Raw genomic sequence first — 54,612 nt, 5'->3', positions numbered from 1 at the left:
CCGGCGGCACTTGGCCTTGATGTCGGCCACAGTGACGGAGGAGTCGTCATCAATAAGGATGGCGGAGCGGTTGAGGGAGTCGGCGGCGGCGGCCACGCTCTCCCAGTCGTCATCCGTCAGCTTGCCGGTGACCAGCTTTTTGTTGTCCACATAGCACTCGCTGGAGATCAGCCGCAGGGCCAGCTGCTCCCGGCTCATCTCCAGGGAGAAAAAGGCCACCTTTTTTCCGGATTTCTTGCCCGTATCCAGCAGAATGTTCAGGGCCATGGAGGTCTTGCCCATGCCGGGCCGGGCGGCCAGCAGGATCAGGTCGGAGTTATTCAGGCCGGAGATGGCCCGGTCCAGGTCCCGCAGGCCGGTGGACAGCCCCGGGATGGCCCGGTCGCTGGCGGCCAGCTCCTCCAGCCGGTCGTAGACGTCGATAATAACGTCGGAGATAGGGGTGAGCCCCCGGGCGGCGCGGCCCTGGCGGATGGCGTAGATGCGCTGTTCCGCCGCCTCCAGAATGTCCTGGCCGGTGGCGGCCCCCTCCTGGATCATGGCGGTCAGCTCCCCCGCCGTCTCCGCTACACGGCGCAGGAGGGCCTTGTCCTTTAAAATTTCAATGTACTCCCCCACGTTGGCGGCGGTGGGGGTGGTGTCCATCAGCTGGAGGATATAGCCCCGGGACTGATTTTCGTCGTAATAACCGTTCTGCTTCATGTTCTCCAGCACCGTCACCGGGTCAATGGTGAGGGAGTAGTTGAACATGGTGTAGATGGTCTCATAGATTTCCCTGTTTTGACGGATATAGAAGTCGTCGGTGCGCAGCTTGTCTATGACCTCGGAGACACAGCGGGGATCAATGAGCATGGAGCCCAGCACCGCCTGCTCCGCCTCCACGCTGTGAGGCAGCTGTTTCAGCAGTAATTCGTCGGTTTCCGTGGGCAATGAGATTACCTCCTTTAAGGGCTCCCCCGGCGAGGAAGTCTTTTACCCCTCCACCACCAGCACATTGACCGTTCCGCTGACCTCATAGCCCAGCTTGGCCTTGATCTGATAGCTTCCGCAGGATTTGATGGGCTCGTCCAGCACCAGCTTGGCCTTGGCGATGTTGATCGCGTGCTGGGCGGCCAGGGCCTCAGAGATTTCCTTGCCGGTGACCGCACCGAACAGGCGGCCGCCCTCGCCGGACTTGGCGGAAATTTTGACCATGACGGCCTCCAGCTGCTTGGCGGTGGCCTCGGCCTCGGCCTTCTCAGCGGCCTCCTGGGCCTTTTTGGCCTTCTCCTGCTGCTTCATGGTGTTCAGGTTCTCGGCGGTGGCAATCACAGCCAGCTTCCGGGGCAGAAGGAAATTCCGGGCGTAGCCGTCGGAGACCTCCACCAGCTGGCCCTTCTTGCCCTGGCCCTTCACGTCCTGTTGTAGAATGACTTTCATTTGAATCAAATCCTTTCTGGTTGTTGTTTTTTTGATAGGGGGCGGTCTGTGGCCGCCCGTCAGGGATTGTGGATTTTATGGGGCGTTCTGCGGCTGCCCCTATAAACGGTCCGGAGCGGCGCTCCGCTCACAGTCTATGTCGCTGGCGAAATCCTCCAGACTTGTGCTGTTGTGCCAGCCGGACCTGCGGTCAATGCGGTACAGCTCCTCCAGGCCGTAAGTGCGCAGAAGAAAGTCCCAGCCCTCTTTGGCGATAACAGCGTACCAGATCTGACAATAGTTGAACAATTCCTCCACCCACGCCGGGTCCCGAAGCATGTCCTCGGTGTAGCCGGTTCCCTCCGGTTCCGGGAACTGATACCAGCCCAGTACGCTAGTCATCACTCAAATACTGGTCGATCGCCCGTGCCAGGTCCTGGGCCACCTCATCCACCGATTTGCCGGTGATCTGGCCTCCGGCGGCGGCGGCGTTGCCCCCGCCCCCCAGCTTCTCCAGGATGATCTGCACGTTGGTGTCCCCCATGGAGCGGCCTGAAATGTTCACCCGCTCGCCGTCGGGGGAAATGACAAAGGAGGCGTCGATACCGATAATGTTCAGCAGTTCGTCGGCGGCCTGGGCGGCGGTAACCCGGCCCACCGGGTGACTGGCCACGGCCACGGCGATGCCGTCCCGGTAGAGCTTGGCGTTCTGGATGATGGAGTACTTAGCAATGGTGCCGGCCAGGTCGTTCTGGAAAAGCTTTTTCACCTCGGCGGTGTCCGCCCCGGAGCGGCGCAGGAAGGCCGCCGCCTCAAAGGTCCGCCCGCCGGTACGCATGGTAAAGTTTTTGGTGTCCAGCACGATACCGGCCAGCAGGGCCTCGGCCTCGGCTCGGAGGAGCTGGGCGGGCTCCATCACATACTGGAGCAGCTCGGTGACAAGCTCGGAGGCGGAGGAGGCGTAGGGCTCGTGGTAGTTGAGGGCCGCCCCCTCGATGTAGGTAGCCGCCCGGCGGTGATGGTCAATCACCGCCACCCGGTTGCAGCTCTGGAGCACCTCCAGGGCCTGAACCTGTTCCGGGCGGTTGGTGTCCACAACCACCACCAAGGAGCGGTTGTCGGCGATCAGCAGGGCCTCCTGGGCGGAGAGGAAGCAGTCGTGGTACTCGGGCAGGGGCCGGAGCCGGTCAATAAGCTCCTGAGCGGGGGTGTTGTAGGGCTCCAGAATGATGTGGGCGGGAACGCCGTTTTTCCGGCACAGGGCGCACACGCCGGCGGCGGCGCCCACCGCGTCGTTGTCCGGGGCCTTGTGGCCCATAATGAAGATCTGGGAGGAGTCGGACACCAGGGAGGACAGGGCGTTGGCCATAACCCGGCTCTTTACCTTGGTGCGTTTCTCCGTCTCCTTGGAGCGGCCGCCGTAGAACTCAAAGGTGAACTTGTTGCGGATAACCGCCTGGTCGCCCCCCCGGGACAGGGCCATGTCCACTGACAGGTTGGCAAAGTCCAGCAGCTCCCGGAAGCTGTCCCCATCCATACCCACACCGATAGACAGGGAGGCGTTCATCCCGCTGGGGTTGACCACCTGATGGATGGCGTCTAGAATGTCAAACTTGCTGCCAATGAATTTGGTCAGGTATCGCTCTTCAAAGATGAACAGGTACCGTTCCCGCTGGTAGCGGCGGAGGATACCGCCGGTTTCCGCCACCCAGTTCTCGATGCGGCTGTCAATTTCGGCCATGATGCTGGACCGCTCATTTTCCGAGAGGTTTTTCAGCAGGTCCTCGTAGTTGTCCAGCAGGAGGACAGCGGCCACCGGGCGGGTGTCCTGGTACTGGTCCCGGACCTGGCAGAACTCGGTGACATCTACCCAGTAGGTGGTAGCTAAAAAGCCGCCGCTGCGCCCCCCCGCGCGCACCAGATGGCCAAAGACCAGAAAACGCCTGCCGGAGTAGGCCACCTCAGAGGGGCACTGGCATTTGCCCTCCATCAGCCAGTGGGTGTCAAAGTCCGGGATGAGGGCGGACAGCTTGGAGTCGTACAGATGCTCCCGCTGGTCGGACAGGCGGAGAAAGCGCTCATTGGTCCAGATAATGTCGTCGCTCTCCAGCCGGAAGAGCACCATGGGCAGTGGGGAGTTGATGATGGTGTCCTTGGTGGCGGAGTCCACATTGCCGGTGTAGCTGTCCAAATATTTGTTCAACTCACGCCGCCGCCTTACAGCATCCTGACGGCTGTAAAGACCCAAACAGGCCACGATGCCCAGCTCAGCCAGCGCCAGCTGCCAGCAGAAGGCGGCGGAAAACAGGGTGAACAAAAGCAGACAGATAAAGTACAGCCTGAAGCTGGGCTGGAGCAGTTTGTTTACTTTGCGGTTCAACGGAGGAGGCCCCCTCTCGGTGGTAATAGATCATAAAAGGTAGTTCATTATACCAAATTCGCAGGGGAAGTACAAGTATAAAATCGGCCCGCAGCCCCTTGACCGTTGGAAAAATACTGATATAATATAGGTTAGCCTAAAATAGAAACAGGAGTGATCTACTATGGAAATCAAAATCACCCGCGCGGCAACCTTAAAGGAAAAGCCGGACTCCTCCACCCTGGTATTCGGCCAGAGCTTTACTGACCATATGTTCATCGTAGACTACTATGCCGGCAAAGGCTGGCAGGACGCCCGCATTGTACCTTACGCCCCTTTGCAGATTGATCCCGCCGCCAAGGTGCTCCACTATGCACAGGAGATTTTTGAGGGTCTGAAGGCCTACCGCACCGCTGACGGCTCCGTCCAGCTCTTCCGGCCCATGGACAACATCCGCCGGATGAACGCCTCCGCAGAGCGTCTGTCTCTGCCTCAGGTTCCCGAGGACCTGGCCCTGGCCGGCATCACTGAACTGGTCAAACTGGAGCAGGACTGGGTCCCCAGCGAGGAGGGCACCTCCCTGTATATCCGCCCCTTCATCATCGGCGTCGACCCCGCCCTGGGGGTCCACTCCTCCCACCACTGCCAGTATATCGTCATCGTCTGCCCCGTGGGCGCCTACTACCCCGAGGGCCTGGCCCCCGTTAAGATCTACGTGGAGGATGAGGACGTGCGGGCCGTCAAGGGCGGCACCGGCATGGCCAAGACGGGCGGCAACTACGCCGCCTCCCTCCGGGCCGGCGACCGGGCCGAGGCCAAGGGCTATACCCAGGTGCTGTGGCTGGACGGCGTACACCGCAAGTATATTGAAGAGGTGGGCGCCATGAACGTGATGTTCAAGGTGGACGGCAAGATCCTCACCCCCGACCTGAACGGCTCCGTGCTGGACGGCATCACCCGCCGGTCCTGTATCCAGCTGCTGAAGGACTGGGGCTACGAGGTGGAGGAGCGCCGCATCTCCGCCGAGGAGCTGTTCGAGGCCGCCAAAAAGGGCACCATGGAGGAGGCCTGGGGCACCGGCACCGCCGCCGTGGTCTCCCCCATTGGTGAGCTGGCCGAGGGCGATGAGAAGGTCATCATCAATAACAACCAGATTGGTGAGATTACCCAGAAGCTCTATGATGAGCTCACCGGTATCCAGTGGGGCCGGACGGCTGACCCCCACGGCTGGATTATGAAGCTGTAAGTTTTCCTCTTGAAAAGAAGATTCAGCTGCGTTATAATGACTTTGGCGTAAAAGCCAGGAGAATGTTCATTGTTCCACCGCAAAAATGACCCCCCTGAAAGAGGTGTGATCTCTTCAGGGGGGTCATTTTGCCAGGGCGTGCTTACTGTCTCTTACCGGGGCCGTGCCGGTCAAGCCACTTGCAGATGCAATAACAGAGGATACCTGCTACGACCGACACCAAAAAATCAAGGAGAATGCTCATGTCTCCGCCTCCTTCCTGTTGCCAGGTTGGACTTTCAAAGAAAGAGGCAGCACAGTCATTATACCAAAATCAGACAGAGGCGGCAAGAGAGCTGTGGCAGCTGCCGGGAGAGGAATTTTCTCTTGCTACCTCTGCCATCTTATGGTACAATAGCTTGCCAAACATGAAATAAAAGCAAGGGAGTGGACCCTTTTGTCAAACTATGAAGCGGAAATCAAGCGCCGGCGCACCTTTGCCATCATCTCCCACCCGGACGCGGGCAAGACCACCCTGACGGAAAAGTTCCTGCTGTACGGCGGGGCTATCGCCCAGGCGGGGCAGGTGAAGGGAAAGAAGAACACCCGGGCGGCCACGTCGGACTGGATGGAGATTGAGAAGCAGAGGGGCATCTCGGTGACCTCCTCTGTAATGCAGTTCCAGTATGAGGGCTTCTGCATTAACATTCTGGACACCCCCGGCCACCAGGACTTCTCCGAGGACACCTACCGCACCCTGATGGCCGCCGACTCCGCCGTGATGGTCATTGACGGGGCCAAGGGCGTGGAGGCCCAGACCCGGAAGCTGTTCAAGGTGTGCGCCATGCGGGACATCCCCATCTTCACCTTCATCAACAAGATGGATCGGGAGGCCCGGGACCCCTTTGAGCTGTGCGAGGAGCTGGAGCACGAGCTGGGGATTGACACCTACGCCATGAACTGGCCCATTGGCTGCGGCAAGGAGTTTATGGGGGTGTACGACCGGCAAAACCGGAAGGTAATCCACTTCACCTCCAACACCAACGCAAAAGCGGCCACCGCCACCCAGATTGAGCCGGATGACCCCGCCCTGGCCGATTTGATCGGCGCGGGCAAGCGGGATGCGCTGGTGGACGAGATTGAGCTGCTGGACGGCGCCTCCTGCGACTTTGACCTGGACCGGGTGCGCCACGGCAAGCTGTCGCCGGTGTTTTTCGGCTCCGCCCTCACCAACTTTGGTGTGGAACCCTTTTTGGAGGAATTTCTCCGCATGACCACCGCCCCTCTGGCCCGGAAGGCCGGGGAGGAGGTTATCGACGCCTTTGACAGCGACTTTTCCGCCTTTGTCTTCAAAATCCAGGCCAACATGAACAAGGCCCACCGGGACCGCATCGCCTTTATGCGGGTAGTCTCCGGCAAATTTGAGGCGGATAAGGAGGTCTACCACCTCCAGGGCGGGAAAAAGATCCGCCTGTCCCGGCCCCAGCAGCTGATGGCGGCGGAGCGGGAGATCATTGAGGAGGCCTACGCCGGGGACATTATCGGCGTGTTCGACCCGGGCATCTTCTCCATTGGCGACACCCTGTGCGCCCCCGGTAAGAAGTTTGCCTTCGACCCCATCCCCACCTTCGCCCCGGAGCACTTTGAGCGCATCCGCTCTATGGACACCATGAAGCGCAAGCAGTTTTTAAAGGGCGTGGAGCAGATTGCTCAGGAGGGAGCCATCCAGATTTTCAAGACTCCCTATACCGGTATGGAGGAAGTCATTGTGGGCGTGGTGGGCACCCTGCAATTTGATGTGCTGGAGTACCGCCTGCGCGCGGAGTACAATGTGGAGCTGTATAAGGAGGGCCTGCCCTTTGAGTACCTGCGGTGGATTGTCCGGGAGGACGAGGACGCCCCGCCCTTGAAGGAGGAGGACCTGCTTCTGCCCAACGATGCCAAGCTGGTGGAGGATTACAAGGGCAATCAGCTGCTGCTGTTCGCCTCCCAGTGGTCCATCCAGTGGGTCACCGACCGGAACAAGGGCCTGAAGCTGGCCGAATTTGGCGGCGCGAAATTTTAATAAAAAGCGGCCGGATATCTCCTGTCCGGCCGCTTTTTTGACCTAAAACCCAACTCGACTGCTGGTCGAGTTCCCAAAACGGCCTGTTTTCTTGACTTTTTCCTCCTCCGGGCGTACAGTGGAACCATCATTCCATCCACAGGAGGTATTCCCATGGAAGACAAGAAACCCTTTGGCGACTACATCCGCAAAAAGCGGCTGGAGGCCGGTCTGACCCAGAAGGAGCTGGCCGGGCGGCTGTTTGTCACTGAGTCCAGCGTGAGCAAGTGGGAGCGCAATTTGTCCTGCCCGGACGTCTCCCTGGTCACTTCCATCTGCCGGGAGTTGCGTATCTCAGAGCACGAGTTCTTCACCGCCTGCGACGACCACCAGGCCCACGCCCAGGAGCGGGCGGCGGCGCGGTGGCGGAGGGCGGCCTCCATTTTGCGCTGGTGCTGTCTGGCGGGCTATGCCGCCGCCATTCCCGTCTGCTTTGTCTGTGATTGGGTTTTGTTCCACAGTCTGGACTGGTTCTGGGTTGTGCTGGCCGGAATCGCCCTGTCCTTCTGCTTCACCAACCTGCCCTTTTTGGTCCGCCGGGAGCGGACCGCCGTCTGTCTGGGGGCGGCGAGTGCCTGTCTGCTCCTCCTTCTGCTGGCCTGCTGGCGCTATGTGGGCGGACACTGGCTGCTGGGCGGTCTGGCCATCACAGCGGCGGGGCTGGTTCTGCTCTGGGGCTGGTGGGCCATCTGGCGATTCTATGGAAAGCATGTCCCGCCCCTGTGCGTGGCCCTGACCTCGGTTTGGGTGTTTCCCCTGCTGGCGGTGGTCCACGCCTTTGCCGGAGGCGGCTGGCTGGTTGGGGTTGGTTGGCCGCTGGCCGCTCTGGGGGTGGCGTTTTTGTGGGCTTACTTTCTGTGTCTGCGCTGTCTGCCCGTGGGGCCTTGGCTGAAGGCGGGGGCGTGCGCTTTGATTACTGCCTTTGCCTCCCCGGCGTTTGGCTGGTTGTGCAAGCACCTGATTCCCGACGTGCCAGGGCCCTGGATTTTGGATTACATTACCCTGGCTGTGCTGTTGACTTTGGCGCTGGTCCTGCTGGCGGTGGGGACAGGCAAAGAGATGGAGCGGCGGCGGGAGGGATAATTCTCTCTTCCCTTTTGGCTCAATTTGTGGTATACTGCCCTCTATTGAATGAACGAATGGAGGGAAAATGCCTTGTCCCAGTCTCACAAAAACGAAGAGGCGCTGGCCAATGCCCCTATCGGTCCGCTGATGGTCAAGCTGGCCCTGCCCGCGGTGGCGGCACAGCTGATTAACATGCTGTACAACATTGTGGACCGCGTGTACATCGGCCACATCCCGGAGGTGGGGCGCAGCGCTCTCACCGGCCTGGGGGTGACCTTTCCCATCCTGATGCTCATCTCGGCCTTTACCGCCTTTGCCGGTATGGGCGGCGCGCCTCTGGCCTCCATCCGCCTGGGGGCGGGGGACCGGGAGGGGGCAGAGAAGATTCTGGGCAACTCCACCACGCTTCTGCTGATTATGGCCGCTGTGCTGACCGCCGTTTTTTCCATCATCAAGGAGCCGGTACTCATGGCCTTCGGCGCCTCGGAGGACACCATCGGCTATGCCCTGGACTATATCTCCATCTACCTGGTGGGCACTGTTTTTGTCCAGCTGGCCCTGGGGCTGAACGCCTATATCACCGCCCAGGGACAGGCCCTGGTGGCCATGTGTTCGGTGCTTATTGGTGCGGCGCTCAATATTATCCTGGACCCGCTGTTTATTTTCGCCTTTCATATGGGTGTAAAGGGGGCGGCCACGGCCACCGTCATCTCCCAGGGGGTGAGCGCCTGCTGGGTGGTGGGATTTCTGTGTTCCCGCCGGTCCGGACTGCGCATCCGTCCGGGGAACATGCGCCTGAGCGGTGCGGTGGTGGGAAGGATTGCCGCCCTGGGGGTGGCCCCCTTCATCATGCAGTCCACCGAGAGCCTGGTGACGGTGGTGCTCAACTCCGGCCTCCAGTTTTACGGCGGCGACCTGTATGTGGGCACCGTCACCGTGATGCAGAGTGTGATGCAGATGGTGGTTATGCCTGTCCAGGGGATTACCCAGGGGGTGCAGCCTGTGATGAGCTACAACTTTGGAGCGAAAAACCACCAGCGGGTGCGGGAAACCTTCCGCCTGCTGCTGCGCACCACCCTCACCGTGACCATTACTGCCTGTGTACTGGTGGCCCTTTTCCCCAGGCCGCTGGCCCTTGTTTTCAATGACGACCAGGAGCTGGTGGAGCTGGTAGGCCGTGTGATGCCCATTTTCTTTGGGGGAATTTGGGCCTTCGGGGCTCAGATGGCCTGTCAGTCCGCCTTTATGGCCATGGGTCAGGCCAAAACCAGCCTGTTCCTGGCCCTGCTGCGCAAGGTGATCCTGCTGGTACCCCTGGCTATCATCCTGCCCCTGGTTACCGGAAATGTGATGGGCATCTATGTGGCTGAGCCGGTGGCTGACATGCTGGCCTCCGCCACCACCCTGACCCTGTTCCTCCACAAACGGAAGACACTGCTGCCCGAGTAGAAGCCGGCCGCCCGCCTCTTAATGAGGCGGGCGGCCTTTTAAAATTCCTATTCTGAGGGCCTGTCCCCCTCCTCGCCCAGGATCTCATGGCAGAGGTTCTGGGCCTGCTGGAGCTGCTGGTAGGCGTTTTTGTCCACAATGGCGCTCTCGCCGGCCTGGTATTCGGCCATGGCCTGGCTGACGTTGACCAGATAGCGCCGGTCTCCCACCGGTTTGCCGTTGCGGTGGATCATATAGTAGGGGGTATACCTCACGTCGGTAAGGGAGGTGCTGCCATCAGAGTCCTTGGTCAGCTCCAGATCCAGAATAACGGTGGTTTTGGTGGCCAAGTCCTTAAGGCGGTCATCAGAAAAATTCTGGTTGGAAATGAAGTTGCCCAGGGAGTAGATGACAAAGCCCTGCCGCTGCTGGCCGTCCGGGCCGGCGGCGGTGACGGTTTCATAGGGCTGGAGAACGTGGGGATGGCCCCCCAGCACCAGATCGGCCCCCTGTTCCACCAGAAATTGAGCCAGATTCTCCTGGTGGCTGTTCTGGGTGGTGTGGTACTCCAGGCCCCAGTGGATGATCACGGCGATCAGGTCGGTGTCCAGGGCCCGGGCGGCGGCCATGTCGGCCTCCAGCAGCTCATAGTTTGGGTTGGAGAGGGTGGTGTAGTAGTCGGTGTTGAAAACGTTGGCGGCGAAAGGCTTGCCGCTGGGCAGGCGCAGGCCGTTCAGGCCATAGGTGTAGGCCAGAAAGGCCACTGAAATGCCGCCCACGTCGGCCACATAGATGCCGCTGTTCTCATCCCGTTCCTCCTGGGTGCGGTAGGTGCCCAGGTGGGGGATGCCCGCCTCATCCAGTACATCCAGAGTGCGGCTCAGGCCGTCAAAGCCCCTGTCCATGCAGTGGTTGTTGGTGGTGCACAGCAGGTCGATGCCGGATTCCTTGATGCTGTAGGCCAGCCCATCCGGGGAGTTGAAGCGGGGGTAGCCGGAGTACTCAGGCCCGCCGGACAGGGTGGTCTCCAGATTGGCCACTGCGAAGTCAGCCAGCTCCAGCTGCTGGGCGGCAAACTGGAGGACATGGCCATAGTCGTAGGAATCGGTCTCCTTCACGTAGCAGTCGTTGGTGAGGGGCATGTGGCTCATCACGTCCCCGGCCACCATCAGATGGGAGACAACAGGCTCCGGTTCGGGTTCAGGCTCAGGCTCCGGTTCAGATACCGCCGCCGGTTCCGGCTGGGACTGGGCCGTGGGCTGGGAGCTGGCGGCGGGGCCGTCAACGGACTGGATCGGGGCGCAACCGGCCAGCAGGGCGAGGCTTAAAGCCAGGGCAAGGAAGCGTTTCATACAGGGTGATCCTCCATTTTCGTGTAAAGTATTTCCATCAAGTCGGCGCACAAAGCGTACATGCCCCGCTCGTTCATGTTGCGGCGGGCGCCGGTGGTGATGACCACCACACCGTTTTTTGTGTCCGGGTTGTAGGTCATCAGGGAATAGACGCCATAGGCGCTGCCGGTGTGGTAATAGAGCACATCCTGCCCCAATACATCCTCCTGCCGGCGGAGGATAAGGCACTGGTCAAAGGGGGAGTAGTCGGCCAGGTTCACAGTGAACCGGGGCGTTTCCATATCGGCCACCGACTCCTCGGTGAGCAGTCGGGTCTCCTTGAACTGGTCCTCCAGCGGCTCGGCCACCGCGATCTGGGCCCCGGTCTCCACATCCGTTACCTCGGTGCAGATGTAAAGCTGCTCCTTGTAGACCCCGTCGTTGGCCAGCACAGCCACCAGCTTGGCCATATCCACAGCGCTGGTGGTATAGCCTCCAGGAAAGTAGGAGGCCCCCTGCCCGATCTGGGTGGGGATGGACTGCCCGGTGTGGGCGGCAGCGGAGCGGCTAACGCTTCCGCCGCTGTACAAATCAGCCACCTCGCCGGTTTTCAGCCGCCCGCCGAAGAAGGAGGCGCGGGCCCCCAGGGGCTCCAGAAAGCGCTGCTGGAGGTAGTCGTCCAGCAGCTGGTCGGAGGCCAGCTCCAGAGTGGTGCCCAGGATACACATACCGAAGTTGCTGTAGGACCAGCAGCTCCCGTTGCCCGGCTCCATGGACCGCCAGGAGGACTTGCTCTGGAGGATGCCCCGCAGCTTGGACAGGCCCCGGGTGGTGTCCAGATTCTTGATGGAGGAGGTATGGGTCATAAAGGTGCGGGCGGTGGGCTGGCCCTTGCTGTAGGGGTTGACCGCTCCTGAGCCCCAGTAGTCGCTGATGGGGGCGTCCAGATCAATCAGTCCATCCTCCGCCATGGCCATGGCGCACATGGCAATGACCACCTTGCTGATGGAGGCAATGCGGATCTTGGTGTCAGGAGTCATTTCCCGGCTGTTTTTCACCGCCCAGCCCCAGGCGCCGGCCTGGCTCAGCCGGCCGCACTCCACGGTGGCCACCGTCACGCCGGTGGCCGAGTAGTTCTCCATCACCTGGTCCAGCGCCTGGTCGATATCCGCCTGTGTGAGACGAGGCTGGGGCTCCGAATCGGGCTGAGGTTCAATGGTAGGGACGGCGTCCTGCATGAGTACGCTGCTGGCGCCGGCGGGGGCCGGCGCCGAACCGGAGCCGCTGTCCGTTTGGAGGGAGCCGGAGGAGGGAGACGAACAGGCGGTGAGCAGCAGTGCCAGGGTGATGAGCAGGGCTCCCAGGCGTGAGCGTGTTTGAAGCATGGTGGGGCTCCTTTCAAGGGGGCTGTTTTTGTCGGATTGCTACTATTATAAAAGATTTGTGGAAAAAAGTAAAGGCCGCAGGATTGAATCCTGCGGCCCTTGAACATTTGGTTTGATTGAAGGGATTTCTTAGAAGATACCCTGAGCCATCATAGCGTCGGCAACCTTCTGGAAGCCCACGATGTTGGCGCCGGCCACCAGGTCGTAGCCCAGGCCATAGCGCTCGGCCACCTCCACGGAGGAGTGGTAGATGTTCTTCATGATGCCCTTGAGCTTCTCGTCCACTTCCTCAGCGGTCCAGTACAGGCGCTCGGCGTTCTGAGCCATCTCCAGCTCGGACACGGACACGCCGCCGGCGTTGACGGCCTTGGAGGGGGCAACCACGATATTGGGCTGCTTCTTCAGGAACTCCAGAGCGTCGTTGGTGGTGGGCATGTTGGCCACCTCAATGTAGTACTTCACGCCGGAGGCGGCGATCTTCTCGGCCCAGTCCATGTTCACGTCGTTCTGGGTGGCGGCGGGCATGTAGATGTCCACGTCCTTCACGCCCCAGCACTTCTCGCCGGGCACGAACTCGCAGCCGAACTTCTCGGCGTAGGAGGCGCAATGCATGGGATCCTTGGCGCGCATCTCCAGGATGTAGTTCAGCTTCTCCTCGGTGTCCACGCCGTCGGGATCGTGGATGTAGCCGTCGGGGCCGGCGAAGTAGGTGACCTTGGCGCCCAGCTCAGCGGCCTTCTTCATGATGCCCCAGCCCACGTTGCCGTAGCCGGACATAGCGATCCGCTTGCCCTTGATGTCCTCACCGTCGTGCTTCAGGGCCTCTACCAGATAGTAGACGGCGCCGTAGCCGGTGGCCTCGGGACGCATCAGGGAACCGCCGGTGCAAACAGCCTTGCCGGACAGAGCGCCGAACTCGGAAGCGCCCACAATGCGGCGGTACTGGCCGTACATGTAGCCGATCTCACGGCCGCCGCAGCCCAGGTCGCCGGCGGGGCAGTCGATATCCTGGCCAATATGGCGGTACAGCTCGGTGATGAAGGCCTGGCAGAAGCGCATGACCTCGGCGTCGGACTTGCCGCGGGGGTCAAAGTCGGAGCCGCCCTTGGCACCGCCGATGGGCAGGCCGGTCATGGCGTCCTTGAACACCTGCTCAAAGCCCAGGAACTTGATGATGGACAGGTTGACGGAGGGATCGAAGCGGATGCCGCCCTTGTAGGGGCCCAGGGCACCGTTGTACTGTACACGGTAGCCGCGGTTGACCTGCCACACGTGGTTGTCGTCCTCCCAAGTGACCCGGAACTCAACCAGGCGCTCGGGCTCGACCATGCGCTCCAGCAGAGCGACCTTCTCATACTCGGGGTGGGCGTTGATGACAGGCTCCAGAGAAGACAGGACCTCCTCCACGGTCTGCAGGAACTCGGGCTCGTTGGCGTTCTTGGCCTTGGTGGCGTTCAGGACTCTCTCAATGTACTGATTCATAGCGGCATTCCTCCTAAAAAATATACAGTAGGTTTGACGGAGCTCTTTCATTTTGAGGTGAGCAAGCCCCGTTTGTGCTCTGATATGTGTATTATACCAGAAAATCCGGCAAAGTAAAGCAAATGTTTTGTGGGGGTTGCCACAACCAAATAGTTGTGGCAGCTAAAATGGCAAATAAAAAAACGGCCCTTTCCACAAAAAGAAGGAACCGTTTTTGTACAAAATGCAAGAAGTCAGTCAAAAGCCAGACCCAAGTAGCCCACCGTGCTCCAGTCCCAGGCCTTTTCCAGCTCCGGGTCCAGCCACTTGAGCATCCCGAATTTGCCTAAATTCTGGTTGACCCCCACGCTGTCCTCCCGGGACCGTGGCCCACGTATCTCCCACCGCCGGGCTGGGGCTATGCGGGGCAGGTCGCAGAAGGCCAGCCGGCGGGTTCCAAAGGAACCCAGCAGCTCCTTGACAATGACAAGGTCCTCCTCTGCCCGCTCGGCGCACAGGCAAGCCGGTCCCTCCTTCGTTTCTCCAATAAACAGCCCGCCGTCCCCCAAGGCACAGCACCCGGCCTGATAGGCCAGCGCACCGGCGGGATAGGCGATATGGGGGATATCCGCCAGCAGCTGTTCCCGCACCTGGCCGTACTCCTCCGGCAAGGCGGGACGGAGAACGTTGGAGGGCGGCGGAAGAATCTCCTCCCGGCGCAAAGTGCCGCCCAGGATGCGGAAGCACTCCCGAAAGCCGTTGGCCCCGAAGAAGTTGTGGAGGGAGGGCTCCGCCGGGACGGTGGTGACGGCGGGGATGCCCAGGGAACGGAAATATTCGTCCGTCCCGGCCAGCAGCTGAGCGGCCAGCCCCCGGCCCCGGCATTGGGGGTGAGTGGCCACGGCGTAGAGGTAGGCCGCCCGGTACTCCCCCTGTCCGGGGACCACAAAGGCGGTGTCAAACCAGGCGGTCATAGACCGGACCGCGCCGTTCTCCTCCAGCACTATCACCTGCTCCGGGCGGTAGTAGGTGGTGTAGAAGTTGTCAAGATAGGAATCGCTGTCCCCAAAGGCCAGCTTCCACAGCTCCCGCTGAGCCGGAACATCCTCCAGAACAGAGGGGCGGACGGTGAGCATAGGGCGGTCCTCCTTATGTGTTAGTATCTCGGGTAGATGTCGCTCTTCTTGGGCATGATGAGGGCGCAGGCAATGTAGGCCCAGAAGCCGAAGGTACCGCAGAAAAAGGCAATGACCCAAAGCACCCGCACAATGGTGGGGTCAATGTCAAAATATTCCGCAATGCCGCCGCACACGCCGCCCAGCATCTTATAGGGGCCCTCAGTCCGGTACAGTCTCTTGTTTCCCATAATCAATCGCTCCTTTTGCCAAAATTATTTACCTCTGTCTCAGTATGCTGCAGTCAACACTTGTGTGCTTTGCACGCCCAGCGGACCATTGGCCTGCTGGATGAAAAAACGTAAGCCGCGTTTCTCACGGAAATCAATTTTCAGAAAACCTGATGTATTTGTAGGGCAGGACGGCCTCGGACCGCCGCTTGTTAGCCGCTTTTCCCAACGGCGCCGGGTCGTCGCGCCCTACAGTGGCAAAATTGATTTTCGTGCGCGTTTCTTCAGGGGTGTTGACTATATCATACGCTGGGTTCATTGAAAATTCCATAGGAAAAGAATAAAGAATTGATTAAAATTTTGTCAGCAGCCAGACTTTCCGGGCCAGCAGGGCGGCGGAGATGGTAAAAAAGACCTCCAGCGCGGTGGATACCATCATGGGAACGAGAAACAAAACCGCGCAGCCCGCGACCATAAGCCAGCAGAACCTCATAGCTCCGGCCCAGCGCTCCAGGTTTTGGCGGCGGTGGACCAGGATTATAAACTGCAAATCCACCATCAGCAGCACACAGGCCCCGGCGGCCAGCACCACGTGGAGGGCGGCATATTTAGGAAAGTAGGCGGGCAGATAGGGGATGGACAGAGCGTAGGCCAGGGACAGCACGGCACATACGGCCAGCAGCCGGGCCAGCAGCCGCATCCAACGGGCGGGCAGGGTGAAGGCCAGCTTGTTGAGCATGACAAAAAAGTATCCTCCCGCCAGAATGCCCCAGTAGATAAAGCCCCGGTAGTGGTCGGGCCCGGTGACTGCTATGACGGAAAAATTGGTTCCAAACCACCGTACGCTCCCGGCGAAGAGCAGGGTGTAGGCAGGGATGAGGAAACAGGCAAAAAAATCCAGAAAAAAGCGCTTCACTTTACCCATTACTGCTCCACAGCGGCGACCAGATCGCCTTTTTCATTAAAGTAAACCGTTCTGATTTGACTTCCGGTGGATTTGACGATATCGTCCAGCCGCAGGCCCTCGGTAATGGTGGACACCAGGGAGAAGGCCACGCCGTGGCGCTTGGCCCGTCCGGTGCGGCCAATGCGGTGGATGTAATACTCGTTTTCGTCGGGGACGTCATAGTTGAACACGGCATCCACATCATCAATATCCAGCCCCCGGGCGGCCACGTCGGTGGCGGCCAGCACCCGGATTCTGCCCTCCCGGAATTTTTGCAAAGTCCGCTCCCGGAGGGATTGGGTAATGTCGCCATGAATGGCCTGGCAGGAGACGCCCCGCATCTCCAGCAGCCCGGCCAGCCGGTCGGTCATGTTCTTGGTATTGCAGAAGGCAATCACCCGCTCGTAGCCCCCCATCTCCAGCAGGCGGGCCATAATGTCCGCCTTATCGCCCCGGTCCACGTCCAGCCGGTACTGGGCGATATCGGGCCGGTTCTCCCGGTCGGCCTGGACGGTAATCTCCACCGGCTCCCGCTGGTAGACCCAGGAGATATCCAGCACCTCCCGGGAGATGGTGGCGGAAAACATCCCCAAATTTTTCCGGTGGGGCATCTGGTCCAGAATGTGGGTCACGTCCCGGACAAAGCCCATGTCCAGCATCCGGTCGGCCTCGTCCAGTACCACCGTCTCCACCTTGTCCAGACGGACGGTGCGCCGCTTCATGTGGTCCATCAGCCGCCCTGGGGTGGCTACCACAATCTGGGGTCTCTTTTTCAGCTGGTTGATCTGGCCTCCAATGGGCTGGCCGCCGTAGAGGCAGACCACCCGGATGCCCTCCTTAAAGGCACACAGATCCCGCAACTCGTCCCTGATCTGAATGGCCAATTCCCGGGTGGGGGCCAGCACCAGGCCGGTGATATCCCGGGCGGCGGGGTCAGTGTGCTCTACCATAGGGATGCCAAAGGCAAAGGTCTTGCCCGTTCCCGTAGGGGCCTTGGCAATCACATCCTTCCACTCCATAAAGCGGGGGATGGCCCCGGTTTGAATGGGGGTGGCCTCCACATAGCCCTTTTGCTCAATGGCCCGCATCAGCTCCGCCGACAGGCCCATATCATCATAGCGCGCTGTGCCGCTGACGGTTTGTCCGTTGATTTCCATAGTCGTATCCCTCTTCTATATCATCTATTCCCCTCTATTATACCTGTTTTTTCGGGATTGTCTATCCCTGACAGAGAAATATAGGAAACAATCCTTACGCATTTTGTCAGAACTTGCTATGATGTATGTGCTGCCCCACCCAATCTGGCAACAGAGAGGGGGTGAACATATTGGGCACCGTTCTTAACTTTTTCCTGTCGGTTTTAGCAGGTATAGCCGCCTGCTATATCTGCAAATGGCTTGACCGGCATGGCAGGGGACAGTAAGCCTGCCTCAGCAAAGCAGACCCCCGAAGAGCGCCTATCTCTTCGGGGGTCTGTCTTTTGCCTGTGTGAACATATTGGGCGCCTGATGCTTTTCTTAACCACGTTTATTGTACCACAGCTGCCCCAATCTGTGCAAGGCTTATTTCTTACCACGGGAACATATTCCCGAAGGGCCACTGGTAGTAGTAACCGCCATTGCCGCCGTTGCCCTGGAAGGGCTGCTGCTGCTGGGAGTTGCTCTGGAGCTGGTTGCGGCTTTCGGTCTCGGCGTTCTGCTCGTCAAAGGTGATGGTCAGCTTGACCTCCTTCTGGTCCCGGATGACGGTGAGGGTGGCGGTATCGCCGGCCTTATAGTTGGTGGACAGGGCGGCGGTGAGGGCGGAGGAGGAATCAATGGCCGTATCGTCAATGGCGGTGATGATGTCGTTAACCTGCAGGCCCGCCTTCTGGGCGCAGGAGTCCTCAGCGATATAGACCACAGAGGCACCGGCGGCAATGCCGTAGCGCTGGGCCTCGGAGGAAACGTCCATCACCTGAACGCCCATATAGGGCTTGCCGGTGACATAGCCGTGGGCGATCAGATCGGCCAGGATGTCCTTCACGTCGTTGATGGGCAGGGCAAAGCCCAGACCCTCGGCGTTGACGCCGGAGGAGGATTGGGTGTATTTGGCGGTGGTGATACCGATCACATTGCCATAACTGTCAAAGAGGGGGCCACCGGAGTTGCCCGGGTTGATGGCGCAGTTGGTCTGGAGCACGTTGAGGGTGGTGCTGTCGCCGTTGTCCCCGGTGGTGATGAGCCGGTCCAGGGCGGACACCAGGCCGTCGGTGAGGGAGTAGGTCAGCTCACCCAGGGGGTTGCCAATGGCGTAGACACTCTCGCCCACCACCAGCTTGCTGGAGTCACCCAGGGTGACGGGGGTGAGGCCGCTGGCCTCAATTTTCAGCACAGCCACGTCGTTGTCCTTCTCGCCGCCCACCAGCTTGGCGTCATACTTGTCGCCGTTGGAGAAGGAGACCTGGATGGTCACCGAGGAGTCGTTTACCGCACTTTCAATTACATGGTAGTTGGTGGCGATGTAGCCGTCCTGGGTGAGGACAAAGCCGGAGCCGGAGGCGGCGGAGGTGGTGGTCTGGCCGAAGATGTTCACGGTGGTGTTCACCGTGATGCCCACGCAGGAGACCACATTGGCGGCGTAAAGCTGTTCAGGGGTCATGGGCTGGCCGTTATTGGTGTTGAGCACCGTCCGTACCTGGGGGCGGTCCTCCTCGTAGATCACGGTGGAGTTGGAGGGGGGGGCCATGCGGTTATACAGGTAGGCCCCGCCCACTCCCGCGCCGCCGCCGGCGATAGCGCAGGCCAGCACCAGAGCGATTACCTTCCCCGCGCCCCGCTTTTTCCTGGAGGACTGCGCGCCGCCGGTGGAGAAGGGGGTGTTGGGCATTGCGGGGTCCGGGTCCTCATATTGACCAAAACTGCCCCGGTAGCCGTCGTTCTCGCTGTTGTAAAAGTTGAATTCGTCCATGATGAAACGCTCCTTTCGAAACGGTTATTTTTTTCAGGTGTTCCCTGGAACTGTGGCTATCATACCCCTAAAATATGAAAAAAGCATGAAGAAAATCAAATATCTTTTTGAACTTTTCAGGGGAATTTTGGGGATTTTGTGAACAGAGCCGGGTCCCTACTCAGGGCGCTCTGACAAGATGGCGGCGATATCCCGGGCGGCGGCCTCCAGGTCCAGGCGGACGCCCCGGAACATGCCCATCCCGGCCAGGTTGAGGATCACCAGCAGGACCACCGGCCCAAAGACCATTCCCAGCACTCCGGCCAGCTTCATGCCCGCGTAGATGGAAACCAGGGACAAAATGGGGGACAGCCCTGTCTGGTCACCCACGAATTTGGGCTCCATCACCCGGCGGAACAGAGCGATAATCCCCCAGATGGCCATCAACTCCACTGCGGTGGAAAAATCCCGGGTGAACAGAGCCACAAAGGCCCAGGGGACCATCACGGTGCCCGCCCCAATGATGGGGATAAAGTCCATAACCGCAAGTCCCAGGGCCAGCAGCAGGCCGTAGGGCTGACGGATCAGGAAAAAGCCGGCCAGCAGGATGAAGAATACCCCCACAGACAGCAAAAATTCCGCCTTCACATACCCGCCGAAGGCCCCCAGGGCGGTGGCACGCAGCTGGCTCAGGAAGCGGAGCACCCCCTCGTCCAGGTGCTGGACATACCGGCTGCGCAGATAGGGGTAGTCCGCCGTGAGCAGGAAGGTGGCCATCACAAAGATGACCAGCGCCACGCAGAAGCCGGGCAGGCCCATGGCCCGCTCCCCCGCCTCCATGCCCAGGCTGCCCAGGGCGGTGGGCACCGCGTCAGACAACCACTGAAACAGGTCGTCCCCAATATTCTCTACAATCTCGTTGACCTGGGGGGGCACCAGGGTGAGAAAGTGGGCAAAGAGCTCCTCCAGCTGGTCCAGAACGGACTGGAGGCTGTCCAGCAGTCCGCTCCAGTTCTGCACCAGGGACACCAGCTGCCCCGCGGCGGCGTAGACCAGCAGGGCCAGCCCCCCGCCGATCAGGCCGAAGAGGACCAGCAGAAGCAGCAGCGTAAGCACCTGCCGGTTCCAGCCCAGAGCCCGCTGCAATTTCTTCACCAGAGGATTGAGCAGGGCGGCGGCGGCCAGGGCAAGGAGGAAGGGGGCGAAAAGGGACAGCGCAGGCCGTCCAAACCGCAGCGCGAGCCATACCGCCAGCGCGGCCAGCGCCAGCCGTATACCCAGCCGCAGCCACAGCGCCCCCCGCTGCCTCCAGGTGAGCAGTCGATTCCCCATATTCTATCGCCTCGTTTGTATTAGTATGGAGGGTATCCTACTCCAGAATACCATAGAATGGGTGAATAAAATGTAAAAACTGCCGGTCCAGACAGAACCGGCAGTTTACAGTTTATTGAATCATCAGATTCGCCGCCACATGCAAAGCGGCAAATGGCCGCCGCAGAAGCAAAAGGGCCTGCCCAGTGACAGGCGGGCGGCCACAGGCCGCCCCTGCAGCTCCGGCGTCCACAATTTTTGTGGCTTACTATAGTCGTCAATCGCGGTAAATGATGCCGATCAGGTTGGGGCCGGCGTTGATGGCGATAACACCGCCAATGTGGTAGGACATGGCGGGCTCCTCCCCCAGCTCCTGACGGCACAGCTCCAGCAGCTTTCCGGACTGCTCCCCATTGCTGCCCTGGATCATCAGATAGGGGGTGCCGGGTTTCCGCTGCGCCTTGCACATCTCCGTCAGCTTGGCCACCACGGCCTTCTCACCCCGGACTTTGGCCAGGATTTTGGACTCGCCGTTGAGAAAGGTCATGATGGGCTTCAGCCCCAGGGCCTCCCCCACAAAGGCGGCGGCGGCAGACACCCGGCCCGATTTTTTGGCAAAGCGCAGGTCCAGAGGGGAGAACACCACGTGGACATGGTTTACCCAGTCCTGAATAAAGTCCGCCACAGTCTGGGGCGAGGCACCTTCGGCGGCCATTTTGGCCCCCTGGACCACCGCCCAGCCGTAGCCCATGGTGTAGTTCAGGGCGTCGATAATGTGAATATGAAAGGTATCTCTGGCCTCCGGGTGGTCCTTGTAGAACTCCCCCCGGGCCTGAAAGGCGTTGGCGCAGGTGGCGGAGCCCTTGGAGTTGATGGAGGTGTGGATCAGGTCGGTGAAGCCCTCCTCCCAGGCTGTCTCAAACAGCTCGGTAAAGATATAGGGGTTGAGCTGGGCGTGTGTGGGGATCTGAGGGGCGGCCAGAAGCATGTCATAGAACTCCTGGGGGGTGAAGTCAAAGCCGTCGGCGTACTCCTTGTCTCCCATGGCGATAGGGAAGGGGAGCACCTGGATGTTCAGCTCCTCCCGCAGCGGGGCGGGAATGTCGGCGGCGGAGTCGGTGGTAAATCTGATGCGAGCCATAGCGGGGCCTCCTTGTTTCATACGGGCCTGGGGCCCAAAAATCCTTCCAAAACCGGAAAATCACAGCCATTATGGCAGAAAATGGCTGGCTTGTCAAATTAAAAAACCATTAAGGTTCAGCCCTTTTTTCTCAGCTTCCGCCGGGTGCCGTCCGGATACTGGACCACGGTGCGGTCCAGCTGGGCGGTGAGGCTGGCCTTGAAGGCGTCAATATACTCCCGGCGCAGGATGTCCCGCTCCCTGAGCTCCTCGGGCGTCAGCCCCTGGGGAGTTTTGGCCTTGCGGGCCAGCTCATTGATGCGATCGATTTTCTTTTGTTCCATGGTTACAGATACCTCTCTATTACCAGCATGGTCCGGCCCTTTTTGGACTGCCCTGGAACCTCTTTGACGACGCACTTGCCCAGTCCCCGGCAGGTGAGGACGTCGCCCTGGGCCACCTGGCGGTCGGCCTTGAGGCACTCTTTGTGGTTCACCGCCACCTTGCCCGACGAGATGAGCCCAGCGGCTTTGCCCCGGGATATGGAGAAGCCGGCGGCGGCCACAGCGTCCAGCCGGAGGGTGGACACGGTGTCACGGATGGTCTTCACCCGGGGAGGTTTGGGGGCGAGCTGGCGGGGCGGAAGCCGGGACAGCTCCGCCTTGTACCGCCCCGCCCCCTCCCACTGGGACAGGAGGATGGGCAGGGCCTCACCCAGGACCACCACTTGGCACACCCCCGGCTGGGGAAGCAGGATATCCCCCAGCACCTCCCGGGTAATGCCAAGGCCCATGAGGGAACCCAGAATGTCCCGGTGGCTGAGGGAGGCCCCGGCGGGGAATTTGGCCTGGACGGCGGCGAGGGGGCCGTCCGGATCGGTGAGAACATCCTCCTCCCCCTGCCAGTTCGCGGGAAAGAAGCAGATGTTCCGCTCACTGTTGGGGTAGCCGCCCCAGAACAGGTGCTGGGGCCTGCCCCAGGCGTTGAGCAGATCGGTTACCGATGCCTGTTCCCCAGGGGAGAGGAAGGGCGTATGGGCGGGGACACCCCGGCTCTGGCTCAGCTCCAGCTTGTCCAGCACCCGGGCCAGAAGCACGCGCTCCTCTCCGCTGCGGGCGCAGCGGTCCAGCAGCTCCTTTTTCGTCATAAAGAGTCCCCCTTGCTGTAAGTTCCGCTCCAGTATATCGGCGGAAGGGGAGATTGTCAAGGGAATGGGGGGTTGACAAACCGTCCGCCGGACTCTAAAATAAAACAGGACCGCAGAATGCTGCGGTATTTTCACATTTAAATTGAGGCGGCCTGCCATTGAGACGGCGGAAAGGAGGACTCTATGGGAAAATTTAACGGTCTGCTGCTAGCCAGCGACTTTGACGACACGCTGTACGGCCTGGACCTGCGTATCCCGGAGCGCAATCTGGAGGCCATCCGCTACTTTATGGAGGAGGGCGGCTATTTCGCTATGTCCACCGGCAGAGCCCACCGTACCTTTGCCCCCTACGCTCCGCTGATCCCCATGAACGCACCGGCTGTGCTGTCCAACGGGGCGGCTATTTACGATTTTCAGGCGGACAGGATGCTGGAGCAGACCCATCTGCCTCCCACGGCCCCCCAGGACCTGGGAGCTGTTATGGAGCGGTTCCCCTCCCTGTCGCTGGAGGCCTATCACGGGGAGGATATCTATGTCTGCCACCCCAACGATATCACCTTTGCCCACTTAAAAAAGGTGAACTGTGACTACACCCAGTGCGAGCTGGCGGACATGCCCACCCCCTGGGTAAAGGCCCTGTTTCATCAGGAGCGGGAGGTACTGCTCCAGGCGCAGGCCATGCTGCTGGAAGGGGGCGGGGAGCGGTATGAGGCGATTTTCTCCAATCCCCGCTACCTGGAACTCACCGCAAAGGGCAGCAACAAGGGGGGCGGTGTGGCCCGGGTGGCCCGGATGCTGGGGGTGACCCCGGAACACATCTACTGTGTGGGTGATAATCAAAACGATATTCCCATGATGGAGCTGTCCGCCATCCCCTTTGCTCCGGCCAACTGCGCCCAGGAGGTCAAAGACTGGGGCGCCCGCATCCTCTGCCACTGCAACGATGGAGTGATTGGGGATATTGTGGAAATTTTGGACAAATTATATTAATTATGGGCCCCCGGCGTAAGCCGGGGGCCTTGTGATGTTACATGTCCATAGCGTCGGCCAAGTGGTCGATAGCCTCGTTGACCCGGCGGGCGGCCTTGTGGGCGGTCCGCTTGATCTGGCGGCTGGACGGGGCCATAGTCGCGCCCAGAAGGGCGCCCGCAGCCATACCGGCTACCGTCCCCATGAGGAACGCGCCGGTGCCGTGGCAGCTGTAAGAATTTCCGTACATTGTTTTTCCTCTCTTTCCCCGGAGAAATTTGAAGATTCTCCGCTGGCCATAGTATCCCCTGAAAATTCAAAAAACTCGTTGCTAAATCCTGCATCTTCCGCTATAATTTAATGTCAGGAAATGTGTGTATGGACAGACAATTCAAAAAAATCTACACAAGTCATGGCGGAGGACTTATCATGAAGCTTTTGATCAAGAACGGACGGGTGATCCATCCGGTAACGGGGACCATCCTGCTGCAGGACCTGCTGCTGGAAAACGGCAGAGTGGGTCTGATGGAGCACGGTTTGAACTGTGAGGCCGGGCGGACGATTGACGCCTCCGGACTGATGGTCGCCCCGGGGCTGGTGGATATGCACGTCCACCTCCGGGACCCGGGCCTGACCTATAAAGAGGATATTTTCACCGGCTGCGCGGCGGCGGCCCGGGGGGGTGTTACCTCAATGGCCTGCATGGCCAATACCAGCCCTGCGGTGGACTGTCCGGAACAGGTGAAGTACGTGCTGGACCGGGCCGCTCAGGCCAACGGCGTGGGGGTATATCCCGTTGCGGCCCTGTCCCGGGGACTGCGGGGTGAGGAGCCCACCGACACCGAGGCGCTGAAAGCGGCGGGGGCCGTGGCCCTGTCTGACGACGGTAACAACGTAGACAGCGCCAACCTGATGCGGGACGTGCTCATCCGGGCCCGGCAGCTGGATCTGCCCGTGCTGTGCCACTGCGAGGACACCTCTATGGTGGCGGGCCGGGCGGTGAACGAGGGCAGCGTGTCCCGTCAGCTGTGGCTGGAGGGCCGGCCCGCCATTGCCGAAGAGATTATGGTCATGCGGGACGCCATGCTGGCCGAGGAGACAGGGGCGGCGGTACACATCTGCCATGTATCCACCGCCCGGAGCGTGGACATCATCCGCAAAATGAAGAAAAAGGGGGTACGTATCACCTGCGAGACCTGCCCCCAGTATTTTACCCTCACCGAGGACGAGGTGCTCACCCAGGGGGCCCAGGCCAGAGTCAACCCGCCCCTGCGGACCCAGAAGGATGTGCAGGGCATTATTGCCGGGCTGAAAGACGGCACCATTGATGTGATCGCCACCGACCACGCCCCCCACTCCGTGGAGGAGAAGGCCCGTCCCCTCAGCCGGGCCCCCAGCGGGATGATCGGCCTGGAGACCAGCCTGGCTTTGGCGCTGACCCGGCTGTACCACACCAAAAAGCTGGACCTTCCCTCCATCATCCGCCGCATGTCCACCAATCCCGCCGATATCCTTCACCTGTCCCGGGGACACATGTCCCTGGGGGCCATTGCCGACCTGGTCATCTTCGACCCGGACGAGTCCTGGATCATAGACCCGCTGCTGTTTGCCTCCAAGGCCCGCAACACCCCCTTTGCCGGGCGGACCGTCAAGGGCCGGGTGAAATACACCATTGCAAAGGGCGAGGTTATTTATCAGGACAGCTGAAAACGCCTCCCTTTGCGAAGGGGACCAAGCAAGAAAGGAGTTATACCATGTCATTCGACGTATTGCAGGATAAGATCCGGGCCATGAAGAACCCCACCGTGGCCGGGCTGGACGCCCGCATTGAGTATGTACCCGAGCACATCCGCCGGGCGGCCTTTGAGGAGCACGGCCCAGGGCTGAAGGGGGCCGCCGAGGCCATCTGGCAGTTCAACGCGGGGCTGATTGACACGCTGTGTGACGTTGTCCCCGCCGTCAAACCCCAGGCGGCCTACTACGAGAACCTGGGCTGGCAGGGGATGGAGGTGCTGGAGCGCACCATCCGCTATGCCCGGGAGAAGGGGCTCTTCGTCATTGCCGACATCAAGCGGGGGGATATTGGCTCCACCGCCGCCGCCTACGCCGAGGGCTGGCTGTCCGGGGCAAAAATCGAGGGGGAGGTCTTCAAATCCTTTGACGCCGACTGCGTCACCCTCAACGGCTACATGGGCTCCGACTCCATCAAGCCCTTCCTGGAGGCGGCCAAGGTGGAGGACAAGTGCGTCTTTGTGCTGGTGAAGACCTCCAACCCCGGCTCCGGGGAGCTCCAGGACATTATGGCCGGGGACCGGCAGGTGTATGAGGTGATGGGCGATTTGAACCAGCGCATTGCTGCCGGCACCGAGGGCAAATACGGCTACACCATGGCCGGAGCGGTCACCGGGGCCACCTACCCCTCCGACATCCGGGCCCTGCGCCGACGGCTGGAGCATACCTTCTTCCTGGTACCCGGCTACGGCGCCCAGGGGGGGACGGCGGACGACGTGCAGTACGCCTTTGACAAGTACGGCCATGGGGCCATTGTCAACTCCTCCCGGGGCATCATGTGCGCCTGGCAGAAGACGGGCGGGGACGGCCATGACTTCGCCGAGGCGGCCCGGAACGCTGCTCTCGCCATGCGGGACGACATCCGGCAGTTTGTCACCATTGTGTAAGGGGTAGACGCATGAAGGTAGAACGCGCATGCAGCATCATAGTCAAGGAGCAGCTGACTCCGGACACTGTCTCCATGACACTGGCGGTGGGGGACATGGTCAGCTCCGCCGTCACCAATACCGGGCGGCCCATCCATCCAGGACAATTTGTTCACATCAAGTGCGGGGAGGGCCTGCTCCTCCGGCGGCCCATCTCCATCCAGTCCTGGACGGGGAGCCGGATGGGGGGGACCATCACCGTGGTCTTTGAGGCCAAAGGGGAGGGCACCCGCTGGCTGGCCCAGCGTCAGGTGGGGGACACCCTGGACGTGCTGGGGCCCCTGGGGAACGGCTTCCGGACTACCCCCGGCCCCTACTTATTGGTGGGAGGCGGCATTGGCGTGCCGCCGCTCCACGCCTGTGCCTGCTACGCCGGCTGCTCCTCCACCGCCATTTTGGGCTTCCGCTCCAAGGACCGGGCCATCCTGCTAGACGAGTTTGACAGCGAGTGTATTGATGTTCAGATTGCCACCGATGACGGTTCCCTGGGCTATCACGGCTTTGTGGACGCACTGGTTCGCCGGGAGCTGGGGAAGGAACACCACTACCAGGGCGTGCTGGCCTGCGGGCCCAAGGCTATGCTGAAGAGTGTAGCGCAGGTTGCGGCGGAGTTTGGCGTTCCCTGCCAGGTGTCCATGGAGGAGCGGATGGGCTGCGGCGTGGGGGCCTGTCTGGTGTGCGCCGTGACCATGAAGGACGGCACCGTAAAGCATGTGTGCAAGGACGGCCCGGTATTTGACGCTCAGGAGGTGGACTGGGATGCCTGATGTGAATATGCAGGTGGATCTTGCGGGGGTAAAGCTGAAAAACCCGGTGGTAGTGGCTTCGGGCACCTTCGGCTTTGGCCGGGAGTACAGCAAATTCTACAGCCTGGGGGAGCTGGGCGGCATCTGTGCCAAGGGGCTGACCCTCCACCCCCGGACGGGCAATCCCGCTCCCCGCATTGCCGAGACCCCTATGGGCATTCTCAACTCGGTGGGGCTGGAAAACCCCGGAGTGGACGCCTTTATCAAGGAGGAACTGCCCTTCCTGCGGGGGGAGGGCCTGCCCTGCAAGCAGAGGTTCGAGACAAAGATTATCGCCAACATCTCAGGAAACACCCCGGAGGAGTACGGCATCATGTGTGAAAAGCTGGCGGAGGCCGGGGTGGACATGATCGAGGTGAACATCTCCTGCCCCAACGTGAAGGCGGGGGGACTGGCCTACGGTACCCGTCCGGAGCTGGCCGCCGAGGTCACCGAAACAGCAAAAAAGCACGCTGGAGACGTGCCCGTCATGGTGAAGCTGTCCCCCAACGTCACCGATATTTGCGAGATTGCCAGGGCGGTGGAGGGGGCCGGGGCGGACGCTTTGTCCCTGATTAACACCATCCGGGGGATGCGTATTGACGTAAACACCCGCCGCCCCGTTTTGAAGATGAACACTGGGGGGCTGTCCGGCCCCGCCGTGCTGCCCGTGGCGGTGCGGATGGTGTGGGAGGTGTCCCAGGCGGTAAAGCTGCCCATCCTGGGCATGGGGGGCGTGTCCAAGGGCACGGACGTGGCCCAGCTGATGCTGGCGGGGGCCTGCGCTGTGGCGGTTGGCACCGCTCTGTTCGCCGATCCCTTCGCCCCGCTGAGAGTCCGGGACGAATTGGCGGACATTGCCGCCCGGCAGGGACTGGCCTCGGTTTCGGAGCTGACCGGAGGGGTGACCCCCTGGTGAAAAGGAGGAGGTTCCATGCTGGAGCATGTGATTGAGCTGTGCCTGCCCACCATCATCTCCGCCTGTGAGCTGATGGGCATTTTTGTGGTGGCCGTCACCGCTGTCCGGGCCTTCTGGCTGTACTGCGTGGGGATGGTCACCCGTACTCCGAAAAATATCAAATTCCAGCTGGCTGAGGGTCTGGCTACCAGTCTGGAATTCAAAATGGCCGCAGAGATTTTAAAGACCGTCCTGGTCCGGGACCTGAACGAGCTGATGGTGCTGGGGGCGGTGATTTTGCTGCGGGCTCTGCTGTCCCTGCTGATCCATGTGGAGATGAAGGGGGAGGCAAACCATACAAAGGACTGATTTGATGACAACGATCTACCTGATCCGCCACGCCGAGGCGGAGGGCAACCTGTACCGCCGGGTCCACGGCTGGTACAACTCCCTGATTACCGAAAACGGCTACCGGCAGATCGCGGCTTTGGAGGAACGCTTTCGGGATATCCATATCGACGCGGTGTGGTCCAGTGATCTGTTCCGGACGCGCACCACCGCCCGGGCCATTTACAGAGCTAAAAACCTGCCCCTGAACACCTGCCCCGGCCTGCGGGAGCTGAACCTGGGGGACTGGGAGGACCGGACCTTTGGGGCGGTGCGCCACACGGATCCCCAGCGGATGGACCTGTTCAACCGCACCGACCCGAAATGGGAGGTGGAGAACGCGGAGAGCTTCTTTCAGCTGGAGGAACGAATCTATGGGGCGGTGCGCCGTATCGCGGAGCGGTATCCGGACCAGACCATCGCCCTGTTCAGCCACGGCATGGCCCTGCGGCAGTTTTTGGGCAAGGTGAAGAATATCCCGCCGGAGGAGTGGCACGCCATGCCCCACGGGGACAACACGGCGGTATCCTGCCTCACCTGGGACGGGGAAAAATTCGAGATTCAATACGAGATGGACAACTCCCACCTGTCTGAGGAAATCTCCACTCTGGCCCGCCAGTCCTGGTGGCGAAAGGACAAAAAGACGTCGGCAGACGTGAACCTGTGGGCGGATATCCCCCTTAAAACCTGGCCCCGGGATCAGGAGCTGTACCTGAAGCTGCGGCGGGAGGTCTGCCCCGGTGTGGAGGACGCCGTCCTTTTGGCTGAGGCGGAGGAGCTGTGGAGGCAGTCCATGTGGAACCTCCACATATTCCACGCGGGGGAGCGGCCCATGGGTGTAATCCTGTATGACGACCGGTACACCACGAAGAAGACAGGGTATATCAAGTTCCTGTCCATCCTTCCGGAGGACCGGGGCAGGGGACTGGGAGTGCAGCTCATTGGTCAGGCGGTGTCTATGTACCGCAACATCGGCCGGGACCGCCTGCGCCTCCACTGCCCCCCGGACAACGAGAGTACCCGCCGGTTTTTCCAAAAGTACGGCTTTGTAAAGCTCAGGGAGGAGCCGGCAGGGGACCTGCTGGAAAAATATATCGGGTTTGACCGCTGATACTTATACGCAAAGGGACTTGAAGACGGCCTCCCGCAGCCTCAGCCCCACGGCATAACAGGCGTATTCCTCGTATCCGTCCAGCTCCGTCAGCCGCTCCGAAAGCTGGCTGCACAGCTCAAAGCCAATGATCTCCTGGAGCTGTGACACAATTTTGTTGTATTCCTCCCTGGCAGACTGATAGCCGGGGATATCCTCACAGAGACAGGCCACTGCTTGGGAAATTTCCTCGTTGGGCCAAAACAGTTCCGCAAACAGCGCTTGCATTTTAATCGCTCCCAATCTATAATACATTCACAAATTGCGCACTCTTATTATACATGCGCAATTTGCGAATGTTAAGAGGTAATTATGAAATTCCATGAACGTATTCGTCTGTTGAGAAATGAACGGGATATCACACAAATCAAATTATAGCAATTCCCGCCGCAGCTTGTCCAGTGCCCGGCGTTCCAGACGGGACACCTGGACCTGGGACACCCCCAGCACTCGGGCGGTATTCATCTGGGTAAGACCCTTGTAATAGCGCAGAAGGAGCACCTGCTGTTCCCGCTCCGGGAGACTGTCAACAGCGGCGCGGAGGGTAAGTCGCTCCACCATACCCTCCTCCTCGTTCCCGGTGGTGAGTATGCCCTCCAGGGTGAGGCCGTCGCTTCCTGTCTCCGCCTGGAGGGATACCACCGGCTCGATGGCGGTCTCGGCGGCGGCGATGTCCTCTGGGGACAGGTCCACCTCCTCCGCCAGCTCGGACAGGGTGGGCTCCCGTCCCAGCTGTCCGGACAGCCTGGCCCGCGCCGAGCGGATGGCTGTCCCCCGTTCTTTCAGCCCCCGGCTCACCTTGACCGGGCCGTCGTCCCGCAAAAACCGGCGGATCTCACCGGCGATTTTGGGGACAGCATAGGTAGAAAACTGGGTGCCAAACTCCGGGTCAAAGCCCTGGATAGCTTTGAGAAAACCCAGGCAGCCCAGCTGGTACAGGTCGTCCGGCTCCACTCCCCGGCCGTAGTACCGGCGCACCACGCTCCAGATCAGGCCGTTGTTTTCCAGCAGTACCTGTTCACAGGCGGCACGGTCGCCCCCCCGGGCGGCCTCCAGCAGCGCGGAGCCGGCAAGGGGCCCGCTCACCGGCCGGCCCGGCGGGCAATCTTCCGGGCCATGGTGACGGCAGTCCCTTTGCCGGGGGTGGAGCGGACCTTCAGGGTATCCATAAAGCTCTCCATAATGGTAAAGCCCATCCCGGAGCGCTCCTCATTTCCGGTGGTGAACAGAGGGGTGCGGGCCTGGTCCACATCAGCGATCCCCACCCCCCAGTCCTTTACCAGAATCTCCAACAGGTTCCCCTCCTTGATGCGCAGCCTGACCATCACCTTTCCTAGGGTATCCGGGTAGGCGTGGACAATGGCGTTGGTCACCGCCTCGCTGACGGCGGTTTTGATGTCGTTGACCTCCTCCAGAGTGGGGTCCAGCTGGGCGGCAAAGCAGGCAGCCGCCGTCCGCGCAAAGCCCTCGTTGGCCGACCGGCTGGGGAACTCCATGGTAACTTGATTCTCAATTTTCATATGTATCGGTCCTTTCTTTGGCCCTATATGGCCCCCTTCGCAAAGGGGACTCCCGGCGCAGCCGAGTGGAGGTTTTCTTCTAAAATGCAATACGCTGATCAGGAAAACTCTCCGTCACCGCCTTCGGCGGCGCCACCTCCCTTTGCGAAGGGAGGCTTTTTTCATTCGAACCGGATGATTCGTTCCAGCCCGGCGGCCTGAAACACTCTGCCCGCCTGGTCCGGAGTGTTCACCACCCGCATGGAACCCTGCACCTGGCCCATCCGGCGGTGGGCCCGAAGGAGCACCGCAATGCCTGAGCTGTCCGTAAAGGTCAGCCCGCTCAGGTCCAGGGTGAGCTCCCGCGGCTGGGCGGCGTCTATGCGGCGGTCCAGTTCCTCCATTACCAGCTTGGCCCCGTGGTGGTCCAGCTCTCCAGCCACCTGGGCCGTCAGGCGGCGTTTGTCCTCTCTACAGGTCACCGGCATATCTGACCCGCTCCTCTCTGGGTATATCCCATTATTTTCCAGACCATTATAGGACAAGCCTGCTGTCGAATCCGGACGCTTTTTTCCGGTTCCCTCACTTTTCCAAGAAAAAAGCTTCCGGTTTGGAAGCTGCCAAAAATTTTTTTGCCTTCCCTATTGACAAACGGGAAAAAAGCGCTATACTGTGCATATAGTATATATACAGTAAATCCAAAATAACAGTGGTGAGACCCGGCGCGGGACCAGCGCGCGGCCGGCAGCCTGGACCTCACCCCCTGTTGAAAGGCAGGACAAATGGATATTATATTAAGCAATGCCAGCGGAAAACCTATTTATGAACAGATCACCGACCAGGTAAAGGAACAGATCATGGCCGGAACCCTGTCGGCGGGGGACGCCCTGCCCTCCATGCGGCTGCTGGCCAAGGAGCTGCGCATCTCGGTGATTACCACCAAGCGGGCTTATGAGGAACTGGAGCGGGACGGCTTTTTGGAAAACGTCCCGGGCAAGGGCTGCTTTGTGGCTCCCCAGAACCGGGAGCTGCTGCGGGAGGCCCAGCTGCGAAAGGTAGAAGAAAAGCTGGCCCAGGCGGTGGAGGAGGCCCGGAGGGGCGCTTTCCCGCTGGACGAGCTGCATGAAATGCTGGATATTTTGTATAAAGGTGACGAATTATGACAAATTGTATTGAAATTAAGAGGCTCTGCAAGTCCTACGGGGACTTTACCCTGAAAAATATAGACCTGACCCTGCCCGGCGGCTCCATCCTGGGGCTGATCGGAGAGAACGGGGCGGGCAAGACCACCACCATCAAGTGCATCCTGAACCTGATCCGCCGGGACGCGGGGGAGATCACTCTGCTGGGCTATGACAACGTGAAGGAGGAGCGCCTGGCCAAGCAGGACGTGGGCATGGTGCTGGACGAGTGCTTCTTCCACGACACCCTCCGCCCCAAGGATGTGAGCAAAATCCTGGCTCCCGCCTACAAGCATTGGGACAACCAGCTCTTTCTGGACTACCTGGACAAATTCGGCCTTCCGGAGAAGAAGCTCATCAAGGAGTTCTCCCGAGGGATGAAGATGAAGCTGTCCCTGTCCGCCGCCCTGGCCCACCACCCCAAGCTGCTCATCCTGGACGAGGCCACCGCCGGTCTGGACCCGGTGGTCCGGGACGAGATTCTGGACGAATTTTTGGGGTTCATCCAGGATGAGGACCACGCCATCCTCATGTCCAGCCACATCACCTCCGACCTGGAGAAGGTGGCCGACTACATCGCTTACATCCACCAGGGACAGGTGGTGCTGTCCGACGCCAAGGACAACATCCTGGACAGCTACGGCCGGGTGGGCTGCACCGCCGGGCAGCTGGAGGCCATTGATCCCCGGGACGTGCTCCGGGTACGGCGGGGCTCCTTCGGCTGCGAGGCCCTGGTAAAGGACCGCTCCGCCTTCGCCCGCAAGTACCCCATGCTCCTGGTGGAGCGGACCACCCTGGAAGACATCATGCTCTTTGTGGGGAAAGGAGAAGTAAAATGACCGGTTTGATTATGAAAGACCTTCTTGTGATGCGCAAGACTATGAAATCCTATCTGCTCATTATAGTGCTCTACGTAGTGCTGGCTTATCTTGATGTTTTGAATTACGGCTTTATCATTACCTTTATTCAGGTCATGCTCATGGTGCTGCCCATCACCGCCTTCGCCTATGATGAACAGGCCAAGTGGGACCGGTACGCCGTAGCCCTCCCCTTGGGCCGTAGCAGAGTGGTGGGGGCCCGGTATCTCTTTGTGTTGATGCTGACTGTAATCACCACAGCCATGGGTCTGGTGGGCACCGCCATCCTAACTCTGGTCCATGAGGCAGAGCCGTTAGAGATGCTGCTCACCCTGGCTGTTTCCACCACCATCGGGCTGCTGGTGCCTGCCATCCTTCTCCCCCTGTGCTACAAGCTGGGGGCAGAGCGGTCCCGCCCCTACCTGTACGCCATTATCTTTATCCCCACCATTCTGGTTGTACTGCTGGCTAAGATAGACGTTATCGACTTTTCCGCCCTCAATGCTCTGGAGGATCTGACCTCCGCTGTTCTTCTTGGGGGCCTCTCCCTGCTGCCCCTGGGGGCGCTGGCGGCATTGCTGGTATCTTATCTCATCTCCTGCCGCATTACGGCAGGGAAGGAGTACTGAGATGACCGCCGCTGTCATCCTTCTGTGGGTAAGCTGCCTGTGGTCCATCACCCGGTCGGTCCTCTGCCTGATCTGGACGGCCAGCCCCTGGCGTCGGATGCTTGTGCTGGCCGCCCTGGCCTTGGCTGTCCGCTATGCCCACATGCCCAAGGGAAAAACCATGTAGGGGCGGTAATTTTGATCCCGCTTTGGAAAATCATCCAACAAGCCTCTTGCACTCCCTGACTGTCTTGTGGTAAAATAACAACATCAAAGGAGTGTGAGCGCTATGAGAGATATGACCGCAAAGGAGGCCATCCGTGAGCTTCAAAACATGAAGCAGTACTGCACCGCCAAATCCATTCCCGCCCTGGACTTCGCCATCAAGGCGCTCAAGGAAAGGGCGGAAGCCGAAAAGACATAAGACAAGACCCCCGGCTCAGCCGGGGGTCTTACATATTTGTATCAAATTCCGGGTAATCCGTCCGGTCAGGCCCCAGATGGCGCGGCCCTTCCAGGGGTAGACAGGGACGTTCTCGCTCCCTTTCTGCCACCTGTAGTCTCTGGGGATTCCAATCACCTCATAGGGAAAATTTTCCGCCGGAGTGGGGATCAGTTCGTAGGTATACTCAATGGGGGGATGTGTAAGCAGATAGGACATAGGGACAAAAAACACCTCGTCCACCTCGGCGGTGCTGGGGACCATCCGCTCCAACGCCCCGCTGTCCACCACACCTAAAACGGGCTGCATCAGGAAGTTGGCCCGGTGGGCGATAAAGTCCAGCCGGCCCACCAGCCTCACTGCCCCGGAGGGGATGGCCAGCTCCTCCCAGGTCTCCCGCAGGGCGCACTCCTCCGGGGTCTCCTCCGCCTCCATCCGCCCCCCGGGAAAGCAGACCTCCCCCGGCTGGCGGCGCAGGGTTTTGGCACGGACCTCGTAAAGCAGGCACAGCTCCCCCTCCCGCTCCACCAGGGGGACCAGCACCGCATAGGCGCGGCGGGAGTCCATCAGGCCGGGAGCACGGGTTTGCAGAGTGTGTTCTAAGGAGGTCAAATTAAATTCCATCTTCGTTCCTCTATCTCCCGTCCCCCCGCAGGGGGAAAGCCTCCCTTTGTGAAGGGGCTCTTTTCGCCGCAGTGGGGCAGGTTTTACATCTTCTCCGGCGCGGACACCCCCAGCAGGCCCAGGCCGTTGGCCAGGACGGCCCGTACTGTGTCGGCCAGCTTGAGGCGGGCGGCCTGGAGGCAGGGGTCATCAACCATGCACCGGCAGGCGTTATAAAAGCGGTGAAAATCTCCGGCCAGAGCGGTGAGATAGCGGTTGATGCGGCTGGGATCATAGTCCCGGGCGGCCAGATGGAGCTCCTCCGGGTACTGGGCCAGGGACTTAATCAGGGCCAGTTCCTCGGGCTGAGTGAGGACGCAGGCCTCCACCTGTTGGGCGGCGCATACTGCGGCCCCGCTCTCTTGCATGCGGGCAATCAGCGAGCAGATGCGGGCGTGGGCGTACTGGACGTAGTACACCGGGTTCTCGCTGTCCTGGCGGACGGCCAGGTCCAGGTCGAAGTCCAGAGGACTGGAGGGGGTCCGATTGTTGAAGTAGTACCGGGCAGCGTCCACGCTGATCTCGTCCAGCAGGTCGTGGAGGGCAATGGCCTTGCCCGTCCGCTTGGACATACGCACCGGCTTGCCGTCCTGAAGCAGGTTGACCAGCTGCATCAGCACAATCACCAGCCGGTGGGAGCCGTCCAGGCCCAGACCGTCCAGAGCGGCCTGGAGGCGGGCCACATGGCCGTGGTGGTCGGCCCCCCAGATGTTGATGACCAGGTCAAACTTGCGCTCCTCCAGCTTGTTGCGGTGGTAGGCGATGTCGGCGGCAAAGTAGGTGTAAAAGCCATTGGCCCGGCGTAGCACGTCGTCCTTCAGGTCCAGCTTATCCACCTGCTCCTGGGTTTTGCCCTCAGCCAGGTACTTTTTCTTCAGCAATTCGGTGGTGTTCAGCCACAGAGCGCCGTCCTTCTCGTAGGTCCAGCCCTTTTCTGTCAGCAGCCCCACCGTGTCGGCCACAAACCCCCGGTCGTGGAGCCAGGACTCCATGTACCACTGGTCGTACTCGATGCCGTACTTTTTCAGGTCCTCTTTCATCTTGGGGATGTTCCGCTCCAGGCCGAACTGGGCCATAGTGAACAGCGCGTCGTCCTTCGGCTCATTTTTATAGTCGGGCCCCACTTCCTCATAGAAAGCCTGGGCCAGTTCTTTAATGTCCCCCCCCTGGTAGCCGTCCTCGGGGAAGGGAATCGCGTCCTCTCCCAGCACAATCTGCATATACCGGGCGTAAATGGATCGGGCGAACTTGTTGATCTGGTTGCCTGCATCGTTGACGTAGAACTCCCGCCACACGTTCCATCCGGTCCGGGTCAGGACGTTGGCCAGGGTGTCCCCCAGCACGCCCCCTCGGGCGTTGCCCATGTGCATAGGGCCGGTGGGGTTGGCGGAGACAAACTCCACCATCACCTTCCGCCCTGCGCCCTCATTGCCGGAGCCGTAGTCCGCCCCCTCCCGCTCAATGGTGCCCAGCACCTCCCCGTACCACCGGGGACCCAGGGTGAAGTTGAGAAAGCCGGGGCCGGCAATCTCCACCTTGCTGAAATAGCTGCCCTCCAGCTCCAGATTGTCCACAATGGTCTGGGCAATCTGCCGGGGGGCCATGCGTATTGCCTTGGCCCCCGCCATGGCAAAGTTGGAGGCGTAGTCCCCGTGGGCGGTATCCTTGGGAATCTCAATGGTGGTGTTCACCTGGACGCCGGCGGGCAGAGCGTCAGCGGCGGCGGCTTTCTCATAGGCCGCCTTGGTCAGCGCGGCCACCTGGTCCTTGGCGGCCTGGATCATATTTGTCATCTTTTGCACCTCATTCTTTATGTGTGCGGGGGCGGACAATACGCGCCCCTGCCGTTACTGCTTCAAGCTCCCTGTGCCCCTCTCCGCCTCCTTCACGTTGATGCGGAAGATGTTGCGGCCGGTCAGGGCGTGGTCTACCTCCACGGAGTAGTCAACCTCAATGTCGCCCCCCTGGTCGTTCAGCTCGGCCAGCAGATGGCGGGTATTCACCCCAATGGTCATTGCGCCATATGGTGTATTGTACATGGACAAATGCCGGCGCCCCTCCTGGAACACCAGCTGGGAGTTGAACTCGCCTACCCGCATCAGGGTAACCTGTTCCCCGTCCACCTGGATGGTGGTCAGGGTGCCCTCCAGACCGGTGAGCTCACTCTCCTGATAGGACAGGGTATAGCTGCTGCCGTCCCGAACCAGCCGGCCCTCGGTGACCAGCTCAATGATATCGGGGGGCGTGCCCTCGTATGTCTGCATTCCCTTGATGGAGATGACCACTTCCTTTTCCATAGGGGGACCTCCAATACTCAGTCAGATTGGGGCCGGGGGAAAACCCCAAAGCCCCGGGTCAGTCTGAGGTATTATACACACTTTGGCCCTCTATGTAAAGCGGCTATTTTATTGTATGTCATTTTGCCTGAAAAAACAAGTAAAATTGCCTTGTTTCTCCATTTGACAAATACAAAATGGAGGCTATAATGCTATATGAACGACTTTATTTTTGGAGAGGTGGAGTCCGTGATGAATTTGGAACTGAACAAAAAGCAATTTCGCCGTCTGCTGGACCTGGTGTACATTGGAAATTGGATCTTGAACTCCACCCGGGGCGACCAGCGCTTTGCCGATTACGACCAGGTGGAAAGTCTGCTGTTCAGCCGGGCCGCCCTGGAGGGCATGCCCCAGCTGGCTGAGCTGTATCAGGGCGAGGTGATCCCCTCCCGGGCCTTTGTGGAGGGGGGCATCCACGAGGCCATTGTGGAGTATGAAAACAATGTGTTTTTCGACATCCTGGCTGAAGACCTGGCCCGCCGGGACATGGACGACGCCCCTATTGACGAGAGCAACTACGCCGAGCTCACCAGCCGTATCGACGCCTATATTGCCGAGTTTGAGGAGCACGGAACGGACAACATTCTAGTGGATATTGAGGACTAAAGAAAAGGCCGCTGTAGATTTTTTGCTCTACCGCGGCCTTTTTAAAGTTGAAACCGCCACCTTTCCCGGTGACGGTTTCATAGCCTGTGACAGGCGGGCGGCCACAGGCCGCCCCTGCTGATGATTGCTATAAACTGGACCCAACCGCTTTTTGCTGTTCTTATGCTCTCAGCATAGCGCCATCTTGCTTTTACTTTTTCCACACCAAGAAGGTCAACGCAAACCACACAGCCAGATACAGGGTGATGGCTGCGCCGGCGGAGCCGCCGGCGTAGTAGGAGGTCATCAGTCCGGCGACCCCAGCCAGGATGGCTCCCAGCAGGGAGAACAGGTGGTACTGCCACATATTCCTGGCCACGTTCCGGGCGGCGGCGCCGGGCAGGACCAGCAGGGAGTTGATGACCAGCAATCCCACCCAGGTCATGGACAGGGTAACCACTACGGCGATAGCCATGGAGAACACCGTCTCCTGCCAGAACACCCGCACCCCCCGGCTGTCGGCCAGAGCGGGGTGGACGGCGGAGAGCATCAGCTGGTTGAAGGAGGCCAGCCACAGCCCCACCACCAGCAGCAAAATCAAGGCCAGCAGCCCCACCTTGGCCGGCTCCACAGACAGGATATCCCCCACCAGCAGGGCATTAAACCGGGTAAAGGACCGCCCGTTCAATGTGGACAGGAAGATGCCCAGGGCCACGGCGGTGGAGGAAAACACACCGATCACCGTGTCGCTGGCCAGGGCGGAGCGGCGCTTGACCAGGTTGAACAGCAAAGCAAAGAAAATCGCGAAAACCACCGCCGCCCAGGTGGGCTCGTGAAAGCCGCACAGTGCCCCAATGGCCATTCCGGTAAAGGCGGAGTGGCCCAGGGCGTCGGAGAAGAAGGACATGCGGCTGTGGACCACCATGGTGGACAAAATACCAAACAGGGGGGTGATAACCAGCACCGCCAGCAGGGCATTTTTCATGAAGAACATAGACCCCGGCTGGGCCCACTCAAAGGGCAGCAGGTCCACCAGAGCGTACCAGATATTCATTCCGCTCCCCCCTTTCCCATCCGCAGGTGGAAGGTCTCATAAAATTCCGGAGAGGACAGCACCTCGTCCGGGGGACCGGACTTGAGCACCCGGCGGTTGAGGAGAATGACCTTGTCGGCAAACTGCCCCAGGGTGGCAAAGTCGTGGGTGGACAGAAAGATGGACAGGTCGTACTGGGTGCGCAGCTCATCCAGCATGTCCAGCAGCTGGTGCTCCCCCTCGATATCCACCCCGGACAGCGGCTCGTCCAGAATGAGGATGTGGGGCACCGGCTCCAGGGCCAGGGCCAGCAGCACCCGCTGGAGCTGGCCCCCGGACAGCCCTCCCATAGGTCGGTCCAGCAGGTCCTCCCCGTGGACCCGGGCCAGGCAGGCGGCGGCTCGATCCCGGTACTTTCGGGGTACAGGCAGCCACACCGGCCATCTGGCGGTGGCGGCAGTGAAGAAGTCCAGCACCGACACCGGGTCCCCCCGGTCAAAGCTGGGGGCCTGGGGGACATAGCCCACCAGGGGCCGGGTCCCGCCGGTAAGCCCCCCGTCGGCCAGCCGGATGGCCGGCCCGCCGGCCGGAGAGAAGGTAATTTTCCCTCTGTAGCCCGTCTGGCCCAGAATGCTGCGGAACAATGTGGACTTGCCCGCCCCGTTGGGGCCGATCAGGGCCACAATTTCCCCGCAGTGGAGGTGGAAGGACACGTCCTCCAGAATGGAGTCCCCCTGGAGCTGGACGTTCAGAGCCTCCAGCTTGAGGCAGCAGCTGTCCTCACATCCGGCGGACAGCTTTCCGTGTTTGATTTTTCTCATCCCTTGGGCACCACACTTTCTCCGGCAAACCCGTTAATCATGGTCACCGCGTTTTGATACAACGCGAAATAGTGATTCAGCAGGCCGGTATCCAGGTCGTCGGACTCCATAGGGCCGTCCATCACCATAGACAGCTGAGCAATCTGGCACCCGGTCTCCCGGGAGATAGCCTTTGCTGTGGCGTCAGAGCCGTTGACCTCGGTGAAAATCACCGGGATATTGTATTCCTTCACCAGCTGAGTGATCTCCACAATCTCACGGGCGCTGGCCTCACTGCCCGCCTCCTCCTCAATGGCGGCCAGCAAGGGCACATCACAGGCCCGGGCAAAATACTGAAAGCCATCGTGGAAGGTAATCAAACCGGGAAACTCCCCCATCCGAGGCCGGAATTCCATCATCAGATTTTGGATTGAAGTCTCACAGGAGAGCAAAACCCCGTCGGCGTGCCAAAAATTACCCACATATTCCTCCAGGTGGTCTGAGTCCTGCGCGGCAATGCCGTCCAACAGGTTGCGCGCCATGATCCTGCCGTTGGCCGGGTCCATCCAGTAGTGGGGATCCCAGTGGCCGTGGTCGTGGCCGTCGTGGTCCTCCTCCCCGTCCTCGTGGTGGTGGGACAGGTTCTCCAGCAGCTCGATCCCCTCGGAGCAGTCAATGACCACCGCGTCGGAGGCGGCCAGGGCGTCCTCCAAAAACTCCTCCAGCCCCGCGCCGTTGATGGCGATCATGTCGGCCCGTTCCAGCTTCTTCATGTCCGCCATAGACAGGGTGTAGTCGTGCAGGCAGCTGGTGCTCCCCGTGTCCAGCCGCTCCACCGCCACCCCCTCCACCCCCTGGGTGATGGAGGAGGCGAACAAATAGATGGGATAGGTGGTGCAGACCACGGTGAGGCGGGCCTCCTCCGCCGCCGGGGCGCAGGAGGGAAGGGCCAGAGCTATGGTCAGCATACAGATCAAAGTCAATTTTTTCATTTGTTGTTTCATCTTTTTGAGCTCTCCAACAGCTCCAGCAGCAGCCGCTCGTTCTCCCCGGCGGCCCGGGTGAGCTGGGCGGACTTCTCCCGCAGGCGGGCCAGCACGGCGTTGTAATGTTCCATCAGGGCGTCCGCCCGGCGGACGGCCTCCAGGCCGTCAAAGGCCTCCACATCCCCTGCGGCGGGCAGGTCCAGCTCCTCCAGGTAGCTGGCCACCTTGGGATCGTAGACCAAGCCCATAGCGGGCACCGCCATCCGGGCGGCAAAAATCAGGGTGTGCAGCCGCATGGCCAGGCACAGCTGGGCCTGGCCCAGCACCCCCATCAGCTCTCTCGGGGTGGTGGGGACATCCAGCACATAGGAGGGCTCCTCCATCAGCGCCCGCACCTGGGCAGTGGCCTGCCGGTCCCGCTCAGGCTGCATCAGCAAGAACAGCACCTCCAGCTTGTGCTTCCGGCGCAGATGACAGCACAGCCCGGCCAGCTGGGCGAAAAAGTCCCCTGTGTTGGGCCAGTCCCGGACAGACACCGCCACAAAGGGCCGCCCCTGGGGCAGACCTGTCCCGGCCAGCAGCGCCCGGGAGCGCTCCTCCCCGGCGGGCTCCAGGTGGAACACCGGGTCGGCGGTGACCTGGGCGGGACGGGTGATGCCCATCTGGACCAGCTCCTGGGCGGAGGCGTGGTCCCGCAGAGTGACCAGGGCGGCCCGCTCCACCACATGCCTCACCCGGCGGCGGTTGGCCGGCTTGCGCACCGGGCCAATGCCGTTGGCGTAGAGCATCACCGGCTTGTGGAGCCACTGGGCGCAGCGGATTACCGACAAATAGTACAGCAGCGACCGGGTGGAGGTGGTGTCCTGAAGCAGGCTCCCCCCTCCGGACAGCAGCACGTCCCCCTCTCTCAGGGCGGAAAAGACTCGCAGCACCCGAAACCGGGGGATGGCATCCAGACCATACTGTTTTTTCGTCAGCTCCGGGTCGTTGGACAGCACAGTCACCGACACGTCGTCACTGGCGGCCCGGACCGCCTGCTGGATGGAGTCCAAAATGGCGTCGTCCCCGGCATTGCCAAAGCCGTAGTAGCCGCTCATCACCACCCGGTACTTTTTCCGCCGCACCTTGGCGTAGGCAGACAGGCAGTCCTCCGCCATGCGGCTGACGGAGTACCGCTCCTGGACCACCTGGCGGCCGTAGGCCCCCAACTCCCTTTTTTGCTCCGGAGGCAGGGCCAGAGCGGCGGTAATCTCCTCAAAAAGCTGGTCCTCGTTGGAAACAGGGTCGGTACGGCAGCAAAAATTGGTGTCCACCGCCTTGTCCAGCAGCGACTGGGTAAACAGCCCGGTGTGTCCCTGGGCTCCGGACAGCACCGCCGGTTTTTCCGCGGCCATGGCCTCCAGCGCCGCCCGGGACACCCCCACAAACAGATCGCAGGCGGCCACCAGGCGGTTGACGTCAGTGCGGGGCCCGGTGAGAGTAAGGCACTCCCGGCCCAGCGCCCTGTTGACCTCCCTGGCCTGGGCAGACAGCTCCTCATAGACGCCGCCGCCGCCGGTAATAAGCACCCGTATCCCCGGAATCCGTTCCGACAGCCGTGGGGCCAGGGCAATGAGCTGCCGGGCAGTGTGGGAGGCGGCCTGGTCCAGGCGGCTGACATGGCCCACCACCGGGGCATCCCCCAGCCCCAGCTCCTGACGGACCGCCTCTCCGGACACCGACGGTGAGAACTTCTCTGTGTCAATCCCGTTGATGGTGAGGGTAATCTGTTCTGGAGGAATGCCGTACTGCTCCATCAGATAGTCCCGGATATCCTCCGACACGGCCAGGGTGTGCTCCCCCCAGTTGGACAGCAGCTTCAGCGCCCCGCTCACCTGATACACCCCGTGGCAGGAGGTGACAAAGGCGAATTTCATCCGTTTTTTCAGCAGTCCGCACAAAAAGGCGGGGATACGGGCGTGGGCGTGGACCACGTCGGGCCGCTCTTCGGTGATGACCCTCCGCAGGACTCCCCGGGCCCGGTTCATGGCCGTTACGCTGCGCTGGTTGAGGGGGGCCGCGTAGTGGCGGATGCCCGCCGCCTCTACCTCCGGCACATAGACGCCGCCGTTGGAGACAATCAGCACGTCGTGGCCCCGGTGCTTCAGCTCCTTGGCCAGCTCCACAATGTGGGTCTCCGCCCCGCCGATGTCCAGGCCCATGGTAGCCATCATGATCTTCATGGTGTTCCCTCCCAATCGCACATAGGGGCGCACGGTGTGCGCCCCTATGGCATATCCTCAGTCAATCGCAATCACCATTCCGGTAAAGTCCGCCCGCTGGGTGCAGTAGTTCCGGGAGGAGTTGATCCCCAGATCATAGACCCGGTTGATGGAGTAGCTCTTGCCGGTAATCAGCCCCGACCCCTTTACGGTGATAATCAGATCCACGGTGTCCTCCGCCTCCAGCAGGCCGGCGGTGCCGTCGGTAAGCCTGTCGGCCAGCTTGGTGCCGGGGTCCCGCTCCACCTGTATGTCGGTAATCTCGCCCAAAGCCCGGCCGCCGCTGGAGTAGCTCTGGTCATAAAGGCCATCCCCCACCACAATGGCGTCGGCCACAAAGTTGTCCACCCCCCGGGCCCGCACCTGGAAGGTGATGGTCTGTTCCGTAACCGCCGTACCGGTGTGGGTCTGGATGTTTTTAAAGTACAGGGCGGCCGCCATAACCAGCACCACCAGAATCACCAGCACGTCAATCACGCTGATTTTGCCAAAAAGACGTCCGTTCCGGTCTATCATCTTCATCCCTGCACCTCCTCAACTGCCACAATGGGGCCGCTGCCCATATAGCCCTCGCCCCGGAAGTAGCCCAGGCTGCCCGCCCGGACCTCATAGCCGCCGCCCACAGTGATGGCAGCGTCGCTGACCACGCAGGGGGCCTCTATGGTAACCAGCACGTCCTCCATGCCCTCCATCTCCGCCCAGACCCAGCGGCGGCTCTCCTGGTCGGTCACCTGCATCCTGGAGGGCACCGCCTGAACGGACACCACCTGGCCGATCTCATAGTTTTTGATGTTGTCGGCAATCTGGTCTCCAGGCTGGATTATGCCGCTGGTGCCCGGAATCCACCGCTGGAAGCGGACAGTATACCGGACTGTGGAGGTGGCGGCGGGGCCGGCCTGAGCGGGGACAGCCGGTTTCATGGTCCGCCAAAGCAGAAAGGCTGCCGCTCCCAGGGCCAGTATCAGGACTATGCCGTCAAAGAGGTTCAGTTTCAGGCGGAATTTTGGTGTGTTTTGTTCCATTATTTGGCTCCTTTCAGGATATCCAGGTAGATATTCTCTGTATTTCGGGCGAAAACCTCGCCGGTAAAGCGCTCCTCATAACATGTTCGGGCGTTGGCGCCCATCCTGGCCCGCTCCTCGGGCCTGTCCATCAGCCGCTCCATGGCCTCCGCCAGGGCGGCGGCGTTCCGGCTGGGGAAGATCAGGCCGGTGCTTCCGTCCTCAATGACGTAGGGGTTGCCGCCGTAGCCGCTGGCAATGGTGGGAAGCCCCAGGCTCATTCCCTCCAGCAGAGCCATGGAGGTGGCCTCGGTGCCGTAGGAGCAGTTGAGCTGCACGTCCAGAATATTCAGCAGCCTGGGCACGTCGGAGCGGAAGCCCAGCAGTCTCATCCGGTCCGCCGCCCCGGCGTCCTGAACCGCCTGGGCCAGCGTCCCCTGGAAGGGCCCCGTTCCGGCCACAAGGACGGTGAAATCCTCCCGTCCCCGCTCCTTGAGCATGCGGACGGCCTCCACCAGATGCAGATGGCCCTTGTAGTCCTCCAGCCGGGCCAGGATGCCGAAGACGGTGTCCCCCGCCGGGATGGACAGCTCCCTTCTCAGGGCCGCCCGCTCCTCCGGGGAGGTCTGGGGCACAGGGGCCGCGCCGTTCATCACCACGGTGATCTTTCGGGGGGAAATGCCCCCTTCAGTCAGATTATCCCGTGTGGCGGGGCTGACGGCTATGATCCGGTCAGCGTAGTGCTCGTTGACAAATTTGTTCACCCACCGCCCGGGGGGACAGCGCAGTTTGGCCGGGACGGGAAAGGCGGAGTGGCGGCTGTACACCGCCGGTATCTTGCACCTTTTGGCGGCAATCCGGCCGGACAGACAGCCGTGGGTGTGGACAATGTCCGGTTTCAGCTCCTTCATCACGTTCCGGAGCTGCTTCACGTCCTCCCTGTGGTAGGAGCGGTCGGCCATGCCGTCCACCTCCACAAGCTGCGCCCCCGCCTCCTCCAGGGCGGGCCTGAGCAGGCTGTTCCTGGGCAGGGCCACCCAGGTCTCAAATCGGTCCCGGTTGGAATACCGCAGGTAGTTGAGGATCACCCGGCCCGCGCCGCCGATATTGGTGTCGCTGATGACATTCAGCACTCGTATCAAGCCAGCAGCCTCCCCTCGGGCAGACGGCGCCGCCGGGTACACAGGGCGCCCAGGGCCAGATAGGTCCAGAACAAAAAGAGCACCCGGTAGTTGTAAAAGGAGTAGTCCGTCATGGCCTGGACCATGAAGCCGAATACCCCGGAGGTAAAGGCAATCTGGTGGACCCGGCTGGACCAGTCGTGCTCACGGCTGATGGCGGCGCACATCATGCGGAAGTAGACAAACAGCAAAATCACAAAGACCGCCAGGGCCGCAATGCCCGCGTCGCACACAATCTGCAAAAACAGGTTGTGGGAATGGGGGGCGGCAATGCCGTTAAAGCTGTAGGCGGGGTAGACCATGTTAAAGGCGTCCGCCCCGGGGCCGATACCGCACAGCCAGTAGTTTTTCAGCATGGCCAGGGTGCCCATCCAGATATACACCCGGTAGGAGGTGGACGCGTCGGACAGGTTGCCAATGCTGGCAAAGCGGTTAATGACGGTGTCGGGCAAAACAAACCACAGCGCCGCCAGAACCACCGGAATCAGCAGGATAAACCGGGGGTTGAGCAAAATCACAAAGGCCGCCCCGGCAAAGAGCAGGCCCAGCCAGGCCCCCCGGGACATAGTGAGCAGCATGCACACGCACATCAAAGCGCAACAGATAAAGTAGAACACCCGGCCGAACCAGTCCTTGGCTGACAGCAGCTTGGCCCCGCCAATGGGGATGGTCAAAATCAGATACTGCCCCAACATATTGGGGTTGTCCAGGGTGGAGGGCACCCGAAAGCTGATGTCGGAGAACATGTCGCTGTCCACCCAGGCGGCGGACTGGTAGCCCCAGCCAAAGATATACTGCAAAATGCCATAAGCGGACACCGCCGCCGCCGCAATCACCATAAAGGTGAGCAGGGTGTCCAGCTGATTGCGGTTGGTGACAGCGTTGTACAGCACCACCGCGAACAGGATAAAGGCCACGCTGAGCAGTCCTGGCTTTAAGCTGGAGCTCAGGTTGACAGAGAACAGGGTCCCCGCCATATAGACGGCGGCGTAGAGAATTACATAGCGGTTGATGGGGGACCAAGCCAGCATGCGCATCTTATCCCGCACCAGCCCCAGCAGCAGGGAGCAGTAGCCCACCGCTGCCATACCCAGCACCGCCATAGTGGGGAACAAAGGGGCAAAGACCACCGGCATCATGCACCAGAACCAGGTTCTGGTAAACACACTGCCCGCAAAGAGCCTGTCCAGCCCCAGTATCCGGTACAGCCGGCACAGCCCGTTCCGAACCCAGGCCCACAGCCTGTAGAATACACTGCTCTCCGACGCGCCCCGGTTCCACCCCCGGGGGTGGAGGAACCACTGGACCACGCCGCTGGCCTGCCACTGCTCCCCGCACCACAGGCACAGGGCCATCAGCACCCGCCACAGCCAGCTGCCATTCAGGATTTCTTTTGCTCGTTCCATAGCGTAACCTCGTTTCGGGATAAATAGCGGTCCAGGACCGCACGGTGAAATTCCCTCTCTGAGAGAGCACTCTTTACTGGGATTTTCTCCGCACCAGCGATACCACCAGCTTGGCCTCATCCACCCTCAGCAGGAGGGCCAGGAGGAAGTACAGCGCCGCGCCCAGTCCGGCGCACAGCCCCAGGCAGAGCAGCTCCCCCAATTTCCCGCCGGGGAGCAGAGCGGGCAGTACCCCCAGCACACTCCACACGCACGCCCCCATCACGGCAGCGGCCAGGAGCATTTTTACCATGTCCAGCAGGGCGGAGCCCTCCAGAATCTTCTCCCCGCCCCGCTGCAGGGGCAGAAGGAGGAGCAGGGCGTACACCGTGGCGGACACCGCCGAGGACAGGGCCAGTCCGGCCACCAGAAACCGCCCGGTCATAAGCTGGCACAACACCGCGTTCACCAAAATGGACACCCCGCCCGCCACCAGGGGCACCCGTCCCTGCTGTCTGGCGAAATAGGCCCGGCTGAGAATGTTCTGCACGGCGTAGCCCGCCATGCCCAGGGCCATCCAGCTCAGGGCGGTGGAGGTAATTCCGGCGGAAAAGGCGTCAAACTCCCCCCCGCCGTAGATCAGGGAAATGAGGGGCCGGGCCACTGCCATCAGCCCCGCCGACATGGGCAGCACCAAAAACAGGCAGATACGCAGGGTCTGACGGATGGTTTCCTGAAACTCCCCCTCTTTTCCCCCGGCGGTGAGCCGGGACAGCTTTGGGAAAATCACGTTGGTAACCGACAGGATGAAGGTGCCCGCGATCACCAGATACAAGTTGGAGGCGTACTCCAGGGCGGACATCCCCGCGCCGCCGTAGAGCCGGGAGCCGAACCGGCCGTTGATAGCCTGGTTGATGGGCTGTACCCAGGTAGACACCATCACCGGGCCCATGAGGGCCAAAACCTTTTTCATCCCCTCAGACCGGAAGTCCAGACCGGGCCGGTAACCAAAGCCCAGCCGGGCCAGGGGCGGAACCTGGATGACCCCCTGGAGCAGCCAGCCCAGCAGATAGGCTCCCGCCAGGCCGAAAATACCCAGCCGGGCATCCAGCGTAAAGAAGTAGAGGATGATTACCAGATTGGACACCGCCGACATAAGGGCGGGGGCGGTAAAATGGTCCTGGGCCTGGAGCACTCCCACCAGGGAGAAGGCAATTCCGGAGAAGAGCACCGTCGGGAACATCACCCTTGTGAGCGAGACGGCCAGCGCGGTGGTCTGGGGGTCAGAGTAGTCGGCGAAGAGGGCCACCAGGGGCTGGGGGAAGGCCATCCCCACCAGGGTGAGAGCCCCGGTGAGCAGGGCGATGATGGTGATAAAGCTTCCCGCAAAGCGGAAGGCCTCTTTTTTTCCCTTTTTCTCCAGGTACTCGCTGAACACCGGGATAAAGCAGGCGGCAATGGCGGAGGCAAACACCGCGTCGAAAAACACCCGGGGAATCCGGCTGGCGGTAAAAAAGGCGTTGGCGGCGGGGCCGGTGCTGTAGTGGACGGCCAGCAGCCGGTCCCGGTACAGACCCAGCACCTTGCCGATCAGCGTGACCACCATAACAAAGCTGACCGTTTTGGCCGCGCTGTTTTTCTCCTCCAGAACGCCCACCTCCTCTAAAAGACAGAATCGGTATATTTTACATCATACGGGACTTTTTTGCAACCAGAGAATCCTTAATGTTTTGTGAACAACTTCCTTCCCCCTGGAGCACTTCTCTGCGGTTCTCTCCGGGAAAGGGAGGCTTTTTTACTCCACGCCAAAGGAGGCGATGGCGTCCCGCATGTGGCGCCAGTCCTCCTGGAGGGCGGCCAGACGCGCCTGGCCGGCGGAGGTGAGCTGGTAGTATTTCCGGTCCGGTCCGCCGCCGCCGGGGGCCATATACCAGGTGGTGAGCTTTGCTTTGCCCAGCCCCCGGAGCAGGGCGTAGATGGCGCTCTCCTGGGTATCCGGAAAGGCAGCCCGGAGGGGGGTGAGCACCTCATAGCCGTACTTGTCGCCCCCTGCCAGCAGTTGGAGCAGACACAGCTCCAGCAGGTCCTTCTTCAGCACAGTGCCACCCCCGTTCCGATCAGGCCCGCCGTGCCCATAAGGGAAAGCTGGATAAACAGATAGGTCCGAAATTCATGCGCATCAGGCATGGAGAGGTCCATGCGTTTCATGTTGAAAGTCACAAATCCGATCATTGCCGCCACCGTAAGCCCCAGGATATACAGGGCCAGCCAGCGGCGGTCCTGGCACCTGGCCAGCACCAGCCCAACCAAAGCGGCCAAGGCGGAAAACACCCCTATATACATCATCGCCGTGATTAACAAAATCACATCCTGCCTGTGCCGCGAGGTGTGACTTGTCAGCTGCTCATAAATGGGAATTCCTGTGACATTCCAAATTTCATACAGAACTCCGCACCCCATAATCAGCACAACAGCCAGAGCCAGGATCAGCCATTTGGAAACGATGCCGCTCTTCTGCCCGTGCCGCCGAAACCAGTACAGGGACAGAAGCAGTCCCGCTGCCATGACCCACACGGGATACCACACATTGGAGTATGAGAAAAAACCGGTGGTGACTGTCATCCCCGTCCAGGCCCACTTGGCCAACAGGAACAACCCGAAGGCCAGGACGGCGAACACCGCCAGCCAGCGGCGGTAGGTTTTCACGTCGGTGAGCAGGTGGGCGGCCTGGACGGGTGCGCCCAGCTCCTCCACCAGCTTGCTCTCGTCCCGCTCCGGCTGGAAGATCAGCTCCCGGTAGTCGGCAATGGTGTCCTCCGACTCCTGGGGCGGCAGACGCCACCGCACCGCCCGGCTGAATTGTTTCAAATACTGTTCACGGGTCAGGGACTTGGGATGCTTCATACATCATTCCTCCGTTCGCTAATGTTAAAAATATAGTACTGTTAAAAATATAATACTCAGCTGTACGAACTTTGTCAAGAGAAATTTTTGACGGTGGGGAATTTTTATGGTATGCTGAAAAAAAGGAGGGACGCTCCATGGATATCCAAGCGCTGGTCACAGCTCAGAGGGCCTATTTCAAGACCGGGGCCACCCTGCCCCTGTCCGCCCGCCGGGGAGCCTTACAGAGGCTGAGAGCGGCCATGAAAGCCCATGAGACGGACATTACCGCCGCCCTCAAAGCCGACCTGAACAAGTCCCCCGCCGAGAGCTACATGTGCGAGGTGGGGCTCACCCTGTCAGAGCTGACCTTCGTGGAACGGCGGCTGGCCCGCTGGATGAAGGACCGGCCCCACCTCACCCCCCTGGCCCAATTCCCCGCCCGGAGCTTCACCGTCTCGGAGCCCTATGGGGTGGTGCTCATCATGTCCCCCTGGAACTACCCCTTCCTGCTCACCATGGAGCCGCTGATCGGGGCCATCGCCGCCGGGAACTGTTGCGTGGTCAAGCCGTCGGCCTACTCCCCTGCCTCTTCCGCAGTCATCCGGGAGATTGTGGCAGAGTGCTTCCCGCCGGAGTATGCCGCCGTAGTAGAGGGCGGCCGGGAGGAAAACCAGGCCCTTCTGGATCAGAAATTCGACTACATCTTCTTCACCGGCGGGGCGGCGGTGGGCCGGGAGGTGATGGCGAAGGCGGCGGTCCACCTCACCCCCGTCACTCTGGAACTGGGCGGGAAAAGCCCCTGCGTTGTGGACCGGACCGCCCGGCTGGAGCTGGCGGCCAAGCGGCTGGTTTTCGGCAAGCTGCTCAACTGCGGCCAGACCTGCGTGGCCCCGGACTACCTGCTGATTGACCGCCGGGTGAAAGACCGCTTTCTGGCCTATGTGAAGCGGTGGGTCACCGTCCTGTACGCCAAAAATCCCTTGGACAATGAGGGCTATGTCCGCATGGTCAACCAAAAGCACTTCCGCCGGGTCATGGGCCTTATTGACCCCGACAAGGTGGTCTTTGGCGGCAAGGGGGACCCGGACACGCTGAAAATCCAGCCCACCATTTTAGACCGCGTCTCCCCGGACGATCCCGTCATGCTGGAAGAAATCTTCGGCCCGGTGCTCCCGGTGCTCACCTTTGACCGGGTGGAGGAGGCGCTGAACTTTGTCAACGACCGGCCCCGCCCACTGGCCCTGTACCTGTTCTCTCAGGACAAAAGCACCCAGCAGCTGTTCCTGCGCCAGGCCTGTTTCGGTGGGGGCTGTATCAACGACACCATGATCCATCTGGCCACCAGCCGCATGGGCTTTGGCGGCGTGGGGGACAGCGGCATGGGCAGCTATCACGGCAAGGCCAGCTTTGACACCTTCTCCCACCGGAAAAGCATTGTAAAAAAATCCACCCTCATTGACCTGCCCATCCGGTACACCCCCTATACCCCGGCGAAGGAGGCCCTGCTGCGGCTGTTTCTGCGGTAAAAAAATCCGCCCCGCTCATACAAGCGGGGCGAACACATATGTTACTCCCGTCCGTGCCGGGGGGCCTTGGCGACCATAACTGCCGCCTCACTGATGGCCGCCACCACGTCAGCCCTGGACTGCAGCTCGTAGCTTTGCAGCTTCACCATCAGCCGGCCCTGCCGGGTGGCCACATAGTGGGGCGTCAGGTGGTTCAGCGTGTAGGCCACCACGTCTGATTTGCAGGCGTCGCAGGTACAGCCGCCCCCCGCCGCCATAACCGAGTCCAAATTTTGCAGGACAATGTCCTCCATCAGGTTTCTATATTCCATAGCCATTTCCTGTATCCTCCTTTTGCTTGTGCCCAAGCTTCTCCCCCTATTATATTTCTTTCTCAGCCAAATTACAATCCTTAATTTTCAACTATAGCAATCATCAGAGTTGCTACCATTTGTAGGGCGGGACGACCCGGTCCGCCGCTGGTTGGCAGCTTTTGCGAACGATTCGCCGTGGTCGCCCCACCCTACAGCTCCTAAAATGGTTTCTGTGTTCAACAGGCGGCATATGTTAAAAAAATCCGGGGGGCATAAAGATTTTGTAAAAGCCCTATGAAGTCCCCGCCGCCTCCGGTATAATGGTATTACCTGCCTGAAAGGAGTGGAGGCCCTTGCGTCTCAATAAAAAGCTGGTGGAGAAGATCCAGGAATCTATGGCCTCTGTCCTCCCCATCACCGCCATTGTCTTTCTGCTGTCTATCACCATTGCCCCTCTGGACCCGGGCACCCTGGTCCTGTTTCTCTTTGGCGCCATTCTGCTTGTGGGCGGCATGGGCCTGTTTACCCTGGGAGTGGACATGTCCATGATCCCCATGGGGGAGGGCGTGGGCGTTACCATCAGTAAAAACAAGCATCTGATCGTTCCCATTGTGGTCTATTTTCTGCTGGGCGTTCTCACCACCATGGCGGAGCCAGACCTCCAGGTGCTCTCCAAGCAGGTGCCCGCCATCAACAGCACGGTGCTGATTGTCACGGTGGCAGTGGGAGTGGGCCTCTTTCTTGTGGGGGCCACCCTGCGCATCCGGTTTGGCGTTCCCCTGCGGCGTCTGCTGCTGGTGCTGTATTTCGCCGTTTTCGTCCTGGCCTTCCTGGCCCCCGGCAACTTTATCCCTGTCTCCTTCGACTCCGGAGGGGTTACCACCGGCCCCATTACAGTTCCCTTCATCATGTCTCTGGGTCTGGGCATCGCCTCCACCCGCAGCGACAAGAACTCCTCCAGCGATAGTTTTGGCCTGATCTCCCTGTGCTCGATTGGCCCCATCCTGTGCGTGCTGCTGCTGGGGATCATCTACAAGCCCACTGAGGCGGCCTCCCATCTCAGCGTTATCCCCACCATCTCCACCACCGCCCAGGCCGCCCGGTACTTTGTGGAGTCCTTCCCCACCTATCTGAACGAGGTGGCCATGGCTCTGCTTCCGGTTGCCGGACTGTTTCTCATCTTTCAGGCCATTACCCGCCACTTCCGGCGCAGCCAGCTGATGCGTATCGCGGCCGGCCTGCTGTATACATATCTGGGGCTGGTATTCTTTTTATGCGGGGTCAATGTGGGCTTTATGCCCGCCGGCCAGCTTATTGGAGCCACCATTGCTATGGACGCGCGTAAATGGCTGCTGGTGCCTATCGGCATGCTGATTGGCTATTACATTGTCAAAGCGGAGCCTGCGGTATCCGTTCTCACCAAACAGGTGGAGGAGGTCTCCAACGGCTCCATCTCCCAGCGGGCTATGGGTTTGGCTATGTCCATTGGCGTGTGCGTCTCAGTTGGTCTGGCCATGGTGAGGGTGCTCACTGGACTGAATATCTTCTGGCTGCTGGTGCCCGGTTATGCCATCTCCCTGGGGCTTACATTTCTGGTGCCTGACATCTTCACCGGTATCGCCTTCGACTCCGGCGGCGTTGCCAGCGGCCCCATGACCGCAACCTTCCTGCTCCCCTTTGCTCAGGGCGCCTGCCACGCCCTGGGAGGCAACATGATGACCGACGCCTTTGGTATTGTGGCCATGGTGGCCATGACGCCTCTGGTGACCATCCAGGTGATGGGTCTGTCCAGTGTCATCCACCACAAGCTGGCCCGCCGCCGCCTGCGCTCCCGTATGGAGCGGGTGGAGGACACGGTCCTCTATTTCGACTGAGAGGAGAGGTAATAATGGAATCAATGAAGCTGATCCTCTCCATTGTGGAGCGGGGCCAGGGCGCCGCTATGCTAAAGCTGTACCGTAAGCGATATGTGCCCATTCACATCCAATGCGCCGGAAAGGGTACCGCAACCTCAGAAATTATGGACATCCTGGGCCTGGGTTCCAGCGAAAAGGACGTGCTGATCAGCTTTGCCGCCGCCTCTGCGGCCAACAAGCTGTTCCACGACCTGGACAATGAGCTCCGCGGACATACCGGGGGCGCCGGGATTGTGGTCTCGGTCCCCATATCGGGCCTGAACAGTCTGGTGGCCAATCTGGCCGCCTATCACGCCGAAAGCTTAAAGGAAAAAGAGGGGGAGAACATGGAACGAACTGAAAACAGCCTGATTTTGGTGGTGTGCGCCCGGGGCTGCACTGACGACGTCATGTCCACTGCCAAGGCCCACGGAGCCCGGGGCGGCACGGTCATCCGCGGCCGTCTGTCCGGCCGCAAGGAGCTGGAACAGGCCTATGAGGTGGAGCTGACCGAAGAACGGGATATTGTAGCTATTGTAGTTCCCACCGACCTGCGTGCCCCCATTATGGAGGCCATCAACACCGAACACGGCCTGCGCAGTGAGGCCCAGGCAGCGCTGTGCTCCCTGCCCATTGAACAAATCGTCAGATTGGGATAAAATAATGGACGGCCTCGGCCGTCCACTTTCTTTATGAGGTGATTTTTATGGAGCAATTACAAATTGTCGATGCCTGTAGGGAACAGCATTTTCGGGACATGTCCCTCCTACACGCCCTGGGCTGGCGGGCCGCCTACCGGGACAGCATCCCCGCCGATTACATGGCCCGGGAGATCACTGACGAGCGCTGGGTCCCGGTTTTCCGTCAAAACTACGGGGAGGGCCGCTATCACGGCCTTCTGCTGTATAACGGGGAGCAGCCCCTGTGCTGTGCCACCTACGGCCCCGCTCGGGTGGATCAGTCCGCCGGGGACACCATCTGCGATTTCAGCTCCCCCGACCTGGCCGCCTGGGGGGAGCTGGTCTCCCTCTACGCCCATCCGGACTGCTGGGGACAGGGGTACGGCTCTGTTGTGATGGAGGAAGTCCTCCGCCGTCTGAGTGCGGCGGGGTATCCCGGCTGTTTCCTCTACGTCCTCCGGGAGAATGACCGCGCCCGGCGGTTCTATGAGAAGCACGGCTTTACCTGGGACGGCCACAGCCTGGTGGTAACACTTACACCGGATACGATACTCACTGATTTGCGGTATTGCAAGACGTTTTCGCCATTACATCACACGGATATCATCAATAATAAAGGCTAACTGACTCTGATTTTTCCTAATATCAAGCTGCAACGTCAAATCGCTCTGACCAGAAGGATACCAGAGATCAATATCGACATACCAGCCGGAGCCATCCCGGTATTCGCCAATATAAGGTGCCTGCTCAAAATAATCATCCGGCGGCATAACCGGCATCATATCTGGGTTATACTCCGATAAAACACGCTGGATATCTTGGGCTGCTACCCTGGTAAGTGCGTTTTTCTCTTTCAATACTCCATAATTCCCGTTGACAATACACTCTATAGCCAGTTTACAAATAGAAATTACTTCATCCATACCATCATCCCGCTTATTGAAGTAGAAAAACAGGACAGCCAACTGACTGTCCTGTTTTGTGTAGGCACTACCTATCTTCCCGGTCCGTCTCCAGACAAGTATTTTCGGCAGAAACGAGCTTAACTTCCGTGT

Annotated in this window: 58 protein-coding genes (1 of these 58 only partly in view); 21 read left to right on the top strand and 37 right to left on the bottom strand. The window is 60.6% G+C overall.

Going from position 1 to position 54,612, the window contains the following annotated elements; translation table 11 throughout:
- The 4 genes from dnaB to NFS22_RS02510 form a co-directional block, all read right to left on the bottom strand.
- On the bottom strand, window positions 1-930 hold the 5' portion of the coding sequence (gene dnaB, locus NFS22_RS02525) for a replicative DNA helicase (protein ID WP_251316200.1). It extends 429 nt beyond the left edge of the window; only the first 930 of its 1,359 coding nucleotides appear in the window; its start codon is at window positions 928-930; its stop codon lies beyond the left edge, outside the window.
- Between the two features lie 42 nt (window positions 931-972).
- Complete coding sequence (rplI, locus tag NFS22_RS02520; RefSeq protein WP_251316199.1) at window positions 973-1,419, bottom strand: 50S ribosomal protein L9; 447 nt, start codon at window positions 1,417-1,419, stop codon at window positions 973-975.
- A 99-nt stretch (window positions 1,420-1,518) separates the two neighbouring features.
- A complete protein-coding gene (locus NFS22_RS02515) occupies window positions 1,519-1,800 on the bottom strand; it encodes a hypothetical protein (RefSeq protein ID WP_251316198.1) in 282 nt (93 codons plus the stop codon).
- Complete coding sequence (locus tag NFS22_RS02510; protein WP_251316197.1) at window positions 1,793-3,778, bottom strand: DHH family phosphoesterase; 1,986 nt, start codon at window positions 3,776-3,778, stop codon at window positions 1,793-1,795. The genes NFS22_RS02515 and NFS22_RS02510 overlap by 8 nt, the downstream gene beginning before the upstream one ends.
- A gap of 163 nt (window positions 3,779-3,941) precedes the next feature.
- On the opposite strand from NFS22_RS02510, the gene NFS22_RS02505 reads away from it, so the two are divergent.
- From NFS22_RS02505 to NFS22_RS02490, 4 genes are all read left to right on the top strand, one after another.
- Entirely contained in the window at window positions 3,942-5,003 is a 1,062-nt protein-coding gene (locus NFS22_RS02505) for a branched-chain amino acid aminotransferase (protein WP_251316196.1), read from the top strand.
- A 436-nt stretch (window positions 5,004-5,439) separates the two neighbouring features.
- Window positions 5,440-7,047 (top strand): peptide chain release factor 3, encoded by a 1,608-nt coding sequence (locus NFS22_RS02500; RefSeq protein WP_251316195.1) that lies wholly within the window; start codon window positions 5,440-5,442, stop codon window positions 7,045-7,047.
- A 153-nt stretch (window positions 7,048-7,200) separates the two neighbouring features.
- The gene (locus NFS22_RS02495; protein WP_251316194.1) at window positions 7,201-8,169 is read left to right on the top strand and encodes a helix-turn-helix domain-containing protein; all 969 of its coding nucleotides are present in this window, start codon (window positions 7,201-7,203) and stop codon (window positions 8,167-8,169) included.
- Between the two features lie 48 nt (window positions 8,170-8,217).
- Window positions 8,218-9,600, top strand: coding sequence for an MATE family efflux transporter (locus NFS22_RS02490; protein ID WP_420908825.1), 1,383 nt, complete (start codon window positions 8,218-8,220; stop codon window positions 9,598-9,600).
- Window positions 9,601-9,647: 47 nt separating this feature from the next.
- Here NFS22_RS02490 and NFS22_RS02485 read toward each other — a convergent pair whose 3' ends face one another.
- The 12 genes from NFS22_RS02485 to NFS22_RS02430 all read right to left on the bottom strand — a co-directional run bounded on the left by NFS22_RS02485 (window position 9,648) and on the right by NFS22_RS02430 (window position 22,553).
- Window positions 9,648-10,931: a CapA family protein gene (locus NFS22_RS02485; RefSeq protein ID WP_251316193.1), complete on the bottom strand. Its 1,284-nt coding sequence runs from the start codon at window positions 10,929-10,931 to the stop codon at window positions 9,648-9,650.
- Entirely contained in the window at window positions 10,928-12,295 is a 1,368-nt protein-coding gene (locus NFS22_RS02480; protein WP_251316192.1) for a serine hydrolase domain-containing protein, read from the bottom strand. Before NFS22_RS02480 ends, NFS22_RS02485 begins: the two co-directional genes overlap by 4 nt.
- 129 nt (window positions 12,296-12,424) lie before the next feature.
- Window positions 12,425-13,777 carry an NADP-specific glutamate dehydrogenase gene (gdhA, locus tag NFS22_RS02475; RefSeq protein WP_251316191.1) on the bottom strand — a complete coding sequence of 451 codons (1,353 nt, stop codon included), beginning with the start codon at window positions 13,775-13,777 and terminating at the stop codon, window positions 12,425-12,427.
- A gap of 233 nt (window positions 13,778-14,010) precedes the next feature.
- Window positions 14,011-14,892, bottom strand: a complete 882-nt coding sequence (locus NFS22_RS02470) for a GNAT family N-acetyltransferase (protein WP_251316190.1) — start codon at window positions 14,890-14,892, stop codon at window positions 14,011-14,013.
- 20 nt (window positions 14,893-14,912) lie between these two features.
- A complete protein-coding gene (locus NFS22_RS02465) occupies window positions 14,913-15,122 on the bottom strand; it encodes a PspC domain-containing protein (protein ID WP_251316189.1) in 210 nt (69 codons plus the stop codon).
- A 331-nt stretch (window positions 15,123-15,453) separates the two neighbouring features.
- Window positions 15,454-16,026 (bottom strand): hypothetical protein, encoded by a 573-nt coding sequence (locus NFS22_RS02460; RefSeq protein ID WP_251316188.1) that lies wholly within the window; start codon window positions 16,024-16,026, stop codon window positions 15,454-15,456.
- Complete coding sequence (locus NFS22_RS02455; RefSeq protein WP_251316187.1) at window positions 16,026-17,204, bottom strand: DEAD/DEAH box helicase; 1,179 nt, start codon at window positions 17,202-17,204, stop codon at window positions 16,026-16,028. Before NFS22_RS02455 ends, NFS22_RS02460 begins: the two co-directional genes overlap by 1 nt.
- A 412-nt stretch (window positions 17,205-17,616) precedes the next feature.
- Window positions 17,617-18,996 (bottom strand): S1C family serine protease, encoded by a 1,380-nt coding sequence (locus NFS22_RS02450; protein ID WP_251316186.1) that lies wholly within the window; start codon window positions 18,994-18,996, stop codon window positions 17,617-17,619.
- 156 nt (window positions 18,997-19,152) lie between these two features.
- Window positions 19,153-20,307 (bottom strand): sporulation integral membrane protein YtvI, encoded by a 1,155-nt coding sequence (ytvI, locus tag NFS22_RS02445; protein WP_251316185.1) that lies wholly within the window; start codon window positions 20,305-20,307, stop codon window positions 19,153-19,155.
- Between the two features lie 256 nt (window positions 20,308-20,563).
- Entirely contained in the window at window positions 20,564-21,427 is an 864-nt protein-coding gene (locus NFS22_RS02440; RefSeq protein WP_251316184.1) for a DegV family protein, read from the bottom strand.
- A gap of 116 nt (window positions 21,428-21,543) precedes the next feature.
- Window positions 21,544-21,750 (bottom strand): DUF896 domain-containing protein, encoded by a 207-nt coding sequence (locus NFS22_RS02435; RefSeq protein WP_251316183.1) that lies wholly within the window; start codon window positions 21,748-21,750, stop codon window positions 21,544-21,546.
- A gap of 2 nt (window positions 21,751-21,752) precedes the next feature.
- Window positions 21,753-22,553 carry a YlmH family RNA-binding protein gene (locus NFS22_RS02430; RefSeq protein WP_251316182.1) on the bottom strand — a complete coding sequence of 267 codons (801 nt, stop codon included), beginning with the start codon at window positions 22,551-22,553 and terminating at the stop codon, window positions 21,753-21,755.
- Between the two features lie 183 nt (window positions 22,554-22,736).
- Between NFS22_RS02430 and NFS22_RS02425 the strand changes: the two genes are divergently transcribed.
- On the top strand, window positions 22,737-23,543 hold the full coding sequence (locus NFS22_RS02425; RefSeq protein ID WP_251316181.1) for an HAD-IIB family hydrolase: 807 nt from the start codon (window positions 22,737-22,739) through the stop codon (window positions 23,541-23,543).
- Between the two features lie 37 nt (window positions 23,544-23,580).
- On the opposite strand, the gene NFS22_RS02420 is transcribed toward NFS22_RS02425, so the two are convergent.
- Window positions 23,581-23,772, bottom strand: a complete 192-nt coding sequence (locus NFS22_RS02420; protein ID WP_251316180.1) for a YtxH domain-containing protein — start codon at window positions 23,770-23,772, stop codon at window positions 23,581-23,583.
- 179 nt (window positions 23,773-23,951) lie between these two features.
- Between NFS22_RS02420 and NFS22_RS02415 the strand changes: the two genes are divergently transcribed.
- The 6 genes from NFS22_RS02415 to NFS22_RS02390 are packed head-to-tail and all read left to right on the top strand — an operon-like array spanning window position 23,952 to window position 29,420.
- Entirely contained in the window at window positions 23,952-25,229 is a 1,278-nt protein-coding gene (locus NFS22_RS02415; RefSeq protein ID WP_251316179.1) for a dihydroorotase, read from the top strand.
- A gap of 47 nt (window positions 25,230-25,276) precedes the next feature.
- Window positions 25,277-26,200 (top strand): orotidine-5'-phosphate decarboxylase, encoded by a 924-nt coding sequence (pyrF, locus tag NFS22_RS02410; RefSeq protein WP_251316178.1) that lies wholly within the window; start codon window positions 25,277-25,279, stop codon window positions 26,198-26,200.
- A gap of 11 nt (window positions 26,201-26,211) precedes the next feature.
- Window positions 26,212-27,006, top strand: a complete 795-nt coding sequence (locus NFS22_RS02405; protein WP_251316177.1) for a dihydroorotate dehydrogenase electron transfer subunit — start codon at window positions 26,212-26,214, stop codon at window positions 27,004-27,006.
- On the top strand, window positions 26,999-27,943 hold the full coding sequence (locus tag NFS22_RS02400) for a dihydroorotate dehydrogenase (RefSeq protein ID WP_251316176.1): 945 nt from the start codon (window positions 26,999-27,001) through the stop codon (window positions 27,941-27,943). The genes NFS22_RS02405 and NFS22_RS02400 overlap by 8 nt, the downstream gene beginning before the upstream one ends.
- A gap of 15 nt (window positions 27,944-27,958) precedes the next feature.
- On the top strand, window positions 27,959-28,291 hold the full coding sequence (locus NFS22_RS02395; RefSeq protein ID WP_251316175.1) for a DUF1622 domain-containing protein: 333 nt from the start codon (window positions 27,959-27,961) through the stop codon (window positions 28,289-28,291).
- Window positions 28,292-28,295: 4 nt separating this feature from the next.
- Window positions 28,296-29,420, top strand: a complete 1,125-nt coding sequence (locus tag NFS22_RS02390; protein ID WP_251316174.1) for a bifunctional histidine phosphatase family protein/GNAT family N-acetyltransferase — start codon at window positions 28,296-28,298, stop codon at window positions 29,418-29,420.
- A 3-nt stretch (window positions 29,421-29,423) separates the two neighbouring features.
- Here NFS22_RS02390 and NFS22_RS02385 read toward each other — a convergent pair whose 3' ends face one another.
- The 4 genes from NFS22_RS02385 to NFS22_RS02370 all read right to left on the bottom strand — a co-directional run bounded on the left by NFS22_RS02385 (window position 29,424) and on the right by NFS22_RS02370 (window position 31,446).
- Window positions 29,424-29,687: a hypothetical protein gene (locus tag NFS22_RS02385; protein WP_251316173.1), complete on the bottom strand. Its 264-nt coding sequence runs from the start codon at window positions 29,685-29,687 to the stop codon at window positions 29,424-29,426.
- Window positions 29,688-29,831: 144 nt separating this feature from the next.
- Window positions 29,832-30,545 (bottom strand): sigma-70 family RNA polymerase sigma factor, encoded by a 714-nt coding sequence (locus NFS22_RS02380; RefSeq protein ID WP_251316172.1) that lies wholly within the window; start codon window positions 30,543-30,545, stop codon window positions 29,832-29,834.
- Window positions 30,542-30,979, bottom strand: coding sequence for an anti-sigma F factor (gene spoIIAB, locus NFS22_RS02375; protein WP_251316171.1), 438 nt, complete (start codon window positions 30,977-30,979; stop codon window positions 30,542-30,544). The genes NFS22_RS02380 and spoIIAB overlap by 4 nt, the downstream gene beginning before the upstream one ends.
- A gap of 161 nt (window positions 30,980-31,140) precedes the next feature.
- Window positions 31,141-31,446, bottom strand: coding sequence for an STAS domain-containing protein (locus NFS22_RS02370; protein WP_251316170.1), 306 nt, complete (start codon window positions 31,444-31,446; stop codon window positions 31,141-31,143).
- Between the two features lie 294 nt (window positions 31,447-31,740).
- Here NFS22_RS02370 and NFS22_RS02365 point away from each other — a divergent pair, with 294 nt between their 5' ends.
- The 5 genes from NFS22_RS02365 (at window position 31,741) to NFS22_RS23665 (ending at window position 34,028) form a co-directional block, all read left to right on the top strand.
- A complete protein-coding gene (locus NFS22_RS02365; RefSeq protein WP_251316169.1) occupies window positions 31,741-32,121 on the top strand; it encodes a GntR family transcriptional regulator in 381 nt (126 codons plus the stop codon).
- The gene (locus NFS22_RS02360; RefSeq protein ID WP_251316168.1) at window positions 32,118-32,978 is read left to right on the top strand and encodes an ABC transporter ATP-binding protein; all 861 of its coding nucleotides are present in this window, start codon (window positions 32,118-32,120) and stop codon (window positions 32,976-32,978) included. Before NFS22_RS02365 ends, NFS22_RS02360 begins: the two co-directional genes overlap by 4 nt.
- On the top strand, window positions 32,975-33,625 hold the full coding sequence (locus NFS22_RS02355) for an ABC-2 transporter permease (protein WP_251316167.1): 651 nt from the start codon (window positions 32,975-32,977) through the stop codon (window positions 33,623-33,625). The genes NFS22_RS02360 and NFS22_RS02355 overlap by 4 nt, the downstream gene beginning before the upstream one ends.
- A gap of 1 nt (window position 33,626) precedes the next feature.
- Window positions 33,627-33,791, top strand: coding sequence for a hypothetical protein (locus NFS22_RS02350; RefSeq protein WP_251316166.1), 165 nt, complete (start codon window positions 33,627-33,629; stop codon window positions 33,789-33,791).
- A gap of 102 nt (window positions 33,792-33,893) precedes the next feature.
- Window positions 33,894-34,028 (top strand): hypothetical protein, encoded by a 135-nt coding sequence (locus NFS22_RS23665; protein ID WP_277614733.1) that lies wholly within the window; start codon window positions 33,894-33,896, stop codon window positions 34,026-34,028.
- A gap of 15 nt (window positions 34,029-34,043) precedes the next feature.
- Here the strand turns inward: NFS22_RS23665 and NFS22_RS02345 are convergent, their stop codons facing one another.
- From NFS22_RS02345 to NFS22_RS02335, 3 genes are all read right to left on the bottom strand, one after another.
- Window positions 34,044-34,670, bottom strand: a complete 627-nt coding sequence (locus NFS22_RS02345) for an NUDIX hydrolase (protein ID WP_251316165.1) — start codon at window positions 34,668-34,670, stop codon at window positions 34,044-34,046.
- Window positions 34,671-34,753: 83 nt separating this feature from the next.
- Window positions 34,754-36,502 carry an arginine--tRNA ligase gene (gene argS, locus NFS22_RS02340; protein ID WP_251316164.1) on the bottom strand — a complete coding sequence of 583 codons (1,749 nt, stop codon included), beginning with the start codon at window positions 36,500-36,502 and terminating at the stop codon, window positions 34,754-34,756.
- Between the two features lie 54 nt (window positions 36,503-36,556).
- Window positions 36,557-37,006: a YwiB family protein gene (locus NFS22_RS02335; RefSeq protein ID WP_251316163.1), complete on the bottom strand. Its 450-nt coding sequence runs from the start codon at window positions 37,004-37,006 to the stop codon at window positions 36,557-36,559.
- Between the two features lie 195 nt (window positions 37,007-37,201).
- On the opposite strand from NFS22_RS02335, the gene NFS22_RS02330 reads away from it, so the two are divergent.
- Window positions 37,202-37,651, top strand: coding sequence for a hypothetical protein (locus tag NFS22_RS02330; RefSeq protein ID WP_251316162.1), 450 nt, complete (start codon window positions 37,202-37,204; stop codon window positions 37,649-37,651).
- 190 nt (window positions 37,652-37,841) lie between these two features.
- Here NFS22_RS02330 and NFS22_RS02325 read toward each other — a convergent pair whose 3' ends face one another.
- From NFS22_RS02325 to NFS22_RS02275, 11 genes are all read right to left on the bottom strand, one after another.
- The gene (locus tag NFS22_RS02325) at window positions 37,842-38,684 is read right to left on the bottom strand and encodes a metal ABC transporter permease (RefSeq protein ID WP_251316161.1); all 843 of its coding nucleotides are present in this window, start codon (window positions 38,682-38,684) and stop codon (window positions 37,842-37,844) included.
- The gene (locus NFS22_RS02320; RefSeq protein WP_251316160.1) at window positions 38,681-39,484 is read right to left on the bottom strand and encodes a metal ABC transporter ATP-binding protein; all 804 of its coding nucleotides are present in this window, start codon (window positions 39,482-39,484) and stop codon (window positions 38,681-38,683) included. Before NFS22_RS02320 ends, NFS22_RS02325 begins: the two co-directional genes overlap by 4 nt.
- The gene (locus NFS22_RS02315; protein WP_251316159.1) at window positions 39,481-40,467 is read right to left on the bottom strand and encodes a metal ABC transporter substrate-binding protein; all 987 of its coding nucleotides are present in this window, start codon (window positions 40,465-40,467) and stop codon (window positions 39,481-39,483) included. Before NFS22_RS02315 ends, NFS22_RS02320 begins: the two co-directional genes overlap by 4 nt.
- Window positions 40,464-42,671 (bottom strand): polysaccharide pyruvyl transferase CsaB, encoded by a 2,208-nt coding sequence (gene csaB / locus NFS22_RS02310; protein WP_251316158.1) that lies wholly within the window; start codon window positions 42,669-42,671, stop codon window positions 40,464-40,466. Before csaB ends, NFS22_RS02315 begins: the two co-directional genes overlap by 4 nt.
- A gap of 57 nt (window positions 42,672-42,728) precedes the next feature.
- Entirely contained in the window at window positions 42,729-43,232 is a 504-nt protein-coding gene (locus NFS22_RS02305; RefSeq protein ID WP_251316157.1) for a DUF4330 domain-containing protein, read from the bottom strand.
- On the bottom strand, window positions 43,229-43,732 hold the full coding sequence (locus tag NFS22_RS02300) for a DUF4330 family protein (RefSeq protein ID WP_251316156.1): 504 nt from the start codon (window positions 43,730-43,732) through the stop codon (window positions 43,229-43,231). The genes NFS22_RS02305 and NFS22_RS02300 overlap by 4 nt, the downstream gene beginning before the upstream one ends.
- Window positions 43,732-44,844 (bottom strand): glycosyltransferase family 4 protein, encoded by a 1,113-nt coding sequence (locus NFS22_RS02295; RefSeq protein WP_251316424.1) that lies wholly within the window; start codon window positions 44,842-44,844, stop codon window positions 43,732-43,734. The genes NFS22_RS02300 and NFS22_RS02295 overlap by 1 nt, the downstream gene beginning before the upstream one ends.
- A gap of 5 nt (window positions 44,845-44,849) precedes the next feature.
- A complete protein-coding gene (locus NFS22_RS02290) occupies window positions 44,850-46,298 on the bottom strand; it encodes an O-antigen ligase family protein (protein WP_251316155.1) in 1,449 nt (482 codons plus the stop codon).
- A 73-nt stretch (window positions 46,299-46,371) separates the two neighbouring features.
- Window positions 46,372-47,934, bottom strand: coding sequence for a murein biosynthesis integral membrane protein MurJ (murJ, locus tag NFS22_RS02285; protein WP_251316154.1), 1,563 nt, complete (start codon window positions 47,932-47,934; stop codon window positions 46,372-46,374).
- Window positions 47,935-48,072: 138 nt separating this feature from the next.
- Complete coding sequence (locus NFS22_RS02280; RefSeq protein ID WP_251316153.1) at window positions 48,073-48,375, bottom strand: PadR family transcriptional regulator; 303 nt, start codon at window positions 48,373-48,375, stop codon at window positions 48,073-48,075.
- Window positions 48,369-49,181, bottom strand: a complete 813-nt coding sequence (locus tag NFS22_RS02275) for a DUF1700 domain-containing protein (protein WP_251316152.1) — start codon at window positions 49,179-49,181, stop codon at window positions 48,369-48,371. The genes NFS22_RS02280 and NFS22_RS02275 overlap by 7 nt, the downstream gene beginning before the upstream one ends.
- 83 nt (window positions 49,182-49,264) lie before the next feature.
- Here NFS22_RS02275 and NFS22_RS02270 point away from each other — a divergent pair, with 83 nt between their 5' ends.
- Window positions 49,265-50,689 (top strand): aldehyde dehydrogenase, encoded by a 1,425-nt coding sequence (locus NFS22_RS02270; protein WP_277614737.1) that lies wholly within the window; start codon window positions 49,265-49,267, stop codon window positions 50,687-50,689.
- A gap of 41 nt (window positions 50,690-50,730) precedes the next feature.
- Here the strand turns inward: NFS22_RS02270 and NFS22_RS02265 are convergent, their stop codons facing one another.
- Window positions 50,731-51,006 carry a late competence development ComFB family protein gene (locus NFS22_RS02265; RefSeq protein ID WP_251316150.1) on the bottom strand — a complete coding sequence of 92 codons (276 nt, stop codon included), beginning with the start codon at window positions 51,004-51,006 and terminating at the stop codon, window positions 50,731-50,733.
- 371 nt (window positions 51,007-51,377) lie between these two features.
- On the opposite strand from NFS22_RS02265, the gene NFS22_RS02260 reads away from it, so the two are divergent.
- From NFS22_RS02260 to NFS22_RS02250, 3 genes are read left to right on the top strand one after another with little or no spacing between them, the layout of a single operon-like run.
- A complete protein-coding gene (locus NFS22_RS02260) occupies window positions 51,378-52,856 on the top strand; it encodes a DUF1538 domain-containing protein (protein ID WP_420908830.1) in 1,479 nt (492 codons plus the stop codon).
- Window positions 52,857-52,870: 14 nt separating this feature from the next.
- Window positions 52,871-53,536 (top strand): hypothetical protein, encoded by a 666-nt coding sequence (locus NFS22_RS02255; RefSeq protein WP_251316148.1) that lies wholly within the window; start codon window positions 52,871-52,873, stop codon window positions 53,534-53,536.
- 47 nt (window positions 53,537-53,583) lie between these two features.
- Window positions 53,584-54,180: a GNAT family N-acetyltransferase gene (locus NFS22_RS02250; protein ID WP_251316147.1), complete on the top strand. Its 597-nt coding sequence runs from the start codon at window positions 53,584-53,586 to the stop codon at window positions 54,178-54,180.
- On the opposite strand, the gene NFS22_RS02245 is transcribed toward NFS22_RS02250, so the two are convergent.
- On the bottom strand, window positions 54,145-54,612 hold a 468-nt coding region (locus NFS22_RS02245), incomplete at its 5' end, for a DUF7668 domain-containing protein (protein WP_251316146.1). The genes NFS22_RS02250 and NFS22_RS02245 overlap by 36 nt on opposite strands.

The organism is Flintibacter muris, assembly GCF_943192995.1.
Classification (GTDB): domain Bacteria; phylum Bacillota; class Clostridia; order Oscillospirales; family Oscillospiraceae; genus Lawsonibacter; species Lawsonibacter muris.
This window is presented reverse-complemented; position numbering and strand designations above follow the sequence as displayed.

What these genes read in the sequence shown, in the direction of transcription:
- NFS22_RS02400 (WP_251316176.1), top strand. Translation starts at nt 26,999, where the DNA reads ATGCCTGATGTGAATATGCAGGTGGATCTTGCGGGGGTAAAGCTGAAA.
- argS (WP_251316164.1), bottom strand. Translation starts at nt 36,502, where the DNA reads ATGACAAATATGATCCAGGCCGCCAAGGACCAGGTGGCCGCGCTGACC.
- NFS22_RS02255 (WP_251316148.1), top strand. Translation starts at nt 52,871, where the DNA reads ATGGAATCAATGAAGCTGATCCTCTCCATTGTGGAGCGGGGCCAGGGC.
- pyrF (WP_251316178.1), top strand. Translation starts at nt 25,277, where the DNA reads ATGTCATTCGACGTATTGCAGGATAAGATCCGGGCCATGAAGAACCCC.
- NFS22_RS02390 (WP_251316174.1), top strand. Translation starts at nt 28,296, where the DNA reads ATGACAACGATCTACCTGATCCGCCACGCCGAGGCGGAGGGCAACCTG.
- NFS22_RS02305 (WP_251316157.1), bottom strand. Translation starts at nt 43,232, where the DNA reads ATGAAGATGATAGACCGGAACGGACGTCTTTTTGGCAAAATCAGCGTG.
- rplI (WP_251316199.1), bottom strand. Translation starts at nt 1,419, where the DNA reads ATGAAAGTCATTCTACAACAGGACGTGAAGGGCCAGGGCAAGAAGGGC.
- NFS22_RS02460 (WP_251316188.1), bottom strand. Translation starts at nt 16,026, where the DNA reads ATGGGTAAAGTGAAGCGCTTTTTTCTGGATTTTTTTGCCTGTTTCCTC.
- NFS22_RS02325 (WP_251316161.1), bottom strand. Translation starts at nt 38,684, where the DNA reads ATGAATATCTGGTACGCTCTGGTGGACCTGCTGCCCTTTGAGTGGGCC.
- NFS22_RS02485 (WP_251316193.1), bottom strand. Translation starts at nt 10,931, where the DNA reads ATGAAACGCTTCCTTGCCCTGGCTTTAAGCCTCGCCCTGCTGGCCGGT.
- csaB (WP_251316158.1), bottom strand. Translation starts at nt 42,671, where the DNA reads ATGAAGATCATGATGGCTACCATGGGCCTGGACATCGGCGGGGCGGAG.
- NFS22_RS02465 (WP_251316189.1), bottom strand. Translation starts at nt 15,122, where the DNA reads ATGGGAAACAAGAGACTGTACCGGACTGAGGGCCCCTATAAGATGCTG.
- NFS22_RS02315 (WP_251316159.1), bottom strand. Translation starts at nt 40,467, where the DNA reads ATGAAACAACAAATGAAAAAATTGACTTTGATCTGTATGCTGACCATA.
- NFS22_RS02470 (WP_251316190.1), bottom strand. Translation starts at nt 14,892, where the DNA reads ATGCTCACCGTCCGCCCCTCTGTTCTGGAGGATGTTCCGGCTCAGCGG.
- NFS22_RS02420 (WP_251316180.1), bottom strand. Translation starts at nt 23,772, where the DNA reads ATGTACGGAAATTCTTACAGCTGCCACGGCACCGGCGCGTTCCTCATG.
- NFS22_RS02350 (WP_251316166.1), top strand. Translation starts at nt 33,627, where the DNA reads ATGACCGCCGCTGTCATCCTTCTGTGGGTAAGCTGCCTGTGGTCCATC.
- NFS22_RS02385 (WP_251316173.1), bottom strand. Translation starts at nt 29,687, where the DNA reads ATGCAAGCGCTGTTTGCGGAACTGTTTTGGCCCAACGAGGAAATTTCC.
- NFS22_RS02335 (WP_251316163.1), bottom strand. Translation starts at nt 37,006, where the DNA reads ATGGAAAAGGAAGTGGTCATCTCCATCAAGGGAATGCAGACATACGAG.
- gdhA (WP_251316191.1), bottom strand. Translation starts at nt 13,777, where the DNA reads ATGAATCAGTACATTGAGAGAGTCCTGAACGCCACCAAGGCCAAGAAC.
- NFS22_RS02355 (WP_251316167.1), top strand. Translation starts at nt 32,975, where the DNA reads ATGACCGGTTTGATTATGAAAGACCTTCTTGTGATGCGCAAGACTATG.
- NFS22_RS02425 (WP_251316181.1), top strand. Translation starts at nt 22,737, where the DNA reads ATGGGAAAATTTAACGGTCTGCTGCTAGCCAGCGACTTTGACGACACG.
- NFS22_RS02405 (WP_251316177.1), top strand. Translation starts at nt 26,212, where the DNA reads ATGAAGGTAGAACGCGCATGCAGCATCATAGTCAAGGAGCAGCTGACT.
- NFS22_RS23665 (WP_277614733.1), top strand. Translation starts at nt 33,894, where the DNA reads ATGAGAGATATGACCGCAAAGGAGGCCATCCGTGAGCTTCAAAACATG.
- NFS22_RS02455 (WP_251316187.1), bottom strand. Translation starts at nt 17,204, where the DNA reads ATGGAAATCAACGGACAAACCGTCAGCGGCACAGCGCGCTATGATGAT.
- NFS22_RS02360 (WP_251316168.1), top strand. Translation starts at nt 32,118, where the DNA reads ATGACAAATTGTATTGAAATTAAGAGGCTCTGCAAGTCCTACGGGGAC.
- NFS22_RS02415 (WP_251316179.1), top strand. Translation starts at nt 23,952, where the DNA reads ATGAAGCTTTTGATCAAGAACGGACGGGTGATCCATCCGGTAACGGGG.
- NFS22_RS02495 (WP_251316194.1), top strand. Translation starts at nt 7,201, where the DNA reads ATGGAAGACAAGAAACCCTTTGGCGACTACATCCGCAAAAAGCGGCTG.
- ytvI (WP_251316185.1), bottom strand. Translation starts at nt 20,307, where the DNA reads ATGGGGAATCGACTGCTCACCTGGAGGCAGCGGGGGGCGCTGTGGCTG.
- NFS22_RS02480 (WP_251316192.1), bottom strand. Translation starts at nt 12,295, where the DNA reads ATGCTTCAAACACGCTCACGCCTGGGAGCCCTGCTCATCACCCTGGCA.
- NFS22_RS02490 (WP_420908825.1), top strand. Translation starts at nt 8,218, where the DNA reads ATGAACGAATGGAGGGAAAATGCCTTGTCCCAGTCTCACAAAAACGAA.
- NFS22_RS02250 (WP_251316147.1), top strand. Translation starts at nt 53,584, where the DNA reads ATGGAGCAATTACAAATTGTCGATGCCTGTAGGGAACAGCATTTTCGG.
- NFS22_RS02370 (WP_251316170.1), bottom strand. Translation starts at nt 31,446, where the DNA reads ATGCCGGTGACCTGTAGAGAGGACAAACGCCGCCTGACGGCCCAGGTG.
- spoIIAB (WP_251316171.1), bottom strand. Translation starts at nt 30,979, where the DNA reads ATGAAAATTGAGAATCAAGTTACCATGGAGTTCCCCAGCCGGTCGGCC.
- NFS22_RS02330 (WP_251316162.1), top strand. Translation starts at nt 37,202, where the DNA reads ATGAACGACTTTATTTTTGGAGAGGTGGAGTCCGTGATGAATTTGGAA.
- NFS22_RS02450 (WP_251316186.1), bottom strand. Translation starts at nt 18,996, where the DNA reads ATGGACGAATTCAACTTTTACAACAGCGAGAACGACGGCTACCGGGGC.
- NFS22_RS02505 (WP_251316196.1), top strand. Translation starts at nt 3,942, where the DNA reads ATGGAAATCAAAATCACCCGCGCGGCAACCTTAAAGGAAAAGCCGGAC.
- NFS22_RS02435 (WP_251316183.1), bottom strand. Translation starts at nt 21,750, where the DNA reads ATGGAACAAAAGAAAATCGATCGCATCAATGAGCTGGCCCGCAAGGCC.
- NFS22_RS02320 (WP_251316160.1), bottom strand. Translation starts at nt 39,484, where the DNA reads ATGAGAAAAATCAAACACGGAAAGCTGTCCGCCGGATGTGAGGACAGC.
- NFS22_RS02275 (WP_251316152.1), bottom strand. Translation starts at nt 49,181, where the DNA reads ATGAAGCATCCCAAGTCCCTGACCCGTGAACAGTATTTGAAACAATTC.
- NFS22_RS02440 (WP_251316184.1), bottom strand. Translation starts at nt 21,427, where the DNA reads ATGGCTCGCATCAGATTTACCACCGACTCCGCCGCCGACATTCCCGCC.
- NFS22_RS02365 (WP_251316169.1), top strand. Translation starts at nt 31,741, where the DNA reads ATGGATATTATATTAAGCAATGCCAGCGGAAAACCTATTTATGAACAG.
- NFS22_RS02300 (WP_251316156.1), bottom strand. Translation starts at nt 43,732, where the DNA reads ATGGAACAAAACACACCAAAATTCCGCCTGAAACTGAACCTCTTTGAC.
- NFS22_RS02430 (WP_251316182.1), bottom strand. Translation starts at nt 22,553, where the DNA reads ATGACGAAAAAGGAGCTGCTGGACCGCTGCGCCCGCAGCGGAGAGGAG.
- NFS22_RS02290 (WP_251316155.1), bottom strand. Translation starts at nt 46,298, where the DNA reads ATGGAACGAGCAAAAGAAATCCTGAATGGCAGCTGGCTGTGGCGGGTG.
- NFS22_RS02265 (WP_251316150.1), bottom strand. Translation starts at nt 51,006, where the DNA reads ATGGCTATGGAATATAGAAACCTGATGGAGGACATTGTCCTGCAAAAT.
- NFS22_RS02260 (WP_420908830.1), top strand. Translation starts at nt 51,378, where the DNA reads ATGGCCTCTGTCCTCCCCATCACCGCCATTGTCTTTCTGCTGTCTATC.
- NFS22_RS02345 (WP_251316165.1), bottom strand. Translation starts at nt 34,670, where the DNA reads ATGGAATTTAATTTGACCTCCTTAGAACACACTCTGCAAACCCGTGCT.
- NFS22_RS02395 (WP_251316175.1), top strand. Translation starts at nt 27,959, where the DNA reads ATGCTGGAGCATGTGATTGAGCTGTGCCTGCCCACCATCATCTCCGCC.
- NFS22_RS02515 (WP_251316198.1), bottom strand. Translation starts at nt 1,800, where the DNA reads ATGACTAGCGTACTGGGCTGGTATCAGTTCCCGGAACCGGAGGGAACC.